The sequence below is a fragment of the Rhodococcus sp. NPDC054953 genome (genome assembly GCF_053609225.1).
In genome coordinates, this window is sequence record NZ_JBSGXD010000031.1 from 1 (window position 1) to 40703 (window position 40703).

Sequence of the window (40703 nt, forward strand, 5' to 3'; positions counted from 1 at the left end):
TCGAGGTCCATGTCTTGACGTTACTCGTATGTGTGTTCGATAGCAAGGGTGTTCGAGTGTGGATGTGATTGATGCGCAACAATATTCGCGTTCCAGAACCTGTGTGGACGCTGCTCGCGTGAGGTCGAGAATCGGTCGCCACCTGCCCATTGGTGGGCTAGGCTTGGGTGATTGAGCGCATCACGCAGGCCGATCTCGTCGAGTCCGCACTGATGATGGCGGCAACCTTGAGTAGATCGAATCATTCGGGCGCCCTGGGAAAGTGGAGTTCTGGATTCGCTTCTCGTGGCAACGAAGACGACCGTAGACAGAGCCCCGTGAAGTGGTGGACTTCGGATCAGGCGCGAGATCGCGTAGTGATCAACGAGTCATGCTGAATGCTAGCTGATTTCGACGGCCTCCAGTGCCGTCCGGGCGGGTTCGGTGGCGGCGTGTTCCTTCGCGGCGATCACCGCCCGCAACTCGTCCATGGAGACATCGGAGACATAGCGGCGGGTGACCTGCCACTCGTCGTGCTGTTCGATCACCACCGCCGTTGCCAGACGCAGGAACGCGGCCGGGTTCGGGAAGATCTCCACGACATCGGCGCGGCGCTTGATCTCCTTGTTCAACCGCTCGATCGGATTGTTCGACCAGATCTTCTGCCAGTGCGCCCGCGGGAACGCCGTGAACGCCAGCACGTCGTGCTTCGCCGCCTCCATCATCGCCGCCACCTTCGGGAACGAGGCGGTGAGGGTGTCGACGACCTGGTCCCACTGCGCCGCGACCTCGACCGGGTCAGTGTGCGCGAAGATCGTCTTGACCGCCGCCATCACCGGCGGCACGTGCTTCGATGCGACCGCACCCTGCAGGTTGCGCATGAAGTGCACCCGGCACCGCTGCCACGATGCGCCCGCGAACTGTTGCGTGACAGCGGCTTTCAACCCTGCGTGGGCGTCGGAGACGACCAGGTGCACCCCCGACAGGCCACGGGCCTTGAGGCTGGCGACGAACTCGCGCCAGAACTCGAACGACTCGCTGTCGCCGACCGCGGTCCCGAGGACCTCGCGGGTGCCGTCGATCGACACCCCGGTCGCGACGACGAGGGCCTGGGAGACCACGTGCGCCCCGACCCGCACCTTGCAATAGGTCGCGTCCAGGTAGACGTAGGGGAAGGTGGTGTGCGTCAGCGTGCGTTCCCGGAACCGGGCCACCTCCGCGTCGAGGCCAGCGCAGATGCGGGAGACTTCCGACTTCGAGATCCCCGAGGTGACGCCGAGCGCGGCGACGAGGTCGTCGACGCTGCGGGTGGAGACGCCGTGCACATAGGCCTCCATGATCACCGCGTGCAGGGCCTTGTCGATCCGGCGGCGGCGTTCGAGCAGCGATGGGAAGAACGACCCTGCCCGGAGCTTGGGGATCTTCAGTTCGACGTCGCCGCTGGTTGTCGGCACCGTCTTCGACCGGTGGCCGTTGCGGTGGGTGGTCCGGCCCTCGGTGCGTTCGTAGCGGCCAGCACCGAGGGTCTCGGTGGCCTCGGCCTCGATCAGTTCCTGCAGGCCGGCGCGGATCAGTTCGGCGAACACGGACGCCACGTCGGCGCCCTTGAGGGCGTCGAGGCGGGCCAGCAGTGCAGAATGCTCATGGGTCATCGCGTGGTCCTTCGTGTCGAGTCACTTTGGTCGGTAACTCGTTCACCTCTACGCGATGGCCCGTCCTTGCTACGGGACCGACACGCGGCCGATCCTGCAGGTCAGGGTCTCACCCGATTCCCACCACCCCAGGGGACTCTCCCCGACCGTATCGCTGTCGGGGACTGGATCGAGCGGGTCTACAACCGGCGTCGTTGACACTCGGCGATCGAGATGATCGGTCCGGCCGAGTATGAGAAGTAGTTCACTAAGGCGGCAGGAGCCGTCTGACGCTGTGTCCGCTGGGCGGGGCCAACCCCAGGCATCAGCGGCGTGGCTTGGCGAGGTCAACTGCTTCCGGCCCGCGCTGACATGAGCAGGGGCTTCCGGATTGGAGAGTGGATTCGATTCGGTGGGGCGGCCGTCTGTTCCGCCGGGCTGTGTTGTTCGCGGCGCGAACCGTATGGCCGCCAGGCGTCTGAGCTTCCGCGGGGTCGCCAGGTCGCGTTCCGCTGGCAAAGGCTCCGGGTGGTCGATGTAATTGATGCACAACAATATTCGGAATTTAGCCGGACTGGTGAGCTTCGCGTAGCGGATTCGAACGCAATCGACGCGGCATCGGCAGTCGGATTTTGCGAATCCGCTCCCGCGGCTCGCGTTGGCTTCATACGATGCTGCGAAATGCTGGGCGGAATGCCGTATTTCCGGTTTTCCGGGCGACGAGCTGGCGCTCCGGGTGATCGGGTACAGCCGACGCCCAGGTCCGTCGTCGTAAGGATGGTCCGTTGACCCGAACTTTTTCGCAGCGACTCGTTCCCGCCATTGCCTCACTGGCCGCCGCGGGCCTCGTGATCAGTGGGTGCAGCAGCAGTGACGCCGAGACGGGTGGTTCCGCCGCCACCGGCGAGCCGATCCGGGTCGGACAGATCATCCCGATCGAGGCACCGGGCATCTCGGTGGCCAGCCAGGCCGCGGGACTCACGGCGGCGGTTGACGCGTTCAACGCGCGCGGCGGCGTCAACGGGCGCCCGCTCGAACTGATCCAGTGCGATTCCGTCGGCGACCCCAACAAGGAACTCGACTGCGTCGACAAGATGATCGCCGACGGCGTCGTCGCGACCCTCGCGGACTTCACCGCCGCCTCCCCGCAGGCGGTGTCGGAGAAGCTCGCGAGCGCGGGCATCCCCCGGATCGGCATGAACCCCATGAACATCGCCGACTTCACCGCGCCGAACGTGTACACCCCGTTCTCCGGCTCACTGCTGACCCTGTTCGGCACCGTGGACACCCTCGTCGCCAACGGGAAGACGAAGCTGACCCTGATGCGGCCGGACCTCCCGGTCACCGCGATGCTCAACCAGTTCATCGGCCCGTTCGTGCAGTCGAAGGGCGCCGAGATCGTCAACGAGGTCGCCGTCGGTGCAGGCGCCACCGACTACACCCAGTTCGTGGCCGCTGCCGAACGCAACGACGCGCAGGGCGTCATCATGGCGCTGACCGCGACCGAGTCGAACCAGATCGCGGAGGCGTTCAACCAGCTCGGATCGAAGCTCAGCTTCGCGCTCGCCGCGACCGGATTCACCCAGACCGATCTGCAGAACCTCGGCGACTTCGCCACCACCTCCGTCTACACCAGCCCGGTGCCTGCGCCGTCGTCGAGCACCGACGACTTCCCGGGGTTGGTCGACTTCCTGGACGACATGGAGGCATCCGGGGACGCCGACCTCGAACGGTCGGAGCTCAACGGAACCGAGATCTTCTCCTGGCTGTCGGTGCGGGCATTCGGCGAGGTCGCCGAGGGGCTCGACACGATCAGCGCGAACGCGGTGGCCCAGGGCTTCATGAACGCGAAGGACCTCGACATGGCCGGGCTCGTCCCGGCCTGGACCCCGAACGCGACCGAGCCGTTCGGCATCTTCCAGCGGGTGTCCAACTCGAAGATGTATCGGATGAGCTTCGACGGTGACGTCGTCGTCACCGACCCGAACCAGTACGACCTGCGTTCCCAGTAGCGCGGACCACCCGATCGGGGAGCGGTGATGACGGAGTTCGTGCAGTTCGCCATTCTCGGGCTCGGCGCCGGAGCGGCCTACGCCCTGCTCGCGCAGGGCGTGGTGCTGGTCTACCGCGGGTCCGGGGTGGTGAACTTCGCGCAGGGTGCGATCGCCATGGTCGCTGCCTACCTATGCGTGGAAACCCTGCAGCGTGACCAGGATTGGCCGATGTGGCTCGCGATCGCCACCGCGGTCGCGGTGGCGGGCGCGATCGGACTGATCTTCCAGCTGACGGTGCTGCGGTGGCTCGCGAACGCGGCCCCCATCGTGCGGCTCGCGGCCACCCTCGGCCTGCTGGTGATCCTGCAGTCGGCGGTTCAGCAGTTCTACGGATCGAAATCCATTCGGGTGCGGGCCTTTCTGCCGAACGACGCCTACCACTGGGGCGGAATCGTCGTGCAGCAGGACCGGCTGATCTTGCTGGGCATCGCGGTTGCCCTGACCGCCCTCCTGTGGGCGGCAACCCGGTTCACCCGGGTTGGGCTGGCGATCACCGCGGCCGCGGAGAACGAGCGAGCGGCCGCGGCGCTGGGCTGGTCGCCACAGCGACTGGCGGCGCTGACCTGGACCGTCGGCGGCGCACTCGCCGGCGTCGCCGGAATCCTCGTCGCCCCCCTGACCGGCCTGACGCCGACCGCGTTCGTCGTGATCGTCACCGTGTTCGCGCTCGCCGCCGCCCTGCTCGGCGGCTTCCGGTCGTTCCCGCTCACCCTCCTCGGGGGACTCGTCCTCGGTGTCGGTGAGAGCCTGGTCGTGCTCTACCAGGACCCGATCCGCGAATTCCTGCACATGCCAACCCTGACCGGGATCAACCGGGCGGTGCCGTTCCTTGTCATCCTGATCGTGCTGGTGGTGCGGGGCAAGGGCCTACCGTTGCGGAGTCACGTCTCGGAACGCCTCCCGCGCCTCGGCTCGGGCGCCGTCCGTTGGCCCGGGCTGGTCGTCGCCGTCGTGATCGCGGTGATCGCGGTCGCGTTCAGCGGCGACTGGTTGCGGTCGCTGACCCTGACCCTGGCCGCGGCGGTGTTCCTGCTGTCGATTGTCGTGGTCACCGGGTACGCGGGCCAGTTGTCGTTGGCGCAGTACACGGTCGGCGGGCTCGGCGCCCTGATCGCCGCCCGACTCGTTGGTCAGGCTGGGTGGTCGCTGATCCCGGCCGCGATCGTCGCGGTGGCCGCCGTCGTTGTGGTTGGCGTGTTGTTCGCCCTGCCGGCACTGCGCACCCGCGGCGTCAACCTCGCCGTCGTCACCCTCGGGCTCGGATTCACCGTTCAGGAAATGGTGTTCGGCAATCCCGCTCTCACCGGGGACAAGCTCGACAACTCCGTCCGGATCCCGAAGTTGACGCTGTTCGGCGTCGATGTCACCGCAACGACCCACCCCGAACGGTGGGCGCTGCTCTGCCTGGCGGTCCTCGTTGTCGTTGGCGTGATGGTCGCGAACCTGCGCCGCTCCCGGACCGGGCGCAGGCTGATCGCGGTCCGCACCAACGAGCGCGCGGCCGCGTCGCTCGGAATCAGCGTGTTCACGGTGAAGATCTATGCCTTCGCGCTGGCCGCGGGAATCGCGGCGGTCGCGGGAATCCTGCTGGGGCTGCGTAATTCGGCGGTGACCTATGTCGAGTTCAATGCGTTCGCGTCGATCAACGCGGTGGTCCAGACGGTGACCGGCGGCCTCGGATACGTGATCGGCGGCATCGTCGGCGCACTGCTCGGGCCCGGCGCGATCGTCAGTAGGGCACTGTCCGACGGATCCGGCAGCGGCGCGCTCGCGACGCTGATCGGGGGCGTCGTCCTGATCGTGATCCTGCTCGTCAACCAGAACGGCATCGCCGACATGCTGACCAGGGTGGGCCGCGCGATCCGTCGACGTCCCCCGATATCCGCGCTGCCCGCGCGGTCGAAAGGACCGCAGGCGCAGCAGCTCACCACGGAGGTTGACACGTCGACCGTCCCGGCGGCCCCGCTCACGGTCCGTGGGCTCGGCGTCCGGTTCGGTGGGGTCACCGCCGTCGACGACGTCAACCTGACGGTCCGACCGGGCGAGGTCGTCGGCTTGATCGGGCCCAACGGGGCTGGCAAGACCACGGTCATCGACGCGATCACCGGCTTCGTGGCACCGGCCGCGGGCAGCGTCGCACTCGGTGCCGACGACATCACCGGATGGTCGACGGCCCGCCGCGCCAGGTCCGGTCTGCGTCGCTCCTTCCAATCCCTCGAACTGTTCGAGGACATCACCGTTGGCGACAACATCCACGCAGGCGCCGACGACGCGACCCGCGCGGGCTGGCTGACCGACCTGATCTGGCCGCGACAGCGACCACTGTCGGCGACCGCGTCGACCGCGGTCCTCGACTTCGGGCTCGCCGACGACCTGTCCGCGATGCCGGGGGAGCTGCCGTACGGGCGGCGCCGACTCGTCGGGATCGCCCGGGCCGTCGCGTCGGGACCGTCGGTGGTCTTGCTCGATGAACCGGCCGCCGGGCTGGACGATGCCGAGAGTCGTGAACTTGCGCAGTGCATTCGGCGACTGGCCGATGAGCGCGGTGCCGGGGTGCTGCTCGTCGAGCACGACATGGGGCTGGTGATGTCGACGTGCGACCGGATCGTGGTGCTCGAGGCGGGCCGGGTGATCGCCGCGGGCGACCCCGACACGATCATGGCCGACGAACGGGTCCGCGCCGCGTATCTGGGCACCGACGACGAGACAACGGGGGCGCTGCAATGACCACCACCGCAACCGAACGGGCCACCGGGGAAACCGTTCTCGACTGCGCCGGGCTGGACGCCGGGTATGGCGGCGCGGTGGTCTGCCGGGACCTGGACCTTCGGGTGCGGGCCGGTGAGGTCGTCGCGCTGATCGGCGCCAACGGTGCCGGGAAGTCGACGACGATGCTGACCGTCGCGGGCGAACTGGCCCCGCTCGCCGGCACGGTCAGTGTCCTCGGGTCCGATGCCGGGACCTCCCTGGCGACCCGGGCCCGGCGCGGCCTGAGCTACGTCACCGAGGAACGGTCGGTGATCATGGGCCTCACCGCGGCCGAGAACCTGAAGCTCGCAGCCGTGCCCGCCGACGCGGCCTGCGCGATCTTCCCGGAGCTGCGGCCACTGCTCGGCAGGCAGGCCGGCCTGCTCTCCGGTGGCGAGCAACAGATGCTCACCCTGGCCAGGGCGCTCGCCCGAAACCCTCGACTGCTGCTCGCGGACGAACTGTCGCTCGGCCTTGCCCCGCAGATCGTCGCGCGCCTGCTCGCTGTGGTGCGGGCCGCCGCCGACGAACGCGGGGTCGGTGTCCTGCTGGTCGAACAGCACGTGCGTCAGGTGCTGCAGGTCGCGGACCGGGTGTACGTGATGCGACGGGGACGGGTGATCGTCGAGGGGACCGCCGCGGAAATTGCCGCCGATCTCGACACCGTTCGGCGGGCGTACCTGTCCGGGGTCGCCGACGACGAGACACCCACCTGAGCTGGCAACGGCCGATCAGGTGAACCCTTGTACGGTTGGTGCGTCGTATCGGCCTGCCAGGGCGGGCCGCGGATCGAAGAGGGGTGTCGTGGGAGTGGCTGCGAAGTCGTCCGTCGTCCGGGTGCCGAAGGCCGGTGAGCTGGTCGCGGCCAGCCTGCGCCGCCGGATCATCACGGGTGAACTGGAGGTCGGCGACCCGCTGCCCAACGAGGCCGCGCTCATGGAGCAGTTCGGCGTGTCCCGGCCGACCCTGCGGGAGGCGTTCCGCATCCTCGAATCCGAGTCAATCATCACGGTGCTGCGGGGCGCGCATGGCGGTGCCCGGGTCCTCGCGCCGGACTCGGCGGCGGCCGCCCGCTACACCGGGTTGCTGCTGCAGTATCGCGGGGTCCCCCTCGTCGACGTGTACCGGGCTCGGGCGGCGCTGGAGGTGGCCGCGGTCGGGACCCTTGCGGACGGCGCCCACGACGCCGAGCTCGACACCTTCGAGGCGCTGGTGGAGATCGGGGCTGACCTCCTCGACGACGCGGAAGCCTTCTCCCGGCACGACGTCGACGTGCACCAGGCCCTGATCGAGTTGGCGGGCAACCAGACGCTGGCGGTGCTCGCGGGCATGGTGGTGCACATCATCGACGCCCATCACGCGCTGTTCATCGCGTCCCACGGTGGGGCGAACGAGCGGCCCGCCGCCCGCGCCGCGCACCGTGCGTACCTTCGGGTGCTCGGCCTGATGCGGGACGGCGACACGGTCGCGGCGCAGACCTTCTGGCGCAAGCACCTCGACGCGATCGAGACCTACATGATCGGCGACTCCGAGACCACCCTCGTTGAGGTGCTTACCTAAAGCCTCACCGCGGCACCGGGATCACCAGCGGAGGCAGGCCCGGCACCTCGACCCGGATCTCGGCGGGCGGGGCCGGTGGCGGTGGCGGCTGTGGCACCACGACCGGCTCGGGTGCAGGCTCGGGCGGGGCAGGAGCGGGGGGAGGCGGCGGCGGCTCCGGCGCGGGGGGAGGCGCAGGCGCTGGCACTTCCGCGGCCGCGCGCCGCGGCGCCTGCTCGACCGGAGCGGCCTGAACCGGGGCGGGTGCCGGGGCCGGGGCTGCGGGCGGGATTGTCGGTGCCGGAGTCGGGCCAGGGGGACCGGATCCGACCGGGACCGTGGTCAGCGCGCCGGTGGCGATGTCCACCACCGACACCATGCCCATCGCATCGAGCGACGGCCGCACCACCAGGATCCGGTCGGGGTCGAACCCGGGCCAGGGTACGACGTTCGGGGTGGGGTTCACATCCGAGGTGGGGGTGCTCAGCGGTGTCCCGTTCGCGCACCGGACCCGCGGGATCCCGTGGTCGTCGATCAGGACAATCGTCCCCGCCTCGAGCACCGCGTCCCGCGCGGTGGTGCGTCCGTCGTCGAACCCGTGGCCGGTGACCCGCGTGTCCGCCCGAAGCAGCACCGGCGTCAGGGCGTCCACGTAGCCGCGCACGTCCGAGACGCCCTGCACCTCGGACCAGGCCGCCAGCTTCACCGCATCGCGTTCGAGGTCGTCGACGAGTCGTGCGCTGTCGCACAACGGGCGCTCCAGGCTCCCGCCGTAGAGCCCGCCGCGGTCGCCGGTCACCACCGGCGTGGTGTCGGCGGGTAGTTCGCTGCCCGGCGGGCCGGGTGGGACGATCGTCGGCGTCTGCGGTGGCAGCAGGACATCGGTCCACGGAAGCTCGCCGTCCTGGATGGTGGTGAGCAGGGCGACCGGCTCCGGGTCGGTGCCGCGCTGGGAACATCCGGTCGCGGCGACGGCGACGCACGCGACCGCGGCGAACCGGACCGGCCACCCCTGGTGGGAGCCGGTGGTTGCGACGGTGCGGTGGCGGGCCCGGTGAGCGGCCCGCCCGCCATTGTCGGGGGCCACCCGGCCAGCGTAGGCGCTCCGGTGGCGGGGTGCCCGTTGACCGCGCCGGGTCCGCGGGTCGGAGTCGTCGATCCGCTGGCCGGGGGCATGCGCGGTCCGGTCGACCTGCGCTACCGCGCGGAGCCCGCGCCCACCTCGACCCGGGCCGAAGCGGTGGGCTCGCGCTCCGGGGCCCGGCGCGGGATAAAGAACGCGACGAGCAGCGCGATGACGGCCGCGCCGCCGCCGATCAGGAAGGTCACCACGAACGCCTCCCGGGTCGGCACCTCGACCGGCCCGTGCTGCTGCGTCATCGAGGTGAGCACGACGGTCATCGCCGCGGCAGCGAACGACGTTCCGACCAGACGCATCAACGAGTTCAGTCCGTTGGCCGCGCCGGTCTCGCGGATCGGGACGGCACCCATGATCAGCGCGGGCATCGCCGCGTACGCGATGCCGATGCCCGCGCCGATGATGGTGGAAACGACCGCGAGCTGCCAGATCGAGTTCATCGCGACGGCACCGATCAGATACCCGGCGGCGATGACCGTGGTGCCGACCATCAACGTGACCCGGGGGCCGTGGCGTCGGGTCAGGCGTGCGGAGACCGGGGAGAGCATCATCATCACGATGCCTGCCGGTGCCATGCACAGGCTGGCGGCCACCATCGACCGGCCCAACCCGTATCCGGTCTCCGGCGGTGCCTGCAGGAGCTGCGGCACCGTCAACGAGGTGGCGTACATGGCGAATCCGGTGAGGACCGAGGCACCGTTGGTCAACAGCACGGTCGCGGACGCGGACACCCGAAGGTCGACGAGCGGGTCGGTGGTCCGCAGTTCGATCGTGCCCCACATCAGGAAGATCACGATCGACGCGCCGAGCAGCCCGAGCGTGAGCGGGCTCGTCCACCCCCACTGCGCCCCCTTCGTCAGGGCGAGCAGCAGGGCGACCAGGCCACCGGCAAGGCCGATCGCGCCGGGGTAGTCGAAACGTCCCGGCGTCCGGACGGCGGACTCGGGCACCAGCACCGCGACCGAGATCGCCACCAGCGCACCGAGGATCGCCGCCGCCCAGAACAGGGCGTGCCAGCTGTAGCTCTGCGCGGTCCAGGCCGCGACGGGCAACCCGATCGCGCCACCGACCCCCATCGTCGAGCTCATCACCGAGATGGCCGAGGCGACGCGCTCCCGCGACAATTCGTCGCGCAGGATGCTGATGCCGAGCGGGATGGCGCCGGTCGCGGCTCCCTGCAGTGCCCGTCCGATGATCACCGGGGTCACGGTGCTGCTCAGCGCGCACACCACCGACCCAACGACCAGAAAGGCCATGGAAATCAGGATCATTCGCCGCTTGCCGACCATGTCGCCGAGTCGCCCCGCGATCGGGGTGACGACGGCGGCGGCGAGCAGCGTCGAGGTGACCACCCAGGAGGCGGTCGCCGAGGAGGTGTTCAGCAGGTCGGGCAGCGCGTGAATCAGCGGAACGACGAGGGTCTGCATCAGCGACACGACGATGCCCGCGAACGCCAGCGTCGGAAGGATGAGGCCTGCCCGGGAATCGGGTCGGGCGGCAGGGGGATCGACGAGGATCACGGGTCTCTCTCTGTGCGTTCGTCGCGGCAGGAACGAACGCCCCCCGCGTTGCATGTGCACCGTACACACCGTCAACCGTCAGACCGCTGCGCTGGTCCGGTCCGGCCTTGCCGAGAAGATTCCGGACCCGGACGGGGGCGCGGCGCGTCGGCTGCGGCCGACCCCATCCGGCCTCGCCGCGTTGCGCCGCGACCGCACCAGGAACATCACCGGCATCGACGATCTCGTCGGCGGCTGGACCGATGCGGACCGCACCGACCTCGTCGCGCTGTTGCGGCGGCTGAACGAGGAGATCGAACGGCGTCAGGGCGTGCACTGGCCGCGGGCCTGACCGCGACCGGCCGGAGTCGGCTCGCCCCGTCGGCGGCCGATGCTCTTGTACCGTGGCGTCCGGCCGAGGCCTCGGCCCGTAGCGGACACCGAGTGGGGAGTGGAACACATGGGCATCAACGACGGACGCGTGGTGATCGTGACCGGTGCGGCGGGCGGAATCGGCCGCGAGCACGCACTCGAATTCGCGAGGCAGGGCGCGAAGGTCGTCGTCAACGATCTCGGCCCGGCGGAGGCCGTGGTCGAGGAGATCAGGGCGATGGGCGGTGAGGCCGTCGCCAACAAGGACGACATCTCCGACTTCGACGGTGCTGGCAGTCTGGTGCGGACCGCGATCGAGGAGTTCGGCACCCTGCACGTGCTCGTCAACAATGCGGGCATCCTGCGGGACAAGATGTTCGTCAATATGACCGTCGACCAGTGGGACGACGTCATGCGCGTGCACCTGCGCGGCACCTTCGCCCCGTCGCAGCACGCCGCCTCGTACTGGCGGCAGCAGAGCAAGGCGGGGACGCCGGTCGCGCACCCGCGGATCATCAATACCTCGTCGCCGTCGGGGCTGTACGGCAACCTGGGCCAGACCAACTACGGCGCCGCGAAGGCGGGCATCGCCGCGTTCACCGTGATCCTCGCCGACGAACTCGCCCGGCTCGGCGTCACGGTCAACGCGATCGCCCCCACCGCCCTGACCCAGATGACCGCGGGGCTCGACGGATTCGTCGCCGCGGCCGAGGCGGAGAAGGAGCGGACCGGTTTCGACGCGGCAGCGCCGGGGAACATCTCGCCGACCGTCGTGTGGCTCGGATCCCCGGAGGCGGACGGCGTCACCGGCCGGATCTTCAACGTGCACGGCGGGTCGATCAGCGTCGCCGAGACGTGGGTCGCGGGTCCCGGCGTCTCGAAGAACGAGCGCTGGGATCCGGCCGAGCTCGGCGAGATCATTCCGGCGCTCGTCGCGCAGGCACGCCCGAACTCGACCATGGCGGGCAACCCCCGCTCCTGACCGACCCGCCACCGTTGAACGGGGGTTCATGTGTCATTCGCTCGACGTGGGGGGCACGTGAACCCCCGTTCAACGTGTGTGCCCGAGTAGGTTCAGCGCAAACTGTGCGTACTCGGCGGCGATCTGTTCGGGTGTCACCGGTCCGTCCGCGCGGAACCACTGCGGCAGCGACGTGCACATCGTCGCGATGGCCCGGCCCGCGTCGCGTGGATGGGCGGTGGTCAGGCCGCCGTCCCGGACGGCCGCATCGATCTGCTCGTCGAGGAGATGCTGGATTTGGTTGCGGGACTCGGTGATTCGGATCCGGTCCGGGTCTTCGATGCTCCGCATCTCGCTGGCGCCGATGAACGCGAGGGACCGCCGGTGGGTGTGGAAAAGGGCGAGGGCCTCCACGATCAGGGCGACCCGCTCCGTCGCGGTACCGCCCTCGGCGCTGGCCGCGCGGACCCGCCAATGCAACTCGTCCATCGTCAGGTCGAGGGCGCGCACCAGCAGCGCCTGTTTGTCCCGGTAGTGGTGGTAGACGCCGGGGACGCTCATGCCGGCCCGCCGTGCGAGGGAGCGGACGGTCGCGCCGTGATAGCCGGTCTCGACGAATGCGTCGATGGCCGCCGCGAGCACGGGGTCGATCCGTAGCGGCGGAAAGACCCGCCACTGCTCGCCGGCCGGGGCCGTCGCCCGCTCGGCGCCCGGCGCTCGACGCGGGGCCGGGCCGACGTCGGTGGCGGCACCGCGCGGAGCATCCGCCCCGGGGTGCTCGCCGACCAGCCTGGCCACCGACGTCCCGAGGGCGTCGGCGATCGCGCGGATCCGGTCGACGCTGACCCCCGTCCGACCGTTCTCGATGGCGCTGATCGTGGCGGCGCTGACACCGAGCCGGCGCGCCAGCTCGCGGACCGACAGGCCGCGCTCGAGGCGGGCGGCCCGGATCAGCTCGGCCGGCGTGATCGGTGTCTCGCCCACCGGCAACCTCCTCGTTCTCGTTCGATCATCGGAGATATTCAGAATTACTGAACACTACTGATGCTATCAGGGAATCTGAACGGGCCAGCGCGGCGCGACCACCAGGAACATGGCAGGGCTTGACCGAATCTGGGCCGTTGTGACACCTTGATCGGCAAGCCGAGCGATCGCTCGGATTCCGGACCGATCGAGGAGGGTTGCTCGTGGCGATCGATCTGACCCACGCGCCCGACGTGCAGGCGCTCGTTGAGCGCACCCGTGCGTTCACCCGCGACCACATCCTGCCCATCGAGGACAAGCACGGCGGCGACATCACGGCCGCGGGTGGCGACGCGATCCGGGCGACGATGCAGCAGGCGGCGAGGGACGCGGGCGTGTTCGCGCCGCACGCGCCGATCGAGTTCGGTGGCCACGGCCTGAGCATGTCGGACCGGGCGCCGGTGTTCGAGGAAGCCGGCTACTCCCTGTTCGGGCCGACCGCCCTGAACATCGCCGCCCCCGACGAGGGCAACGTGCACATGCTCGCGCACATCGCCGACCCGGAGCAGCGGGAGCAGTACCTCGCCCCACTCGCCCGCGGCGACGTCCGGTCCGCATTCGCGATGACCGAGCCTGCGCCCGGCGCTGGCTCGGATCCATCGGCACTGACCACCCGGGCCGACAGGTCCGACGGCGGCTGGCGAATCAACGGCCACAAGTGGTTCATCACCGGAGCCGACGGTGCCAGCTTCTTCATCATCTTCGCCCGCACCGCCGGTGAGCCCGGTGACCGTGGCGGTGCCACGATGTTCCTTGCCCCCGCCGACACGGCGGGGATCCGGGTCGGGCGACACATCGACACGCTGGACACGTCGATGCTCGGCGGGCACTGCGAGGTTGCCTTCGAGGACGTCTTCGTCCCGGATTCCGCGGTCCTCGGCGAGGTGGACCGCGGCTTCGAGTACGCGCAGGTCCGACTCGGCCCGGCGCGGATGACGCACGTAATGCGGTGGCTCGGCGCCGCCCGCCGCGGCCACGACGTCGCGGTCGATTACGTCGCGCGGCGGGAGGGGTTCGGCGCCAGGATCGGTGATCTCGGGATGGTGCAGCAGATGGTGGCGGACAACGAGATCGACATCGCCGCGACGCGGGCACTGCTCACCCGCGCCTGCTGGGAACTCGACCAGGGTGACAGGGCGGCGAACGCGACCGCCATCGCCAAGACCTATGCGTCCGAGGCGATCTTCCGGATCGTCGACCGCAGCATTCAGATGTGCGGTGGCATGGGGGTGTCCGCGGACCTGCCGCTCGCACGGCTGTCCCGTGAGGTGCGCCCCTTCCGGGTGTACGACGGTCCGTCCGAGGTGCACCGCTGGGCGCTGGCCAAGCGGGTCGTCGGCGCAGCGAAGCGTGCCGGATTGGAGTCGCGATGAGTCTTCCTGGCATGAATGTCACCGCACTGCAGCGGTTTCTGGTTGACAGCGGTGTCGACGTCGTCGGGGACCTGACGGTCGACCTGGTCAGTGGGGGGCGTTCGAACCTCACCTTCAGGGCGTCCGACGGTCGCAGCACCTGGATCGTGCGGCGCCCACCGACCAGCGGGTTGACCCCGTCCGCGCACGACATGGCGCGGGAGTTCCGGGTGACCCGGGCACTGCAGGACTCCGCGGTTCCGGTGGCCCGCACCGTGGCGTTCGACGAGTCGGGCGCCGCCCTCGGTGCGCAGATGACGGTGGTCGAGTTCGTCGACGGGCGCGTCATCCGAGACCAGGACGATCTCGATACGCTGTCCGACACCGAGGTTCGCGGCTCGACGCACGCCCTGGTTCGGGTGCTCGCCGATCTGCACGCGGTGGACCACCGGTCCGTCGGACTCGGCGAGTTCGGTCGCCCGGACGGGTTCGTCGCGCGCCAGGTCGCACTGTGGGCCGGGCAGTGGGAGCGGGTCAAGACCCGCGAACTTCCCGACGTCGCGGTACTGCACGCCAAGCTCGCCGAGGCGATCCCGGCCAGCTCCGCAGCGTCGATCGTGCACGGCGACTTCCGGATCGACAACACCATCCTCGACACCGACGACGCGACGAGCATCCGTGCGGTCGTGGACTGGGAGATGTCCACCCTCGGTGATCCGCTGACCGACGCCGCGCTGATGTGCGTCTACCGGGCACCGGTTTTCGACCTGGTGCTCGGCTCCCGCGCGGCCTGGACCAGTCCGCGGCTGCCCAGCGCCGACGATCTCGCGCAGATCTACGCGACCGCCTCGGGACGCGACCTCGGCGACTGGAACTTCTATCTGGCGCTCGCGAATTTCAAGCTCGGCGTCATCGGCGAGGGCATCACACACCGGGCCAGGCAGGGGTCGGACGCGGGGGGCGGCGCGATGCGCGCTGCCGAGGCGACCGGTGAGTTCATGGCCGCCGGGCTGCGCGCCCTCGCCGGGGTGTCGGCGTGAGCGCCCCGACCGCGCTTGTCACCGGTGCATCCCGAGGGATCGGCCTCGGGATCGCGACTCGACTTGCCTCCCAGGGCTATTCGCTGTCGATCAGTGCCCGCGACGAGCAACGCCTTGACGAGGTGGCGGCGGGCCTGCGGGCGGCGGGGGCGCCGCGGGTGCTCGCGGTGGCGGGCGACATGGCGGACCCGATGGCGATCGAGCGGCTCACCGCTCGGCATGCCGAGGAGCTGGGGCCGATGAAGGCGTTGATCGTCAACGCTGGTGTCGGAACGGCGGGCACCGTCGCGGACTTCCCGATGCGACGCTTCGACAAGACCCTGGACGTCAACCTGCGGGCGCCGTTCCTGCTCCTGCAGCAGTGCCTGCCGCTGCTGCGGGCGGGTGCGACCGCCGACCCGGGGCGGGGTGCGAAGGTGATCGCGCTGTCGTCGATCACCGGGGTCTACGCCGAATCGGGCCTCGCCGTCTACGGCGCGACGAAGGCCGCGCTGATCTCGCTGGTGGCAACGCTGAATGCGGAGGAGTCCGGCAACGGGGTCAGCGCGACGGCGATCTCGCCCGCGTACGTCGACACCGACATGAGCGCGTGGATCCGTGACCGGATTCCGGCCGAGGAGATGATCGAGGTCGACGACATCGTGGAGCTGGTCGACTCCCTGCTGCGGTTGTCGGCGCGTGCGGTGGTGCCGAACCTGGTGGTCACGCGCGCCGGGACGGACGGGCTCCGGGCCTGAACCGGGCACGTGCACGACGGCTGTTCGCGGGGCGTGGCTAATTGCCAGACAACTGCCGCTTGATGAGGCCGGGTCACGATCTGTGACCCGGCCACAATCATTCTGTTACCAGGTAGGATTGTCCGGTTTGCTGCCGGTTATCGAGCGTGACCTGGGGGAACGAGAGGTCGGGGCGGGTGGGTCGCCGGACCGTGTGCGGTTCTGACGCACCCGAACGGCACTGAGTTGGACGCTTGTCGAAGGAAGTTCCCAAACCGCCTCGCCGGGTGTGGTGAACGCGGTAAGTTGCCTCGTGCAATGGGAGCAACCGCACCCATCGTGGATAGGTAAGGCCGCCACATCAGGCGGGGTGATTGTCTTTCGGGAGGGCGATCTGTGAGCACACTATGGAGCGTCGGACACCATGTGCTGTGTTCCACCACCATCGCGAACACGTGGCAGAACGCCGGCCTTCGCGTCGGACGGTCGCTGTCCGGCCCGGCGCTGCCGTGCGGTGTACCCGGTCGGGGACCCTCCCGCTGACAGCAGTGGTTTCGCGCGGGTGGCGCGCGCCTTGAGCCGAATTCGGCTTCCTTAAGACAAATTCCATTCGGTTCGCCATGTCTGTCCGGGCGCGAGCTATGCCCGATTCGCGGGTCGCGCTGTTCGAACGGCTGGGGAACTTGCGACGCATTCCGGAATCAGGGGTACATCGTTGACTGCCATCGACGGATTCGACAGCACCGACTTCGACCGAACGGTCCAGACCGACGGGGTCGAACAGTTCGACGTCTTTCCCCTGTCGCCGGCGCAGCTGGGGATGTGGTACGCCCAGCACCTCGACCCCGAGGTCCCGATCAACATCGCCCAGTATGTCGATCTGCGTGGCGAGGTCGACTTCGACGTCCTCGAGCGGGCCAGCCGGGTCGCATCGACGGAGTTCGGGTCCGGGTGGCTTCGGCTCCTCGAACGTGACGGTCAGCCCTGCCAGATGGTCGACCTCACCATCGACGACTCCATGATCAACCGGGACTTCCGTGGTGAATCCGATCCGGTTGCCGCAGCCAACGCGTGGATGCTCGACGATTACAGCGCTCCGCTCGACCTCCTCGCGGACCGACTGATCCTCGCTGCCGTGCTCCGCGTCGAGGACAACCGCTACTTCTGGTACTCGCGCTGCCACCACATCATCCTCGACGGCTTCGGGGCAATGAACTTCATGACCCGGGTCGCCGAGCTGTACACCGCCGCGATCGAGGGTCGCGAACCGGAACCCTTCACGACGGTCGACCTGCGCGCACTGTACGAATCCGATGCCGCCTACCGGGAGAGCCCCCGATTCACCGCCGACGGCGAGTACTGGGCCGAGCGGATCGCCGGGCTGGAGCAGGGCACCAGCCTCAGCGGTCGCACCGCGGCGCCGTCCGCGGTCAACCGGATCACCAGCGCGGCATTGTCCGACGGCGTCGCCCGCCGCCTCGAAGCGGTGGTCGCGGAGCAGAACTCCTCGCCCGCAGGCATGCTGATCGCGGCATTCGCGAGCTACCTCGCGCAGATCTCCGGCACCGAGGACGTCGTCCTCACCCTGCCCGTCACCGCGCGCACTACCGCGGCGGCCCGCAGGTCGGGCGGCATGATGTCCAACGTGCTTCCGCTGCGGCTGCGGGTCGGCGCGGACACCACGGTTGCCGAACTGCTCAAGCAGGTGCAGGTCGCCGTCTCGGGGGCACTGCGGCGTCAGCGGTACCGGTACGAGGACATCCGCCGCGGCGCCGCGGCGGGCACCGCGCACCGCGACCTGCTCGGTCCGCTCGTGAACATCATGCTGTTCCACAACGAGGTGTCGCTCGGCTCGATCGTCGGCGAGTACAACGTCCTCTCCACCGGCATCATCGAGGACCTGGGCGTCAACTTCTATCAGAGCGTCGGCGGCACCCGCACCCACATCGATTTCGAGTCCAACCCCAACCTCTACACCGACCAGGAAGCGCAGCAGCAGCATTCGCGGTTCCTGGACTTCTTCGACCGGTTCGTGAGCGCGGACGCCCAGACACCGGTGTGGTCGTTGACCGCGGCCACCGCGGCCGAGCTCGACCTGGTGGTGTCGGGGTGGAATGACACCGCTGCCGATCTTGGGTCGGGGACGTTGGTGGAGTTGTTTGAGGTGCAGGCGGCGGCGTCGCCGGGTGCGGTGGCGGTGGTGTTTGAGGGTGAGTCGCTGTCGTATGGCGAGTTTGCGTCGCGGGTGCATCGTTTGGCGCGGTATTTGTTGTCGGTGGGTGTGGGGCCGGAGTCGTTGGTTGCGGTGGCGATGCGCCGGTCGGTGGAGATGATCGTCGGGATCTATGCGGTGCAGGCTGCTGGTGCGGGGTATGTGCCGGTGGATCCGGATCAGCCGGCGGAGCGGGTTGGGCACATCCTGGATTCTGCGGCCCCGGTCTGTGTGCTGAGTGTCGTGCGAGACGAACTTCAGGTGCCAGGGGATAGGTCTGTCCTGTTGGTGGACGATGTGGATCTGTCGGGGTTTGATGACGGGCCGGTGTCCGATGTCGAGCGGGTTCGGCCGTTGCGTCCGGAGAATGCGGCGTATGTGATTTTCACGTCGGGGTCGACGGGTCGGCCGAAGGGTGTGGCGGTGAGCCATCGTGCGGTGGTGAATCAGGTGGCGTGGATGGCGTCGCGGTATGGGTTTGGTGCGGATGACGTCGTCCTGCAGAAGACGCCGTTGACGTTTGATGTGTCGGTGTGGGAGTTGTTTGTTCCGTTGGTGACTGGTGGTCGGGTGTATGTTGCGCGGCCGGATGGGCATCGGGATCCGGAGTATTTGGCTGCGGTGATTGCGGAGCGGGGGATTACGGCGACGTCGTTTGTGCCGTCGATGTTGTCGGTGTTCGTTGATTATCTGCAGGGTGTGTGCGGTTCGGCGGATGTGGTGTTGCGGCAGGTGTTTGCGGCGGGGGAGGCGTTGCCTGCGGTGACGGCGTCGCGTTTCACCTCTGTCAGTGGTGCGCAATTGCACAATTTGTATGGCCCGACGGAGGCTGCGGTGCATTCGACGCATCGTTGGGTGGATGGGACCGAGGTGGTGTCGGTGCCGATGGGTGTGCCGGTGCCGAATACGCAGGTGTTTGTGTTGGATGGTCGGTTGCGGCCGGTGCCGGTGGGTGTGGCGGGTGAGTTGTATCTGTCGGGTGTGCAGTTGGCGCGGGGTTATCACGGTCGGGTGGATTTGACGGCGGATCGGTTTGTGGCGAATCCGTTTGTGCCGGGGGAGCGGATGTACCGGACGGGTGATCTGGTGGTGTGGTCCGCTGCTGGTGAGTTGGAGTACATCGGTCGTACGGATTTTCAGGTGAAGTTGCGTGGGCAGCGGATTGAGTTGGGCGAGATCGAGGCGGTACTGAACGGCCTGCCCGGGGTATCACAGAGTGTCGTGGTCGTGCGCGGCGATTCCGCCGCCGGTGAGCACCTCGTCGGGTATGCCGTGCCCACCGCCGGCGCGGTGCTCGATGTCGACGAGCTGCGGTCCGCGGTCGGGTCGGTGTTGCCGTCGTACATGGTGCCGTCGGTGGTGATGGCGCTCGAGGCGTTCCCGCTCAATGCCAGCGGCAAGCTGGACCGGACGGCGCTCCCGGTGCCCGACGTCACCGCTGGCGGACGGGCGTTCCGCGCCCCCCGAACCCCGGCGGAGGAGGTCGTCGCCGCCGTCTACGCCGACGTCCTCGGTGTCGGTCAGGTCGGGCTCGACGACGACTTCTTCGAGTTGGGTGGCAACTCCCTCAACGCGAACCAGGTGGTGGCCAGGATCGGGGCCGCGTTCGGGATCCGGTTGGGGGTGCGCGCGCTGTTCGAGGCGCCCACCGTCGCCGCCATCACCGACCGTGCCGAGCGGGCGGGTTCGCGGGGGGAGCAGCGACCCCACCTGACGGGCCGAATCCGACCCGATCGCATCCCACTATCCCTTGCGCAGCAACGCATGTGGTTCCTCAACCAGTACGACACGGCCGCGGCAACGTACAACCTTCCGCTGGTCGTGCGGCTCGCAGGCCGCACCGACACCGCTGCGCTGCGCGCGGCACTGCTCGACGTCGTCGGCAGGCACGAGTCGCTGCGCACCGTGTTCGCCGAGTCCGCGGACGGCGTCCACCAGGTGGTCCTACCCGCCGACGAGGTGGATCTCGACCTGTCCGTGCGGGTCGTGCCCGACGCGGATCTGGCGACCGCGCTGACGGAGTTCGCCGCCGCCGGATTCGATGTGGCCGAGGAGATCCCGTTCCGGGTGCGCATCCTCGCGATCGGTGCCGACGAGCTTGCCGTTGCGCTCGTTCTGCATCACATCGCCGCGGACGGCATGTCCTGGGCGGTCCTCGCCCGCGACGTGATGACCGCATACACCGCCCGGGCCAGCGGCACCCTGCCCGAGTGGCCGCCGCTGCGGGTGCAGTATGCCGACTACGCGCTGTGGCAGCGGGAAGTGCTCGGCGACGAGAACGATCCGACCTCGGTGTCCGCAGGCCAGATCGACTACTGGCGCGGCGCGTTGGCGGGGATTCCCGACCAGCTGGACCTGCCCGCGGATCGTCTGCGGCCCGCGGTGCAGTCCTTCCGCGGCGGCCGGGTCGGGTTCACGATCGACGAGGACCTCACGGAAGCGTTGGCCGCGCTCGCGCGCGCGCACGGGGTCACGCCGTTCATGGTCGTGCACGCGGCGCTGGGTGTGCTGCTGTCCCGGCTGAGCGGGACCAGCGACATCGCCATCGGCACCCCGGTCGCGGGACGCGGCGAGCAGGCGCTCGACGATGTGATCGGGATGTTCGTCAACACCCTGGTGCTGCGCACCCAGGTCGACCCGGAGTCGTCGTTCACCGATCTGCTGTCCCATGTCCGGGACACCGACCTGTCGGCGTTCTCCCATGCCGACGTGCCGTTCGAGCGGCTCGTCCAGGTGCTCAACCCTGCCCGGTCCACCTCCCGCCACCCGCTGTTCCAGGTGGTGCTGTCCTTCGAGAACATGGGCGAGACCACCCTCGAACTGCCCGGGCTGTCGGTCACGGCCGGGGAGGTCCAGGTCGATGTCTCCAAGTTCGACCTGCAGCTGACGCTGCGCGAGGCCACCGACTCCGGGGTCATGCCCGCCGAATTCGTGTACGCCACCGACCTGTTCGACGAGGCGACGGTCATCGGATTCGCGGAGCGGTTCACCCGGATTCTTGCTGCGGTGCTTCGCGATCCGGCCCGCCCGGTCGGCGACATTGAGATCCTGTCCGCCGCCGAGCGCACCGACCTGCTGCAGCGCGTCGACCCGCGGACCGGGCTGCGACCCGGCGGCCCGGCCGCCGGTACCGACCCGCGACTGCTGCCCGACCTCCTCGCCGCGGCAGCAGCCCGCGACCCCGAGGCCACCGCACTGGTCAGCGAGGACGAGTCCCTGACCTACCGGGAACTGGACGAACGCTCGTCGCGACTGGCCCGACTGCTGATCTCCCGCGGCGTTGGTCCGGAAACGACGGTGGCACTGGCCATTCGACGGTCCCTGCGATCGATTCTGTCGGTGTGGGCGGTCGCGAAGGCCGGTGCCGCCTTCGTGCCGGTCGATCCGACCTATCCGCAGGACCGGATCATGCACATGGTCACCGACTCCGGCGCGGTGCTCGGTGTCAGCTGCACCGACGAGATCGCGGACCTGCCGCCGTCGGTCGAATGGCTCGCGCTCGACCGGGCCGAAGAGTCGGCGTCAGCGCTGTCCGGCTCCCCGGTGACCGATGCGGACCGGATCCGGCCGCTGCGGATCGACCACCCCGCATACCTCATCTACACCTCCGGCTCCACCGGACTGCCCAAGGGCGTCGTCGTCACCCACGCGGGCATCGCGAACGTGCGTGACCACCAGCGCGAGGACTACCGGATCGTCCCCGGGGCACGGACGCTGCACGTCGCGTCCCCGAGCTTCGACGTCGCGTTCTATGAACTGATCGTCGCCTTCGGCGTCGGGGCCACCATGGTCATCGCACCGCCGACCGTGTGGGGCGGACCCGAGCTGACGGAACTGCTGCGCCGGGAACGGGTCTCGCACGTCGTCATCACCCCGGGTGCGCTGGCGACCGTCGACCCGGAACCCCTCGACGAGCTGGGCGTCGTCGTGGTGTGCGGCGAGGCGTGCCCGCCGGAACTGATGGCCACCTGGTCGGTCGGTCGACGGTTCGTCAACGCGTACGGGCCGACCGAGAGCACCGTCGTCGCCAGCTGCACCGATGCGCTGGCGCCGGGCGAGCACATCACCATCGGCCACCCGACCGCCGGGATCCGGAACGCCATCCTCGACCACCGGCTCAACCCCGTCCCCGTCGGTGTGGTCGGGGAGCTGTACCTGTCCGGCCCCGGCCTGGCCCGCGGCTACCGCGGGCGGGCGGGTCTCACGGCGGAGCGGTTCGTCGCGGACCCGTTCGGCGGCGTGGGCCAGCGGATGTACCGCACCGGCGACGTCGCTCGCTGGACCGAGAACGGCGAGGTCGACTATCTCGGCCGGTCCGACTTCCAGGTGAAGGTGCGCGGCTTCCGCATCGAACTGGGCGAGATCGACGCGGCGCTCGCCGCCCGTCCCGGCATCGACTTCGCGGTAACCCTCGGTCACGAGGGGGCAGGCGGGCACACCGCCCTGGTCGCCTACGTGCTTGCCGCGCCCGGCACCGCCATCGACGTGGCCGAACTCAAGGCCGCGCTCGGTGAGCGGCTGCCCTCCCACATGGTGCCCGCCGCGATCATGGTGATCGACGAGATTCCCCGGACCCCGGTCGGGAAGCTGGACCGGAAGTCGTTGCCCGCGCCGGTGTTCGAGGCGCGCGCGTATCGGGCGCCGTCGACCCCGGAGGAGAAGACCGTCGCCAGCACCTTCGCGGACGTGCTCGGCGTCGACCGGGTGGGACTCGACGACGACTTCTTCGACCTCGGCGGCAACTCCCTGATCGCCACCCAGGTGGTGGCCCGGCTCGGTGTCGCCCTCGACGTCACCGTCCCGGTGCGGATCCTGTTCGAGGCGCCCACCGTCGCCGCGCTCGCCGGCTGGGCGGCCGACCACGTGGGGAGCGGTGCCCGCCCCGCGCTGACCGCGACGGACCGGCCTGCGTCCATCCCGCTGTCGCTGGCGCAGCAGCGGATGTGGTTCCTCAACCGGTTCGACAGCAACGCCACCGTCTATCACCTCCCGATGGTGATGCGGTTGTCGGGAACCCTGGACGTCGATGCCCTGCAGGCAGCGGTCGTGGACGTGCTCACCCGGCACGAGTCGCTCCGCACGGTGTTCCCCGAAACCGAGCTCGGTGCCGTGCAGGTGGTGCTCGACCCGGCCGACGTGCCGACGAAACTCGATCGAATCGCGTGCAGTGCAGCCGAACTCGATGACATCCTCGTCGACTTCGTCTCGACCGGATTCGACGTGCGAACCCAGATCCCGGTGCGCGCACGGCTCGTCGAACTCGGCACGGACGAACACGTCCTCGCCGTAGTCGTCCACCACATCAGCGCGGACGGCTGGTCGATGGCGCCGTTGGCCCGCGACGTGATGCTCGCGTACACCGCGCGCACTGCGGGTGCCGCCCCCGACTGGTCCCCGCTCGAGGTGCAGTACCCGGACTACAGCCTGTGGCAGCGTGCGGTGCTCGGCTCCGAGGACGACCCGGATTCGCTGATCTCCCAGCAGGTCGGCTTCTGGCGGGACGCGCTGCACGGGCTGCCCGACCAGCTGGCGCTCCCCACCGACCGGCCGCGGCCCGCGGTCGCGTCCCATCGCGGGGCCACCCACCGCATCGAGATCGGCGCAGACCGGTACACCCGGCTCGAGTCCCTGTCCCGCGAACACCACACCACCATGTTCATGGTGCTGCACGCGGCGCTGTCGGTGCTGTTCGCCCGACTCAGCGGCACCAGCGACATCGCCATCGGCACACCGGTCGCGGGCCGGGGTGAACGCGCCCTCGACGACGTGATCGGGATGTTCGTGAACACGCTGGTGCTGCGCACCGACGTCGACGCGGCGCTGCCGTTCGCGGAGCTGCTGGCCCGCACCCGGGACGCCGACATTGCGGCGTTCGGCAACGCCGACGTGCCCTTCGAGCGGCTCGTCGAGGTGATCGATCCGGCACGCTCGCGGGCGCGCCACCCGCTGTTCCAGGTGATGCTCGCGTTCCAGAACATCGGAACCGCCCGGCTCGAACTGCCCGGGCTGCGCGTCGAACAGGTGGAGTACGACGAACAGATCGCGAAGTTCGATCTGCACGTCACCGTCACCGAATCGGCCGCCGGCGGCGTGGCCGACGGGCTTGTCGCGGACTTCACCTACGCCACCGACCTTTTCGATGCGGGGACCATCGCGAACCTGGGTGCGCGGCTGACCCGGATCATCGACGCCGTTGTCGCGGATCCGGCGGTGCTGGTCGGGGACATCGAGTTGCTCGATGCCGACGAGCGTGCGCTGGTGGTGTCGGGGTGGAATGACACCGCTGCCGATCTTGGGTCGGGGACGTTGGTGGAGTTGTTTGAGGTGCAGGCGGCGGCGACGCCGGGTGCGGTGGCGGTGGTGTTTGAGGGTGAGTCGCTGTCGTATGGCGAGTTTGCGTCGCGGGTGCATCGTTTGGCGCGGCATTTGTTGTCGGTGGGTGTGGGGCCGGAGTCGTTGGTTGCGGTGGCGATGCGCCGGTCGGTGGAGATGATCGTCGGGATCTATGCGGTGCAGGCTGCTGGTGCGGGGTATGTGCCGGTGGATCCGGATCAGCCGGCGGAGCGGGTTGGGCACATCCTGGATTCTGCGGCCCCGGTCTGTGTGCTGAGTGTCGTGCGAGACGAACTTCAGGTGCCAGGGGATAGGTCTGTCCTGTTGGTGGACGATGTGGATCTGTCGGGGTTTGATGACGGGCCGGTGTCCGATGTCGAGCGGGTTCGGCCGTTGCGTCCGGAGAATGCGGCGTATGTGATTTTCACGTCGGGGTCGACGGGTCGGCCGAAGGGTGTGGCGGTGAGCCATCGTGCGGTGGTGAATCAGGTGGCGTGGATGGCGTCGCGGTATGGGTTCGGTGCGGATGACGCCGTCCTGCAGAAGACGCCGTTGACGTTTGATGTGTCGGTGTGGGAGTTGTTTGTTCCGTTGGTGACTGGTGGTCGGGTGCATGTTGCGCGGCCGGATGGGCATCGGGATCCGGAGTATTTGGCTGCGGTGATTGCGGAGCGGGGGATTACGGCGACGTCGTTTGTGCCGTCGATGTTGTCGGTGTTCGTTGATTATCTGCAGGGTGTGTGCGGTTCGGCGGATGTGGTGTTGCGGCAGGTGTTTGCGGCGGGGGAGGCGTTGCCTGCGGTGACGGCGTCGCGTTTCACCTCTGTCAGTGGTGCGCAATTGCACAATTTGTATGGCCCGACGGAGGCTGCGGTGCATTCGACGCATCGTTGGGTGGATGGGACCGAGGTGGTGTCGGTGCCGATGGGTGTGCCGGTGCCGAATACGCAGGTGTTTGTGTTGGATGGTCGGTTGCGGCCGGTGCCGGTGGGTGTGGCGGGTGAGTTGTATCTGTCGGGTGTGCAGTTGGCGCGGGGTTATCACGGTCGGGTGGATTTGACGGCGGATCGGTTTGTGGCGAATCCGTTTGTGCCGGGGGAGCGGATGTACCGGACGGGTGATCTGGTGGTGTGGGCCGCTGCTGGTGAGTTGGAGTACATCGGTCGTACGGATTTTCAGGTGAAGTTGCGTGGGCAGCGGATTGAGTTGGGCGAGATCGAGGCGGCGTTGCTGACGGATGCGTCGGTGGCGCAGTCCGTCGTGACGGTGCACCGCGATGAGCGTGTCGGGGATGCGTTGGTGGCCCATGTGGTGCCGGTCTCCGGTGTTGAGGTGGATGCCGATGCGCTGAGGGGGGCGCTGCGCGCGGTGTTGCCGTCGTACATGGTTCCGTCGGCGTTCGTTGTGCTTGAGGCGTTCCCGTTGAATGCGGCGGGGAAGTTGGATCGTGCGGCGCTGCCGGTGCCGGTGTTTGAGGCGCGGGTATTTCGGGCGCCGTCGACTCCGGTGGAGGAGATCGTGGCGGTCACGTTCGCGGATCTGCTTGGGGTGGAGCGGGTCGGTCTCGATGATGATTTCTTCGAGTTGGGTGGCAACTCGTTGATCGCGACGCAGGTGGTGGCGCGGTTGGGTGCGGCGTTGGATGCGCAGGTGCCGGTGCGGGTGTTGTTTGAGGCGTCGACGGTGTCGGATTTGGCGGCGCGGGTGGAGTCGCAGGCCGGTGGTGGTGGCCGGATCGCGTTGGTTGCGGGCCCGCGCCCGGAACGGCTTCCCCTCTCCCCGGCACAGTCCCGGATGTGGTTCCTCAACCAGTTCGACACCGCATCCGCCGTCAACAACATCCCGGCCGCGATCACGCTGTCCGGGCAGCTCGACATCCCCGCGCTGCAGGCGGCCGTCGCGGACGTGGTGGCACGGCACGAGGTGCTGCGGACCCGATACCCCGACACGGCCGAGGGCCCGATGCAGGTGATCGTGCCGCTCGCCGACGCCGTCCCGGACCTGACGCCGACACCCGTGACCGACCACGACCTGCCCGCGGCCATCGTGGCCGAGGCCAGCGCCGGGTTCGACGTCACCGTGCAGATCCCCCTGCGGGCAACCCTGTTCGCGTTGCGGGAGACCGAGTTCGTGCTGATGTTCGTCGTGCATCACATCGCCGCCGACGGCTTCTCGGTGGCCCCGCTGGTCCGGGACGTGATGACCGCGTACGGCGCCCGCAGCGCAGGCCAGGCCCCCACCTGGTCGCCGCTGCCGGTGCAGTACGCCGACTACGCGCTGTGGCAGCGGGAGGTGCTCGGGTCGGAGGACGACCCCGAATCGCTGATCTCCCGGCAACTGGTGCACTGGTCACGCGAGCTGTCGGGCCTGCCGGACCAGCTGGAGCTCCCGAGCGACCGGACCCGGCCCGCGGTGGCGTCGTATCGCGGTGCAGGCACCACCGTCACCGTGGACGCCGAGCTGCACGCCGCGCTCGGCGATCTCGCCCGCGGGCAGGGCGCCACCATGTTCATGGTGGTGCACGCGGCGTTGGCGGTGCTGCTGGCGCGACTGTCGAACACCGAGGACATCGCGATCGGTGCCCCGGTCGCCGGTCGCGGTGACGCCGCGCTCGACGACCTGGTCGGCATGTTCGTCAACACACTGGTGCTGCGGAGCCGGGTGGAGCCGACGGCCACCTTCACGGATCTGCTCGCGCGGGTCCGGGACACCGACATTGCGGGGTTCGCACACGCCGATGTGCCGTTCGAGCGGCTGGTAGAGGCACTCGACCCGCAGCGCTCGCAGGCCCGGCACCCGCTGTTCCAGGTGGCGTTGACGTTCCAGAATCTGGGGCGGGTGAGCCTGGAACTGCCGGGCCTGACGATCGGCGAGGCCGACGTCGACGCGCAGGTCGCGAAGTTCGACCTGCAGCTCACGGTGTCGGAGGCCGTCGACGAGCGCGGTCGCCCGTCCGGGCTCACGGCCGAATTCACCTATGCCACAGATCTGTTCGACCGGGTGACGGTGGAGTCGTTCGGCGACCGGTTCGTGCGGATCCTCACGCAGGTGGTTGCGGATCCGGCGGTGGTGGTCGGGGACATCGACCTGCTCGGCTCGGGTGAGCGGGAGCTGGTGGTGTCGGAGTGGACGTCGGCGGGGACCGATGCCGGTGTCGACGCGACGCTGGCGGAGCTGTTCGACGCGGTGGCCCGGACCCACCCCGGTCGGGTCGCGGTGCGGTACGGGGGAGACACCCTGACCTACGCCGACCTCGACGGTCGGTCGAATCGTCTGGCGCGCGGGTTGATTGCGATGGGTGTCGGCCCGGAGTCGTTGGTGGCGGTGGCGCTGCCGCGGTCTGCGGATCTGGTGGTGGCGTTGCTTGCGGTGATCAAGGCAGGTGCCGGCTACCTGCCGGTGGACCCGACCTATCCGGCGGAGCGGATCGCGTTCATGCTGTCCGACGCGGCGCCGGCGTGCCTGCTGACCGGCTCGGGTGTGGAGGCGATGCGTCCGGCCGGGTTGCCGGTGGTCGAGTTGGACCGGGTGGACCTGGCCGCGGTGTCGGCTGCGCCGGTGACCGATGCGGAGCGGATCGTGCCGCTGACACCCGGCAATGTGGCGTACGTGATCTACACGTCGGGGTCGACGGGTCGCCCGAAGGGTGTGCTGGTGCCGCACCGCAACGTCGCGCGGCTGATGGCGAACACCGAGTCGGTGTACGCGTTCGACGAGTCGGATGTGTGGACGCTGTTCCACTCGTATGCGTTCGACTTCTCGGTGTGGGAGTTGTGGGGTCCGCTGCTCTACGGCGGGACGCTGGTGGTGGTGGACTACTTCACGTCCCGGTCGCCGGATCAGTTCCTGGAGTTGCTGGTGCGGGAGCGGGTGACGGTGCTGAACCAGACGCCGTCGGCGTTCTACCAGCTGGCGGAGGTGGACCGGGCATCGGCCTCGGTCGGCCAGCTTGCGTTGCGGCAGGTGATCTTCGGTGGTGAGGCGCTGGAGCTGCGGCGGTTGACGGACTGGTTCGACCGGCACGGCGACGGCCTCGGCGCGCCGGGGCCGCGGCTGGTCAACATGTACGGGATCACCGAGACGACGGTGCACGTGTCGCATCGCGGACTCGACCGGGCGATGGCCTCGTCGTCGGCGGCGAGTGTGGTGGGGCAGCCGATCGACGGGTTGCAGGTGTACGTCCTCGATGCGCGGTTGCGTCCGGTGCCGGTGGGTGTGCCGGGTGAAATGTACGTTGCGGGTGGGCAGTTGGCGCGGGGCTACCTGGGTCGGCCCGCCCTGACCGCAGGACGGTTCGTGGCGAATCCGTTCGGTGCCGCGGGGTCGCTGCTGTATCGCTCCGGCGACCTTGCGCGGTGGGGACGCGGCGGGGACCTGGAGTACCTGGGCCGCGCCGACGATCAGGTGAAGGTGCGCGGCTTCCGGATCGAGCTCGGTGAGATCGAGTCGGCGGTGCTGGCGCAGCAGTCGGTGCGACAGGTGGCGGTGGTGGTTCGGGAGGACACCCCGGGCAATCCGGTGCTGGTGGCGTATGTGGTGGCCGCCGGGTCGTCGGGTGTCGATGTCGCGGTGGTGCGCGATGGTGCGGCGGGATTGCTGCCGGCGTACATGGTTCCGTCGGCGTTCGTGGTGGTCGACGAGATCCCGTTGACGGCGAACGGGAAGCTCGATCGGCGCGCGTTGCCCGCGCCGGTGTTCGAGGCGCGGGTGTTCCGGGCACCGTCGACGCCGGTGGAGGAGATCGTGGCTGGCGTCTTCGCCGCGGTGCTCGGCGCCGACCGGGTCGGTGCGGACGACGACTTCTTCGAGCTCGGCGGCAACTCCCTGTCCGCCGCACAGGTGATCTCCCGGCTCGGCACCGCCCTCGACACCAAGGTGCCGGTGCGCGCACTGTTCGACGCGTCGACCGTCGCCGAGCTGGCCGCGCGCCTCGTCGCCCACCGCGGCGAGGGCGGCCGAGCCGAGCTGGTGGCGCAGCAGCGGCCGGGGCAGCTCCCGCTGTCCCTTGCCCAACAGCGGATGTGGTTCCTGAACCGTTTCGACTCGGCATCGACCGCCTACAACATCCCGATGGCGATCCGGATGTCCGGCGACCTCGACGTCGCCGCGCTGCGGGCCGCGGTCGGCGACGTGTTCGCCCGCCACGAGTCGCTGCGCACCCGCTACCCCGAGACCGCGACCGGGCCGATCCAGCTGATCGAACAGACCGCGCAGGCGACCCCGGAGCTCACCCCGGAGCGGGTGCGGGCCGATGACCTGCCCGGGCTGCTGACCGAGCTGATGACCACCCGCTTCGACGTCACCGCCGAGATTCCGGTGCGGATCCGACTGTTCGAGGTGCGCACGCCGACCGGTCCGACCGACTATGTGCTCGCGTCGGTGGTCCACCACATCTCGGCGGACGGCTCCTCGATGGCCCCGTTCGTGCGGGACGTGATGACCGCCTACACCGCCCGCATCGCAGGAACGGCCCCCGGCTGGGCGCCGCTTCCGGTGCAGTACGCCGACTACGCACTGTGGCAGCGCCGCCTCCTCGGCAGCGACGATGACGCGGATTCGGTTGCCGCGCAGCAGATCGGATACTGGCGGGACGCCCTCGCCGGGCTGCCGGATCAGCTGACCCTTCCGACCGACCGGCCGCGGCCGCCCGTCCAGTCGCACCGCGGCGGCCGGGTCGCGTTCGCGGTCGACGCGCGGCTGCACCGCGGGCTCGGCGACCTCGCGCGCGGTCAGGGCGCGACGCTGTTCATGGCCGCGCACACCGCGCTCGCGGTGCTGCTGGCCCGGCTGTCGGGAACCACCGACATCGCGGTGGGCACCCCGATCGCCGGGCGCGGCGAGGCCGCGACCGACGACCTGATCGGCATGTTCGTCAACACCCTCGTCTTCCGCACCCGGGTGACCTCGGAGTCCGGGTTCGCGGACCTGCTCGCCGCGGTTCGGGAAACCGACCTGCAGGCCTTCGCCCACGCGGATGTGCCGTTCGAGCGGCTGGTCGAGGTGCTCAACCCGACCCGGTCCACCGCCAGGCACCCGATCTTCCAGGTCGGCTTCTCGTTCCAGAACCACGAGCAGACCAGCCTGGAACTGCCCGGCCTCACCGTCACGGCACTCGACCTCGACACCGAGAACGCGCAGTTCGACCTGCAGCTCTTCCTCACCGACCGGTACGACGAGACCGGTGCACCGGCGGGGCTGGATGCGGTGTTCAGCTACGCGGTCGACCTCTACGACGAGGCGACGGTCGCCGGATTCGCGGACCGTTTCATCCGGCTGCTCGAGGCCGTCGTCGCGGACCCGTCGGCACCCGTCGGCGACGTCGATCTGCTCGGCGACGCCGAGCGGATCACGCTCCTCGGTGGATGGAACGACACCGCCGAACCGGTCGACGAGCAGACACTCGTCGACCTGTTCGACCGGCAGGTCGGCCGCACCCCCGCGGCACCCGCATTGTGGTGCGACGGCATCGAACTCGGCTACCGCGAGTTCGATGCCCGGGTGAACCGTCTCGCGCGCAGGCTCATCGCGGCGGGGGTGGGACCGGAGTCCCTGGTGGTGCTCGCGATGCGTCGATCCGTCGAACTCGTCATCGGCATGTACGCGGTGACCAAGGCGGGCGGTGCCTACGTGCCGGTCGATCCCGATCACCCCGCGGAGCGGATCGCGCACATTCTCGACACCGCGGTACCGGTGTGCGTGCTCAGCACCGACCGGGACGCATTCACCGCCGGCACCATCCCGGTCCTGCACGTCGACACCCTCGACCTGGCCGGGTTCTCCGACGCGCCGGTGCGGGACGCGGAGCGGATCACCGCGCTGCGGCCGCAGCACCCGGCGTACGTCATCTTCACCTCCGGGTCCACCGGCAGGCCGAAGGGTGTTGCCGTCAGCCACCGGGCGATCGTCAACCAGCTCGAATGGCTGCGGTTCGAATTCTGCCTGGATGCAACCGATTCGGCGCTGCTGAAGACCGCGGCGACCTTCGACCTGTCGGTGTGGGAGTTCTGGTCGACGCTGGTGACCGGTGGTCGGCTGGTGATTGCCCGGCCGGGTGGTCAGCAGGACCCCGACTACCTGCTGGCGCTGCTGCGCGAGCAGCGGGTGACGACCCTGCACACGGTGCCGTCGATGCTGACGATGCTGTCCACCGTCGCGGGCGGCGCCGCCGTGTCCGCTGACCTGCGTCGCGTCCTCGCGATCGGGGAGGCGCTGCCCGCGGCGACCGCGCAGGCGTTCCGGGAGTCGAACGGTGCGGAACTGGTCAACCTGTACGGGCCGACGGAGGCCGCGGTCTCGGTGACCGCGCATCGGGTCACCGACGACGACCGCACGTCGGTGCCGATCGGCAGGGGCGAGTGGAACACCCGACTGTTCGTGCTCGATCGGCGGCTGAACCCGGTGCCCGCCGGGGTGCCCGGCGAGCTGTACCTGGCGGGGACGCAGTTGGCGCGTGGCTATCACGGCCGCGCCGACCTGACCTCGGACCGCTTCGTCGCGAACCCGTTCGGCCTTCCCGGCGAGCGCATGTACCGCACCGGCGACCTGGTGACCTGGCGGGCCGGCGGCGACCTCGAGTACCTCGAGCGCGGCGACTTCCAGGTGAAGGTGCGCGGGTACCGGATCGAGCTCGGCGAGATCGAGGCGGTGCTTGCCCGCGACGAGTCGGTCGGCGCGGTGGTGGTCACCGCCCGCGCGGACGGCGACGGCGTCGACCGGCTGGTGGCCTACCTGGTGTCCGCCGCCGGCACGACCCTCGACACCGCGCGGCTCGAGGCGCACGCGCTGGCCGGCCTGCCCGCCTACATGGTGCCCGCCGCGTTCGTGGTGCTCGACGCCCTGCCGCTCACCGTCAACGGCAAACTGGACCGGGCGACGCTGCCCGCCCCGGAATTCTCGGTGGCGGAGTTCCGCGCACCGGAGACCGCGGCCGAGCGGACGGTCGCGGACGTGTACGCGGAGGTGCTCGCCGCGGGCCGGGTCGGCCTCGACGACGACTTCTTCGCGCTCGGCGGCAACTCGCTCGTAGCGACGCAGGTGACCGCGCGCCTCGGGGAAATATTTGCCACGACGGTGCCGGTGGCGTTGCTGTTCGAGGCACCGACCGTCGGCGCCCTCGCCGCGCGGGTCGCCGAGATCGCGGGCGTCGGCGGCAGGACGCCGCTGACGGTGATGCCGCGCCCCGACGCCATCCCGCTCTCGCTCGCGCAGCAGCGGATGTGGGTGCTCAACCGGATGATGCCGGACTCCGCCGCCTACAACATCCCGGCCGCGATCCGGTTGTCCGGGCTGCTCGACGTCCCGGCGTTGGCATCCGCGATGCGGGACGTGGTGGAGCGGCACGAGGTGCTGCGGACGGTCTACCCGGACGGCACCGACGGCCCGGTTCAGGTGGTGCGGCCAGCCGACGCGGTGCGGCCGGATCTGACCCCGGCCCGGGTCGCCGAGCGGGACCTGCCCGCCCTGCTGCTGGAGACGGTGTCGTTGGGATTCGACGTCACCACGCAGGTCCCGATCCGGGCCCGGCTGTTCGAGCTGAGCGCGACGGAGCACGTGCTCGTGGTGGTGGTCCACCACATCAGCGGGGACGGCTTCTCGATGGGCCCGCTGACCAGGGACGTCATGATGGCCTACTCGTCGCGGGTGGAGGGCAGGGAACCGGGCTGGGCGCCGCTGGCGGTCCAGTACGCGGACTACAGCCTGTGGCAGCGCGCGGTGCTCGGCTCCGAGGACGACCCGGAGTCCCCGCTCGCCAGGCAGGTCGACTACTGGGTGAACGAGCTGGCCGGGGTGCCCGAGCAGCTGGAACTGCCGACCGATCATCGGCGCCCCGCCCGCCAGTCGATGCGCGGCGGATCGTACGACTTCACGATCGACGCGGAGCTGACGGACCGGCTGAACGCGATCGCCCGCGACCACCATGCAACGCTGTTCATGGTCGTGCACAGCGCGTTCGCGGTGCTGCTCGCGAAGATGAGCGGGTCGACCGACATCACCGTGGGAACCCCGGTCGCCGGGCGCGGGGAGCGGGTGCTCGACGACCTGATCGGCATGTTCGTCAACACCGTGGTGCTGCGCACCGAGGTCGGCTCGGGGTCGACCTTCACCGACCTGCTCGCGCAGGCAAGGCGGAAGGACCTGGCCGCCTTCGACCACGCCGACGTGCCGTTCGAGCGGCTCGTCGACGTGACCGGGCGGGAACGGTCGACGGCCTACTCGCCGCTGTTCCAGGTGATGTTCGCGTTCCAGAACATGACTGCCCGGTCGCTGCAGCTGCCCGGGCTGGAGGTGTCGGCGCTCGACAGCGGCTTCGACCAGGCGAAGTTCGACCTGCAGCTCACCGGGCAGGAGACCTTCGACGACCGCGGCGCACCCGCGGAGATCCGGATGCAGTTCACCTACGCGACGGACCTGTTCCTGCCGGAGACCATCGCGCTGTTCGCGGGCAGGCTCACCCGGATCCTCGACGCGGTGTCCGCCGACCCGATGGTGCTGCTGCGCGGCATCGACATCCTGACCGAGCAGGAACGGTCCCGATTCGCGCCGACGCAGGAACCGACGGCGGCGGATCTGCCGGATCTGGTTGCGGCCGCGGCGGCGGTCGGGTCCGACTCCGTCGCCCTGACCCACGACGGTACGGCCATCACCTTCGGGCAGCTGGCCGCCAAGGTGGCGGCCGTGGCGAAGTCGATGGGCGCGGCACTCAAGCCGGAGGCGGCGATCACCGTCGCGCTGTCCGGGCTCGTCCCCGGCATCCTTCCCGCGTTGGGTCCGGAGGGGCTCGCGAAGGTGATGGATTCCCTGGTCACCGAGTCCCAAGCGATTGTTGAGAAAGCCCGGTCAGGCGGCACGCAGTGAACCTATAGTTCACGCGGGGACGCCCGAATTTGTGGCGTCCCACGTCTTTTGTGTGCGCGTGTTCCGGTCGGTCATGGCCGGGCATCGCGGTGTAGTGAAGGGAACGGCCAGATGTCGGGTGTGGGTTCACAGGGGCGGGCGCTTGTTGTCGAGGATTTGCCGCGACTGATCGCCGATATCGCGAACACCGACCCGGATCGGGTCGCCGTCCGGCACGGGGATGCCGCCATCGCCTACCGGGTGCTGCATGCGGAGCTCGCGGCACTCGACTCGGCCATGGGTGGCGCGCTCGGGGCGGACGCGCTGATCCCGGTGGTGCTCTCGAGCCTGCTGCCGAACCTCGCCGACTCCGAGACCGATGGGCTCGGCGCGGTGACCGAGGCCCTGCTCGCCGACGTCGCCGCCGCGGGTGGCGTCGCGGCGGCGGCACCGCTGCCGCGGACCCTGCCGACGCTCTTCGACGAGCAGGTGGTGCGGACCCCGGACGCCGTCGCACTCGAATTCGAGGGCGCGACGCTGACCTACGCCGAGTTCGATGCCCGTGCCAACGCGCTCGCCCGCAGGTTGATCGAAGCGGGCGTCGGCCCGGAATCGATGGTCGGGCTGTCGATCCGCCGCTCCCTCGACCTGCTGATCGGCATGTACGCGATCGTCAAGGCGGGCGGCGCATACGTCCCGCTCGACCCCGACCACCCGGCGGACCGCATCGCGTACGTCCTGGACGTGGCGCGGCCCGCCGCGGTGGTCACCACCGCCCGCGACGCGGTGCCGATGCCCGCAGGCGTGACCGTGCTCGAGATCGACACCCTCGACGTGTCCGGCTACTCCACCGCCCCGGTCACCGACGCGGACCGGCTGTCGCCGCTGTCCGCCGACAACATCGCCTACGTCATCTTCACCTCCGGATCCACCGGACGGCCGAAGGGCGTCGCGGTCGCGCACCGCGCCATCGTCAGCAACCTGCTGTGGCGCCAGTCCGAGTACCGGTTCACCCAGGACGACGTCATTCTGCAGAAGACGCCGTACACGTTCGACGTCTCGCTGTGGGAGCTGTTCTGGCCGCTGCTGATGGGTGCGAAGCTGGTGATCGCCACCCATGACGGCCACCGCGACCCGGTGTACCTGGTCAAGACGATGATCGACCGCGGCGTCACGGTCGCCCACTTCGTCCCGTCGATGCTGGCGATGTTCCTCGCCGAACCGACCGCCGCCGACGTCGACACGCTGCGGCTGGTCTTCGCGTCCGGTGAGGCGCTGCCCGCCGAGACCGCGTCCCGCTTCCGCGCGGTCAGCTCCGCAGGCCTGCACAACCTGTACGGCCCCACCGAGGCGGCGGTGGACGTCACCTATCACCCGACCGGCGAACACGACGGCGCGGCGATCCCGATCGGCTCCGCGGTCGCCGAGACCGAACTTCTGGTCCTCGACGACGGGCTGCGGCCGGTGCCGGTGGGGGTGCCCGGCGAGCTGTACCTGGCGGGTGTGCAGCTCGCCCGCGGCTACGTCGCCCGGCCCGAACTGACCGCGGACCGGTTCGTCGCGAACCCGTACGCCGCAGCCGGCGCCCGGATGTACCGGACCGGTGACCTGGTGCGCTGGCGGGTCGAGGCGCCCGCCTCGCTCGACTATCTCGGCCGCATCGACTTCCAGGTGAAGCTGCGCGGCCTGCGCATCGAGCTCGGCGAGATCGAGGCGGCGCTCCTTAGCAGGGACGAGGTGGCCCAGGCCGTCGTGGTGGTGCACAGCGACCCCACCGTCGGTGACCATCTCGTCGCCTATCTCGTCGCGACGGCCGGGATGACACCGGATCACCGGGAACTGCGGGCGGATCTCAAGCACCGCCTGCCCGACTACATGGTGCCGTCGCTGTTCGTGGTGCTGGAGCGGTTCCCGCTCAACGCCAGCGGCAAGCTCGACCGCAAAGCCCTTCCCGCGCCGGACTTCTCGTCCCTGGCCCGCGAGTACCGGGCACCGAGCACGCCGACCGAGGAGACGCTGGCGGCCATGTTCGCCGCGCTCCTCGGGTTGGAGCGGATCGGTGCCGACGACGACTTCTTCGAACTCGGTGGCAACTCGCTGATCGCGACCAGGGCGATCGCGCGGTTCAACGCCGAGTTCGGGGTCCGGATCGACGTCCGCGAGTTCTTCGACGCCCCCACCGTCGCGGAACTCGCCGCGGTCGTCGATGCCGCCGCGGGTGGCGGCAACTCCCTGCCCGCCCTGGCTGCGGGACCACGCCCGGACCGGATTCCGTTGTCGCTGGCCCAGTCCCGCATGTGGTTCCTCAGCCGGTTCGACAGCGCGAGCGCGGTGAACAATATCCCGTTCGCGGTCCGGCTCAGCGGAGCCGTCGACCCGGCGCAGGTGGCCGCGGCGGTCGCCGACGTGGTCGCGCGGCACGAGGTGCTGCGCACCGTCTACCCCGAGCACGCGGGCGAGGGCACCCAGCTGATCCTGCCCGTCGACCGGGCGACCCCGGACCTGACACCGCAGTCGGTGACCGAGGAGGACCTGCTGCCCACCGTCCTCGGCATCGCGGGCGGGGGATTCGAGGTCACCACCGAGGTGCCGCTGCGGGCCCGACTGCTGCGGGTCTCGGACACCGAGCACGTGCTGGTGCTCGTCGTGCACCACATTGCCGGCGACGGATTCTCGATCGCCCCCCTGGTGCGGGACGTGGTCACCGCCTACGCCGCCCGGTCGGCCGGGCAGGCGCCCGCATGGACACCGCTCCCGGTGCAGTACGCGGACTTTGCGCTGTGGCAGCGCGAGGCGCTCGGCTCCGAGGACGACTCGACCTCGACGATCGCGCGGCAACTGGCGTACTGGACCGATGCCCTCCGCGGCCTCCCCACCCAACTCGACCTGCCCGCCGACCGGCCGCGGCCCGCGGTCGCCTCGCACGCAGGCGTCAACCACCGGTTCTCGCTGTCACCCGAACTGGTCGCCGGGATCGACGGGCTGGCCCGCGATCTCGGAGCGACACCGTTCATGGTCGTGCACGCCGCGCTCGCGGTGGTGCTGGCGCGGTTGTCGGGCACCTCCGACATCGCGATCGGCGCACCGATCGCCGGACGCGGCGACGCCGCACTCGACGACCTGGTCGGCATGTTCGTCAACACCCTGGTGCTGCGCACCGAGGTCGACGAGGCCGAACCGTTCGCGGACCTGCTCGGCCGGGTCCGGGAGAACGACCTCGGTGCGTTCGGGAACGCGGATGTGCCGTTCGAGCGGCTCGTGGAGGTGCTCAACCCGGCCCGGTCGCAGGCGCGGCACCCGCTGTTCCAGGTGGCGCTGTTCTTCCAGAACCTCGAGCAAGCCGCCGTCGAACTGCCGGACCTGACGGTCGCGGCCCTCGACTTCGACCCCGGCATCGCCAAGTTCGACCTGCAGGTCACCATGCTCGACTCGGTCGCGGACAGCGGCGCGCCCGCGATGACCGTGCAGATCACCTATGCCACCGATCTGTTCGATGAGGCGACGGTGGTTGCGTTCGGTCGGCGGTTTGAGGGTGTGTTGTCGGCGGTGGTCGCGGACGCCGGGGTGGTGGTCGGGGATATCGAGTTGCTCGATGGCGGTGAGCGTGCGTTGACGCTGACGTCCTGGAATGCGACCGGTCGTGTGCTGCCGGTGGGTGGGTTGCTGCTGGACGGTTTCCGTCGTCAGGTCGCGGCGACGCCGGACGCGACCGCGGTGGTGTACGAGGGTGAGTCGCTGACCTATGGGGAGTTTGCGTCTCGGGTGAACCGGGTGGCGCGTCATCTGATCGGTGTGGGTGTCGGCCCGGAGTCGTTGGTGGCGTTGGCTGTTCGTCGTTCGTTGGATTTGGTGGTCGGGATCTATGCGGTGCTGGAGGCGGGTGGCGCGTATGTGCCGATCGATCCGGATCATCCGGCGGAGCGGATCGGGCACATCCTCGACACGGCACGTCCGGTGGTGGTGCTGACGACGGCGCGAGACGAGTTCGAGGCCGCGGGGGACAGGTCTGTCCTGCTGCTGGATCGGCTGGATTTGGCGGGTGTCGATGATGCCCCGGTTTCGGATGCTGAGCGGGGTTCGGTGCTGCGTCCGGAGCATCCGGCGTATGTGATTTTCACGTCGGGGTCGACGGGTAAGCCGAAGGGTGTTGCGGTCAGCCATGGGGCGATCGTCAACCAGATGGAGTGGATGCAGGGCGAGTATCTGCTGGATTCCAGCGACGTGTATCTGCAGAAGACGGCGACGACGTTCGACGTGTCGTTGTGGGGTTGGTTTATGCCGCTGCGGGTGGGTGCGCAGTTGATTGTGGCGACGCCCGATGGGCATCGGGATCCGGGGTATGTGGCGGGGAAGATCGCCGAGCATGGGGTGACGGTGACGGACTTCGTGCCGTCGATGTTGACGGTGTTCGCGGCGGCGGTGCCTGCGGCGGAACTGAAGTCGCTGCGGCAGGTGTTCGTGATCGGTGAGGCGTTGCCGCCGGAGACGGTGCGGGCGTTCGCTTCGGTGAGTGCGGCGCGGGTGCACAATCTGTATGGGCCGACGGAGGCGGCGGTGTCGATCACCTACCGTGACGTGAGCGGTGACGGTGATGCGGCGGCGATCTCGATCGGCCGTCCGCAGTGGAATTCGCTTGTGTACGTGTTGGATTCGCGGTTGCATCCGGTGCCGGTGGGGGTGCCGGGTGAGTTGTACCTGGCGGGGGATCAGCTCGCGCGCGGGTATTTCGGGCGGGTGGATCTGACGTCGGATCGGTTTGTGGCGAATCCGTTCTCGGTGCTTGGTGAGCGGATGTATCGGACCGGTGATCTGGTGACGTGGGATGCGGCCGGTGAGTTGGCCTACATCGGGCGTACCGATTTTCAGGTGAAGTTCCGTGGTCAGCGGATCGAGTTGGGTGAGATCGAGTCGGCGGTGCTTGGGCAGGGGTCGGTGCTGCAGGCGGCGGTGCTGGTGGTGTCGACGTCGGCGGGTGATCATCTGGTGGCGTATGTGGTGCCGGTGCCGGGTGCGGTGGTCGATGCGGGTGCGGTGAAGGTGTTCGCGGGTGGGGTGTTGCCGTCGTACATGGTGCCGTCGGCGGTGGTGGTGCTTGATGCGTTCCCGCTGAATGCGTCGGGGAAGTTGGATCGGAAGGCGTTGCCGGCGCCGGTGTTTGAGGCTCGGGTGTTCCGGGCGCCGTCGACGCCGGTGGAGGAGATCGTGGCGTCGGTGTTCGGTGAGGTGCTCGGGGCCCCGCGGGTCGGTGCCGATGACGACTTCTTTGAGTTGGGTGGCAACTCGCTGGTCGCGATGCAGGTGGCGGCGCGGTTGGGTGCGGCGCTCGATGCGCGGGTCGCGGTTCGCGAGCTGTTCGAGTCGTCGACGGTCGCGGGGCTGGCGGCGCGGGTGGAGTCGCAGGCCGGCGCGGGTGGGCGGGTTGCGTTGGTTGCGTGTCCGCGGCCGGAGCGGGTTCCGTTGTCGTTGGCGCAGTCTCGGATGTGGTTCCTCAACCGCTTCGACACCGCATCCGCCGCGAACAACATTCCGGTGGCCGTCCGGCTGACCGGTGCCCTCGACATCGCAGCGTTGCGGGCGGCCGTCGGTGACGTGATCGCGCGGCACGAGGTGCTGCGAACGGTCTACCCGGAGGTCGACGGCACCGGCCACCAGCTGGTGCTTCCGGCCGCGCAGGCGATGATCGACCTGACGCCCGAGATCGTGTCGGTCGACGCACTGACCGCGGGCGTCGTCGCGACGATCCAGGCCGGCTTCGACGTCACCACCGAGGTTCCCCTGCGGGCCAGGCTCTTCCGCGTTGGCGGCACCGACGAGCACGTGCTGGTCCTGGTCGTGCACCACATCGCGGGCGACGCCTTCTCGATGGGACCGCTGACGCGCGATGTCATGGTCGCCTATGCGGCGCGCAGCGCGGGCGAGGCGCCCACCTGGGCTCCGCTGCCGGTGCAGTACGCGGACTACGCGCTGTGGCAGCGGGAGGTGCTCGGGTCGGAGGACGATCCGGAGTCGCTGATCTCCCGGCAGGTGGACCACTGGTCGCAGCGGCTGGCCGGGCTGCCGGAGCAGCTGGACCTGCCCACCGACCGGCCTCGCCCGCTGGCCGCGACGAACCGCGGCGGCCTGATCGACTTCACGATCGACGCCGAACTGCACCGGGCGCTCACCGAGCTTGCCCGGGGCCACAATTCGACGCTGTTCATGGTGCTGCACTCCGCGCTGTCCGTGCTGCTCGCCCGGTTGTCGGGCACCTCGGATATCGCGGTCGGTACCCC

15 protein-coding genes are annotated in these 40703 nt (G+C 69.4%); 11 read left to right on the forward strand and 4 right to left on the reverse strand.

Annotated elements, in window-relative coordinates; all coding sequences use genetic code 11:
* Nucleotides 1–380: 380 nt before the first annotated feature.
* On the reverse strand, nucleotides 381–1631 hold the full coding sequence (locus ACWF62_RS18340; RefSeq protein ID WP_452630886.1) for an IS256 family transposase: 1251 nt from the start codon (nucleotides 1629–1631) through the stop codon (nucleotides 381–383).
* Nucleotides 1632–2395: 764 nt separating this feature from the next.
* Here ACWF62_RS18340 and ACWF62_RS18345 point away from each other — a divergent pair.
* The 4 genes from ACWF62_RS18345 to ACWF62_RS18360 all read left to right on the forward strand — a co-directional run bounded on the left by ACWF62_RS18345 (nucleotide 2396) and on the right by ACWF62_RS18360 (nucleotide 7972).
* Nucleotides 2396–3622 carry an ABC transporter substrate-binding protein gene (locus tag ACWF62_RS18345; protein WP_378508093.1) on the forward strand — a complete coding sequence of 409 codons (1227 nt, stop codon included), beginning with the start codon at nucleotides 2396–2398 and terminating at the stop codon, nucleotides 3620–3622.
* Between the two features lie 27 nt (nucleotides 3623–3649).
* The gene (locus tag ACWF62_RS18350) at nucleotides 3650–6391 is read left to right on the forward strand and encodes an ABC transporter permease subunit (protein ID WP_452630887.1); all 2742 of its coding nucleotides are present in this window, start codon (nucleotides 3650–3652) and stop codon (nucleotides 6389–6391) included.
* The gene (locus ACWF62_RS18355) at nucleotides 6388–7128 is read left to right on the forward strand and encodes an ABC transporter ATP-binding protein (protein ID WP_452630889.1); all 741 of its coding nucleotides are present in this window, start codon (nucleotides 6388–6390) and stop codon (nucleotides 7126–7128) included. Before ACWF62_RS18350 ends, ACWF62_RS18355 begins: the two co-directional genes overlap by 4 nt.
* 88 nt (nucleotides 7129–7216) lie before the next feature.
* Nucleotides 7217–7972 carry a FadR/GntR family transcriptional regulator gene (locus ACWF62_RS18360; RefSeq protein ID WP_378508090.1) on the forward strand — a complete coding sequence of 252 codons (756 nt, stop codon included), beginning with the start codon at nucleotides 7217–7219 and terminating at the stop codon, nucleotides 7970–7972.
* A 4-nt stretch (nucleotides 7973–7976) separates the two neighbouring features.
* Here ACWF62_RS18360 and ACWF62_RS18365 read toward each other — a convergent pair whose 3' ends face one another.
* Together ACWF62_RS18365 and ACWF62_RS18370 are read right to left on the reverse strand one after the other, a co-directional pair.
* Nucleotides 7977–9038, reverse strand: coding sequence for a DUF6777 domain-containing protein (locus ACWF62_RS18365; RefSeq protein WP_452630891.1), 1062 nt, complete (start codon nucleotides 9036–9038; stop codon nucleotides 7977–7979).
* 110 nt (nucleotides 9039–9148) lie between these two features.
* Nucleotides 9149–10609 carry an MFS transporter gene (locus ACWF62_RS18370; protein WP_452630893.1) on the reverse strand — a complete coding sequence of 487 codons (1461 nt, stop codon included), beginning with the start codon at nucleotides 10607–10609 and terminating at the stop codon, nucleotides 9149–9151.
* Between the two features lie 52 nt (nucleotides 10610–10661).
* Here ACWF62_RS18370 and ACWF62_RS18375 point away from each other — a divergent pair, with 52 nt between their 5' ends.
* A complete protein-coding gene (locus tag ACWF62_RS18375) occupies nucleotides 10662–10940 on the forward strand; it encodes a hypothetical protein (protein WP_452630896.1) in 279 nt (92 codons plus the stop codon).
* A 108-nt stretch (nucleotides 10941–11048) separates the two neighbouring features.
* A complete protein-coding gene (locus tag ACWF62_RS18380) occupies nucleotides 11049–11942 on the forward strand; it encodes an SDR family oxidoreductase (protein WP_378571217.1) in 894 nt (297 codons plus the stop codon).
* Nucleotides 11943–12011: 69 nt separating this feature from the next.
* On the opposite strand, the gene ACWF62_RS18385 is transcribed toward ACWF62_RS18380, so the two are convergent.
* A complete protein-coding gene (locus tag ACWF62_RS18385; protein ID WP_452630898.1) occupies nucleotides 12012–12905 on the reverse strand; it encodes a helix-turn-helix domain-containing protein in 894 nt (297 codons plus the stop codon).
* 203 nt (nucleotides 12906–13108) lie between these two features.
* Here ACWF62_RS18385 and ACWF62_RS18390 point away from each other — a divergent pair, with 203 nt between their 5' ends.
* The 5 genes from ACWF62_RS18390 to ACWF62_RS18410 all read left to right on the forward strand — a co-directional run.
* The gene (locus tag ACWF62_RS18390; RefSeq protein WP_452630900.1) at nucleotides 13109–14317 is read left to right on the forward strand and encodes an acyl-CoA dehydrogenase family protein; all 1209 of its coding nucleotides are present in this window, start codon (nucleotides 13109–13111) and stop codon (nucleotides 14315–14317) included.
* A gap of 11 nt (nucleotides 14318–14328) precedes the next feature.
* Complete coding sequence (locus ACWF62_RS18395; RefSeq protein WP_452630902.1) at nucleotides 14329–15336, forward strand: phosphotransferase family protein; 1008 nt, start codon at nucleotides 14329–14331, stop codon at nucleotides 15334–15336.
* Nucleotides 15333–16073 carry an SDR family NAD(P)-dependent oxidoreductase gene (locus ACWF62_RS18400; protein ID WP_452630904.1) on the forward strand — a complete coding sequence of 247 codons (741 nt, stop codon included), beginning with the start codon at nucleotides 15333–15335 and terminating at the stop codon, nucleotides 16071–16073. Before ACWF62_RS18395 ends, ACWF62_RS18400 begins: the two co-directional genes overlap by 4 nt.
* A gap of 694 nt (nucleotides 16074–16767) precedes the next feature.
* Entirely contained in the window at nucleotides 16768–34452 is a 17685-nt protein-coding gene (locus ACWF62_RS18405; RefSeq protein ID WP_452630906.1) for a non-ribosomal peptide synthase/polyketide synthase, read from the forward strand.
* A gap of 111 nt (nucleotides 34453–34563) precedes the next feature.
* The coding region (locus tag ACWF62_RS18410) for an amino acid adenylation domain-containing protein (protein WP_452630908.1) at nucleotides 34564–40703 on the forward strand (6140 nt) is incomplete at its 3' end.

Bases quoted from the DNA above. Each gene is read 5' to 3' on its own strand.
- ACWF62_RS18375 (WP_452630896.1), top strand. From the start codon at position 10,662: ATGTGCACCGTACACACCGTCAACCGTCAGACCGCTGCGCTGGTCCGG.
- ACWF62_RS18350 (WP_452630887.1), top strand. From the start codon at position 3,650: ATGACGGAGTTCGTGCAGTTCGCCATTCTCGGGCTCGGCGCCGGAGCG.
- ACWF62_RS18395 (WP_452630902.1), top strand. From the start codon at position 14,329: ATGAATGTCACCGCACTGCAGCGGTTTCTGGTTGACAGCGGTGTCGAC.
- ACWF62_RS18380 (WP_378571217.1), top strand. From the start codon at position 11,049: ATGGGCATCAACGACGGACGCGTGGTGATCGTGACCGGTGCGGCGGGC.
- ACWF62_RS18355 (WP_452630889.1), top strand. From the start codon at position 6,388: ATGACCACCACCGCAACCGAACGGGCCACCGGGGAAACCGTTCTCGAC.
- ACWF62_RS18340 (WP_452630886.1), bottom strand. From the start codon at position 1,631: ATGACCCATGAGCATTCTGCACTGCTGGCCCGCCTCGACGCCCTCAAG.